This is a genomic window from Streptomyces sp. CBMA123 (assembly GCF_014596465.1).
GTDB lineage: Bacteria > Actinomycetota > Actinomycetes > Streptomycetales > Streptomycetaceae > Kitasatospora.
This window is the reverse complement of sequence record NZ_MECK01000001.1, coordinates 1-57,671: the sequence shown is the minus strand read 5'-3', so window position 1 is coordinate 57,671 and position 57,671 is coordinate 1. Positions and strand designations below refer to the sequence as shown.

Sequence of the window (57,671 nt, the reverse complement as noted above, 5' to 3'; positions counted from 1 at the left end):
GTTGACGACGACGGTGAGCAGCCACGGGGAGTCGGTGAGGGTGAGCAGTCCGCCGTGGCCGGTCGGGCGGCCGGTGAACTTCTCCATCCAGTCGAGGAAGGCGGGGTCCTTGGCCGTGACGGTGAAGGACTCCCAGGTGGATTCGTCCGGGTGGTGGTCGAAGACGGCGGGGTTGCCGAAGTCCTCGCGGCCGCGCGCTATCCGGTGCCACAGCAGGAAGGAGTCGGGGCTGAGGGAGGTGTTCGGGCTCGCCGGCGGGGCGGTGTGGGAGCCGAGGACGGAGTCGGCGGTCATCGAGCCGTTGGTGACGAACACGAGGTCGTCCTCGGCAACCGGGATGTCGGCGTGCGCGCCGGTGAAGTGGATGCGCTCGACGCTCGTTCCCGGCCCGCGCCGGAAGGCCAGGTCCGCGACTCGGCGGCCGGTGTGGAGGTGGACTCCCTGCTCCAGGAGCCAGGCGGTGAGCGGGCGGACGATCGAGTCGTACTGGTTGTAGCGGGTCCGGTAGATCCCGGACATCGTCTGGAACTCCGGGAAGAGGTGGATGAAGCGCTTGAGGTAGCGCTGGAACTCGATGGCGCTGTGCCAGGGTTCGAACGCGAAGGTGGTGCACCACATGTACCAGAAGTCGGTGGTGAAGAAGCCCTCGTCGAAGCAGTCCGTGATGCGCTTGCCGTCCAGCAGCCGCTCGGGCGTGGCCAGGCACTTGACCAGTTCGAGCCGGTGGCGTTCGGAGAAGCCCATGGCGTGTCCGTCGCAGATCTCGCCACCCGCCCGCACCAGGCGGGTGGTGTCGTCCCAGGGGGACTCCTCGTGTGAGTCGAGGATGTCCTGGGTGGCCGACTTCGACGGGTCGTCCAGCGACGGGATGCCGGACAGCAGGTCGTACGTGCAGCGGAACTGTGCCTCGAACATCCGGCCGCCGCGCATCGTGTACCCCGTCTCGGGCGTACCGCCCGCGTCCAGGCTGCCGCCGACCACCTCCTGGTCCTCGTAGAGGTGGATGTCGTCGCCGGTGAAACCCGCGTCCCGGATGAGGAACGTTGCTGCGGACAGGGCGGCGATGCCGCCTCCGACCAGGTGGGCCTTGGGCATCGGAGATCTCCTCAACTGTCGTGCACTGAACCGCCATCGGCTGGATGAGCAGCGATCCCGGCGGTCGACGCCGGGCGATCGAGTCCATCGATCGGGGGTGCGGACGACAGCTTGCTCCCGAGTCGGCCGACGGGTCGTTGGGCCATTGGTCACCGATGGCGGAACGACGGTCCCGGTGGCATCCCGGGTTCGCGGGACCGGCGGACCGGGACCTTCGGGCCCTGCCGCAGGGCAATGTGGACCCTGCCGAACAGCGGTGCGGGAAGGAAGGGTTGACCGGGCGCACACCTACCGCAGGACCCGAGGAGGAGACCCATGAACAGTCCCGGACCAACCCCCGCCGTGCCCGCGCCCGTGTCCCTGCTCGGGCCCCTGGTCGTCGGCGTCGGCCGCTCCGCGGCCAGCCGCGGAGCCGTGACCTGGGCGGCGGACGAGGCCGCCCGCACGGGCAGGGCGCTGCGGCTGGTCCACGTCCTGGAGCGGCCGCAGAGCGATCCGGATGAGGACCCCCGCGACTGCTGAACGATCACCTCCGAGTCGGGGGCGACATCGTCCTGGCACAGGCACTCAAGCTCGTTGAGGAGAGGCACCCCAGTGTGGAGACCGAGACCCGCGCGGTCGACGGGCCACGGGCGCGAGGCCTGCTGGAGCAGGCCGCGGACGCCTCGCTCCTGGTCGTCGGAGGCAAGCGCAGGCCGGTTGCCGAGCAGGTGCTCACGCTCCCGCCGATCGGCGTCGCTCAGCTCCCACGCCCCCTGCCCGGTGGCGGTCGTCCGCGAGACGGCGGATACCGCCGTGAATGCACCAGGCCGCTGGCCGTCGTCGGAGCGGACGGATCGCAGGACTCCCTGGCGGCTCTGGAACTCGCCTTCGCGCAGGCCGCGGCACGCGGTGCCGTGCTGCGCGTAGTCCGAGTCTGCCGGGCCCGCCAGGAACGGACCTCCGCAGCGCGCGCTGAGTCTGCAGGCCGCGCTGAGGTCGAACTGCTGCGCGCAACCGCCGAGTTGCGCAAGCGCGACCGTCGAAGTCGAGCACGAGGTGGTGTTCGGGCGCCCCGTGGGAGCACTGCTGGGCGAGGCGACTCGGGCCCTGTGCCTCGTTGTCGGTTCGCGGGGCCTCGGCAGTTTCCGGGGTCTGCTCCTGGGGTCGGTGAGTCATGCCCTCGTCGAGCACGCGGAGTGCCCGTTGATCGTCGTCCCCCTGCGCAAGGGGCGCTGAGGGGCATGGGGCGGATCCCAGCCTCGACCGCTCACGCGGTCCGGGCGGGACCGGCAGGCCCAAGACCGCACCGTACGGCATCGCCTTCGGCAGGGAACTCACATTCCTGTGCTGGGCAAGGGCCGGGCTGAAGGTCCCGGCCTTCGGGACCCGTTCGGTCCTTCGCAAGTCCGCCGGCAGTGCCGATGGTTGAGACCAACGAGAACACGAAGGAGAAGGCACGTGAGCGAGCAGACCGGACCGGAGCAGCGGATCGTGGTCGGTGTCGACGGATCGCCGGCATCGGTCGACGCACTCCGGTGGGCCGTCGGCCAGGCCCGCATGCAGGGCGCCGTGGTGGAGGCCCTGATCGCGTGGCAGCACCCGGTGGCCACCGGGTGGACAGTGCCGATCGAGGCCTACGAGGATCTCCCGGGCATCGCGCGGAAGATCCTCGACGACAGCGTCACGGTGGCGACCGGTTCCGACGCCCGGTCGAGATCAGGACCCGGGTGCAGGAGGGCGGCGCCGCGGCGTGCCTGCTGGACGCGGCCCGCGGCGCCGAACTCCTGGTCGTCGGCAGCAGGGGCCACGGAGGATTCACCGGAGCCCTGCTCGGCTCGGTAGGCCAGCACTGCGTCCAGCACGCGCCCTGCCCCGTCGTCGTGGTCCGCCACCGGAACGACTGACCCGCACACCCAGCACCCGACGCGCGGCCGCGCCGCCGATCGGAAAGGAGCGAACCGACCATGCGACACCGGATCGTGGGAGAACTGATGACCCCGGCGGTCGTGCACGTACGGCCCGACACCGGATTCAAGGAGATCGTCCGGCTGCTCGCCGAGCACGACATCACCGCCGTGCCCGTCCTGGACCAGGAGGACCGGCCGCTCGGTCTGGTCTCCGAAGCCGACCTGCTGCTCAACGAGGCCGCCCAGGAGGACCCCGCCGGACTGCTGCTCACCCCGGACCTGCCGCCCCGCGAGCGCGCCCGCAGCCGGGCGACCACCGCCGTGGGCCTCATGACCACCCCGGCCGTGTGCGCGCGCCCGGAGTGGACGGTGGTCGAAGCGGCCCGCCTGATGCAGAGCGAGCGCGTCAAGCGCCTGCCCGTCGTCGACGAGGCCGGCCGCCTGGTGGGCATCGTCAGCCGCAGCGACCTGCTCCGCGTGTTCCTGCGCCACGATGCGGCGATCCGCGAGGAGATCCGGGCCGAGGTCCTGCGCCGCGTCCTGGGCATCGACCCGGACACCGTGGACGTCCGGGTGCAGGACGGCCGCGTGACCCTCACCGGCGCGCTCGGCCACGGCGGCCAGGCGGCGGTGGTCGAGCGCCTGTGCCGCAGCGTGGACGGCGTCGTCGACGTCGCCAGCCACCTCGACCACCGCGCGAAGGCCACCACTGCCCTGAACCGGGCCGGCTGACTCTCCGCCGCAACCACCCGCGGGATCCGGCACCGGCCGCCGTCGAGGACTTCGACGGCGGCCGACCGGTACCGTTCGCACCCGCCGATAAGTTCCAACTCACTTGCATGCCGCATCCTCCAGGAGATCGCGCCGGACGGCACGGTGCTGCGCGAGGTCCGGAACCCGTTCCACCACCACGACGCGTCCGTGCTGCGCAACGGAAACCTGCTGGTCCTCGGCGTCGAGCCGCTCGACCCGGCCGACGCCGCCCGCATCTCGGGCGGCATCCCCGGCTCGGAGGCGCCCGGCGGAGTCACCTACGGCGACGTGGTGTACGAGCTCACGTGGGAGGGCGAAGTGGTCTGGCGCTGGGCCGCGATCGAGCACCTCGACCCCGAACTGGCCCCGCTCAACCCGCACTTCGCCCGCGAGCACTGGCCGATGGCCAAAACCGTCAACGAACTCGCCGACGGCGGCGTGGTGGTGGGCTTCCGCAGCGCCTCCACGACGGTCGCCGTCGACCGGGCCGACGGGAGTGTCCGCTGGCGGCTCGGCCCGGACGTGCTCGCCCAGCAGCACCACCCGCACGAGCTGGCGGGCGGCACCATCCTGGTCTTCGACAACGGCACCTACCGCGACACCACCTCGGTGCCCTACTCCCGGGTCGTCGAGATCGACCCGGCGAGCGGCCGGCTGGTCTGGACGTACGAGGACAACCCGCCGCAGAACTTCTACAGCCCCTACATGTCCAGCGCCCAGCGGCTTCCCAACGGCAACACCTTCATCGCCGAGGGCTCCTTCGGCCGACTCTTCGAGGTCACCCCGGACGGGGACGTGGTCTGGGAGTACGTCGTGCCCGAGTTCGGCGCCTTCGGCCAGGGGGTGGGCCTGGAGTCCTCCCGTGGAGCGCAGAACGCCGTCTTCCGCGCCTACCGCTACTCCGCCGAGCAGATCCCCTGGCTCTGACGGCACACGGATGCGACGGCCCCGGCCCGCCCGCGCGGGCCGGGGCCCTGTGTCACTCGAACGCCGCCGCGGCCGCCTGGAGCGCCCGCGCGACGGTCTCCGGGTCGTACGGGGCGGGCTCGCCGGGCACGTAGGTGACCGAGCGGAGGGCGCCGGTGTACCGGAAGCTGCGGTGGCGTTCGAAGAGCGGCCAGGAGACCGGGGACTTGCGGTCGAGGCCGACGCTGATGCCCTGGAAGGGGGCCATGCCGATGAGTTGGTGCACCGGTCCGAGGCGGCCGGTCTCCTCACCGTCGACCAGCAGCCGGAACTCCCACTTGAGGTCGGCCACGGCCAGGGCCTCGACGGTGACGGTGCGGGCGCCCGGGGCCAGTGGCCGGGCATCCGTCTCGTACAGCTCGCCGTACTCGTTGTACGCGAACCGGAGCCGGCCGTCCTCCACGTACAGGCTGTACCCGCCTCCCTGGTCGCCGTGCGAGACGAGCACGCCCTGGTCGTCGGCGCGGTGGTCGTCGAGCTCGGCCACGATGTCGAAGGAGCGGAAGGAGATCAGCCGCGAGGAGCGGTAGCGCTCCAGCTCCGGGGTACCGGCCAGCAGGGTCACCGGGCGGCGCAGGCGGGCGTCCTCGGGCTCCCGCAGGGCCAGCGCGCCGCTGCCGTCGGCGAGCGGGAAGACGCCGTCGCGCCAGGCGGCGTTCTCCCAGGCCTCGGCCAACTCCTTGACGACCGCGGGGAATTCGGCCGCGAGGTCATCGATCTCGGTGGGGTCGGCGTGCAGGTCGTACAGTGCCCACTCGCCGTCGTCGTAGGGCGTGCCCGGGCGGTGCAGAGTGACCAGCTTCCAGCCGTTGCGGTAGTAGCTGCGGTTGCCGGTCATCTCGCAGTACTGCTCGGTGTGGGTGCTGTCGGCGTGCGGCTCGCGAAGCACGGAGGCGAAGCTGGTGCCGTCCAGCTCCTGGACGGGCTGCCCGGCGCGGATCTCGGGTCTTTCGATGCCCGCGAGTTCGAGCAGGGTGGGCAGGAGGTCGGTGACGTACTGGTACTGCGTGCGCACACCGGTGTCGTTCTCGGCGCGCGGGAGACCGGCGGGCCAGGAGAGGACGAACGGCACCCGTACTCCGCCCGCGTAGGTCTGGCCCTTGTAGAAGCGGAAGGGGGTGTTGGAGGCCATGCCCCAGCCGCGCGGATAGTGGACCAGGCTCTGCGGGCCGCCGATCAGCTCGATCTCCCGCTCGACGTCCGGGTTCCAGTCCGCGGGCAGGTCGGGGTGGTGGACGAAGCGGCTGAAGTAGCTGCGGGTACCCTCCGGTCCGCCCTCGCCGGTGCCACCGTTGTCGGAGGTGAAGAGGATGACAGTGTTGTCGAGTTCGCCGAGGGCGGCCAGGGTGTCGGTGAGGCGGCCGAGGTTCTGGTCGACGTTGTCGACCATCGCCGCGTACACCTCCATGTAGCGGGCGTAGAGCTTCTGCTGCACCTCGGTGAGTCCGTCCCACGGCCCGACGTCGTAGCCCGCCTCGGAGTTGCGGTCCGGCAGCCGGGTGCCCTCGGGGAAGTGCCCGGCGGCGAGCTGGCGGGCGAAACGGGCGGCGCGCAGCTCGTCCCAGCCCCCGTCGTAGCGGCCCTTGTGCCGGGCCAGGTCCTCCGGCCTGGCCTGGAGCGGTCCGTGGACGGCGTTGTGCGCCAGGTAGAGGAAGAACGGCTTGGTGTCGTCGTGTGCGCGCAGCGACTTGACCATGGCGATCGCCTGGTCGGTGATGTCGTCGGTGTAGTAGTAGCCGTCCGGGAACTCGTCGATGTCCAGCGGACTGTTGTCGCGGACCAGTTGGTGCGGGTGGAAGAGACTCGTCAGGCCCTCCAGCACGCCGTAGTACTGGTCGAAGCCCTTCTGCAGTGGCCAGTTGGAGCGGTCGTTGGCCGCGTTGGAGGCCGAGTCGCGGGTCAGGTGCCACTTGCCGACGGCGTACGTGGCGTAGCCGGCGTCGTGCAGCAGCTCGGCGAGGGTGGGGATGTCGCCCGCGACCTCCATGCCGTAGCCGGGGAAGCCGGGATCGGCGTTGGCGACGAAGGAGTAGCCGACCCGGTGCGGGTTCAGGCCGGTCAGCAGGGCGGCGCGGGCGGGCGAGCAGAGCGGCATGGTGTGGTAGTTGGCCAGCTTCACTCCGGTGGCGGCGAGGCGGTCCAGCGTCGGGGTGGGGATCTCGGAGCCGAACGGTCCGATGTCGCTGTAGCCCATGTCGTCGATCAGGACCACGACGATGTTGGGTGCGCCTTCGCGCGGGCGGGTGCGGCTGGGCCATGCGGGCGTGGACTCGCGGAAGGTGCGGCCCACGCTGCCGGTGAATCCCTCGTACGGGTCGCGACGGGTGCTCATGCTGTGCTCCGGATGGTGAGTCGGGGGACGGCGGCGAGGAGTTCGGCCGTGTAGGGGTGCTGCGGGTCGGTGACCACCTGGTCGGCGGGGCCGGTCTCGACGATCCGGCCCCGGCGCATGACGGCGATGCGGTGGCTGACCTGGCGGACCACGGCGAGGTCGTGGGCGATGAAGAGCACGGCGAGCCCGAGGTCGCGCTGGAGTTCGGCCAGCAGCTCGACGACCTGGGCCTGGATCGAGACGTCCAGCGCCGAGACCGGTTCGTCGCAGATCAGGACGCTGGGCTCGGGGGCGAGCGCCCGGGCGATGCCGATGCGTTGGCGCTGGCCGCCGGAGAAGGCGCGCGGATGGCGGTCGGCCGTGTCGGGGTCCAGGCCGACCCGGCGCAGCAGCTCCGCCACCCGGGCAGCCCGCGAGGCGCGGTCGCCGATGCGGTGGGCGATCAGCGGCTCGGCGATGATCTGCCCCACCGTCATGCGGGGGTTGAGCGAGGAGTACGGGTCCTGGAAGACCATCTGGATCTCCCGCCTGGCGGCTCGTCCGGCGGCCCGCAGGTCCTGCCCGCGGAAGCGGATGTTGCCCCCCGTCGGCGTGTGCACCTGCACCAGCGCCTGGGCGAGGGTGGACTTCCCGGAGCCGGACTCGCCGACCAGCCCGAGCGTCTCGCCGGGGTGCAGGACCAGGTCCACGCCGTCCAGCGCCGCCGTGCGCCGCCGGCGGGTGCCGTAGGTCTTGCGCAGCCCGGAGATGGTGAGCACCGGCTCCTCGCCCGGGGAGCTGTTGGCGGCGGCTGTGGACGGGGCGTCCAGCCGGGGCACCGCTGCCACCAGCTGCCTGGTGTAGGGGTGCCGGGGCTCGGTGAGGATGTCCTCGGTGGGGCCGTGCTCGACGACCCGGCCGTGGCGCATCACCAGGATGCGGCGGCAGGTTTGCGCGATCACCCCCAGGTCGTGGCTGATCACCACCAGGGCGGTGCCGGTGGTCTCGTTGATTCGGGCGAGCAGCCGCAGGATCTGCCGCTGGACGGTCGGGTCGAGCGCGGTGGTCGGCTCGTCGGCGACCAGCACGTCGGGCTCGTTGGCCAGGGCCAGGGCGATCATGATGCGCTGGCGCTGGCCGCCGGAGAACTGGTGCGGATGGTCCCGCAGGCGCTCGGCCGCCTCGGGGATGCCGACCAGGTCGAGCAGCTCCAGTGCCCGCTCCCGCCGTGCTGCCCGGTCGTGGACGGTGTGGGCGCGCAGCGCCTCGTCCAGGTGGCGGCCGATGGTCAGCACCGGGTTGAGGGAGGACATCGGGTCCTGGAAGACCATGGCGATCCGTCGCCCGCGCAGGGCACGCAGCGCGTCCTCCGGGAGGGCGGCGAGGTCCTGCCCGTCCAGCAGGACGGAGCCCGCGGCGATCCGGCCGCCCGAGGGCAGCATCCGCAGCAGGGCGAGCGCGGTGGTGGACTTGCCCGAGCCGGACTCGCCGACCACACCCACCGTATCCCCGGCGGCCAGCTCGAAGCCGACCCTGTCGACGGCCCTGGTCCGCTCGAACTCGACCGTCAGGTCGCGTACTTCGAGAACAGTGCTCATCGGCGCACTCCCCGGTTGAGGGCCTCGGCGATCAGGGTGAATCCGAGCACCAGCGCGGTGACCGCGACCAGCGGGGCGGCCGCGAAGGTCGGGTGGGTGGACAGGTAGGCCATGGACTGGCTGAGGATGCTGCCGAGCGACGGGTCCGGCGGCCGGATGCCCACGCCGAGGAAGCTCATCGCGCCCTCGACGAAGACGGCGATCGACAGGGCGACGGCGCTCTGCACGATCAGCGGATCGGCCGCGTTCGGCAGCACGTGCCGGAGGAGCACCCGGGCCCGGCCGGCCCCGCCGACCCGCGCGGCGAGCGCGTACTCGCGCTCCCGCTGCACCAGGATCCCGGCGCGCAACTGCCTTCCGAACCCCGGGATTTCGGCCAGCGCGATGACGATCACCACCGGCCACCTCCCCGGCCCGAGCACTGCGGTGACGGCGAGCGCCAGGATCAGCCCGGGGAAGGCCAGCACCAGGTCGAAGACCCGCTGCACCGCCACGTCGGCGAACCGGGAGGCCGCCCCGAGCAGCGCCAGCGCGCAGCCCAGCGCCGCGCCGACCGGTACGGCCGTGAGACTGATCACCAGGTCGGTGCCGATCCCGTGCAGGACCCGGCTGAACAGGTCGCGCCCCAGGTCGTCGGTGCCGAACGGGTGCGCCGCGCTCGGCCCGGCCAACGCCAGCGCGCTCTGCGCGTTCGGGTCGGCACTGGTGAGCACGGGTGCCAACAGCCCCGCCAGCACCACGGCGGCGACCAGCGCCAGGCCGGTCAGCCCGCGTCCGGTGAGCAGACCCGCGAGGTACGGGTTCCTGCGCCGGGTCTCGGTGGCGGCGGCCGTCATCGGCGTCTCGGCGGCGGCGGTCATCGGCCCTCCCAGCGGATCCGGGGGTCCAGCCACGCGTACACCAGGTCGGTGAGCAGCTGGACGGCGACGTGGGCGGCGACGAGCAGCAGGAGCAGGTCCTGCACCACCGGGTAGTCCCGGCGCAGCACGCCCTGCTCGGTCAGCTGGCCGAGGCCCGGCCAGGCGAAGATGGCTTCCACCAGCACGGTGCCGCCGAGGAGTTGGCCGATCTGCAGGCCGAGGACGGTGACCGTGGGCGGCAGCGCGCTGGGCAGTGCGTGCCGCCAGACGATCCGCCGGCGGGAGACGCCGAGGGCGGTCGCGGTGCGCACGTAGTCCTCGGCGAGGGCCCGCTCCAGGCCGTCCTTGAGATAGCGCGCCAGGATGGCGGCGCTGGGCAGGGCGAGGCAGACGGCGGGCAGCAGCAGGTACTGCACCGCCAGGTCGGGTTGGTCGAGGAGGGGCTCGTGCCCGCCGGCCGGCAGCCACCCGAGGGTGACCGCGAACACCAGGACCAGCACCACCCCGGTGACGAACGGCGGTACGGCGAGCACCCCGGTGGTCACCGCGCGGACGGCGGCGGCGACCGGACGCCGCCGGGCGCAGGCGCCGAGCACACCGAGCGGCAGGGCCAGCGCGACGACCAGCACCAGGGCGCCGAGGGTGAGTTCGACGGTGGCACCGAGGCCGTTGCCGATCAGGTCGGCGACCTGGCCGCCGATCGCGTAGCTCGGGCCGAGGTTCCCGGTGAGCAGGTCGCCGATCCAGCGCAGGTACTGGCTGGGCAGCGGCTCGTCCAGGCCGAGCCGGGCGCGGACGGCGGCGACGGCCTCGGGCCCGGCGTCCGGGCCGGCCAGGCTGGTGGCGGGGTCGCCGGGAATCAGCCGCAGGACGAGGAAGACGAGGAACGACGCCAGCAGGAGCACCAGCAGCCCCGAGGGCAGTCGTCGCAGGAGGAAGGATCGCATGGTCAGGCCGCCAGGTAGGCGTCGTCGAGGTTGAGGTAGCTGAACTTGTTGAGGGTCGCGCCGCGCACCTTGGCGCCCGCCACCTCGACCTGCCCGGCGATCGCGAGGTCGATGACGAACTCCTCGTCCAGCAGGACATCGGTGATCTGCTGGTAGAGCGCCTTGGCCTCGGCGCTGTCGCTGTCCGCGCGGTTCCATGCGCGCTGCACGATGTCGGTGTAGGCAGGGGAGCTGAAGTGCGAGCTGTTCTTCGCCTCGTTGAACGGGTACGCGCTCACCGCCAGGGTGGCGGGGTGCAGTTGGGCGAAGCCGTGGCTGAGCGTCCACAGCGCGGGCATGGTCTGCGAGATCAGCTGCTTCTGCATGGTCGGTGAGTCGGTGGGCTGCAGGACCGTCTCGATGCCGACCTGCTGGAGGTCGTACTGGAGGATCTGGGCGATCGCGGTGCCGCCCGGGTCGTTGGAGTGCGCGAACGGCAGGGTGATCGGTCCGAGCCCGGCCTCCTTGAGCAACTGCCGTGCCTTGTCCGGGTCGTGGCGGTAGCGGGTGGCGCCTGCCGCGCTGTAGGCGGGGGAGGACTTGGGCCAGGGGGCGGAGGACGCGAGGCCGTACCCGCCGAGTGCCTGCTGCACGAGTCGCTCGCGGTCCACCGCCCAGGCGATGGCCTGCCGCACGCGCTTGTCGCCGACGTGCTCGGCGGTGACGTTGACGCCGATGTAGTAGGCGCCGGCGCCGGTGTCGTACTGGGTGATCCGGAACTGCGGGTCGTTCTTGAGCGTGGCCACGTCCTTGCCGCGGACGCCGTACGACAGGTGGCTCTGGCCGGTCTTCAGGGAGGACAGCAGGGAGTCGGACTGCGGGATGACGCGGATCTCCACGCCGTCCAGGTAGGGACGTTCGGGCTGCCAGCACCGGTCGTTGCGGGTGAAGGTGATCGAGGCGCCGGGCTTGCGCTCGGTGAACCGGAACGGCCCGGTGCCGATCAGCTGCTTGCCGGCGACGGCGTCCTCGACGGTGGCCTCATCGGCGATGATCATGAATTCGAAGAGGTCGAAGAGGTTGCTGACCGGGTGGGCCAGGGTCAGGGTCAGCTCGTGGTCGCCGTTCTTCCGGAAGTCGGTGACGGCGGCCGCGGTGGATCTCAACTGGGCGGATCGGGAGGGGTTCTGGAGGTTCCTGACGGCGAAGACGACGTCGTCCGCGCTGAACTTCCGGCCGTTGTGGAAGACCACGTCCTCGCGGAGCTTGAGGGTGACGCTGCGGCCGTCCTCGGCGACCTGCCAGGAGGTGGCCAGCTCTGGCTGCGGCCGCAGCTCATTGTCGTACCTGGTGAGGGTGTTGAAGACCAGCCGCTGGACCAGGGTGTTGGCGGACTGGGCGAACAGCAGGCTCGGGGTGAAGTCGATGCCGGAGGCGACGGTGAGGGTGCCGCCCCGGCGCGGCGCGGCCGAGGCGGCGTCGCCGGCGCCGTCTGCGGCCGAGCGGCAGGCCGCCAGCGTCAGCAGGCCGGCTCCGGCGACGGAGGCGCGGAGCAGGGCGCGGCGCGAGACGAGGTGGTCGGTCATGGCAGAGACCCCTTCCGGGGATGGTTAGTTGCTTTCGCAGCGGAAGTAAGGGAGTGCGCGGTGGGCGCGGGGGTGGGGGCGGCTGTCAGGCTCGGGCGAGGGCTTGCAACGGGCTGCGGTACAGGGCACCGAGCACGACCGCCCCCGCAGCCACGGCGAGCGCGTCGGCACCGCGCTGCTGGGTGATCACCAGCCCGGCGTCCTGGCACAGGTGCGAGCGGCGGAGGACCTCGGTGCGGATCGCCTCCAGATAGCGGCCGTCCATCAGGGCGAAAGTCTCGGTGAGCACCACCAGGTCCGGGTTGACCACGTCGACCAGCAGCGCCACGACCTGCCCGATCAGCCGAGCCCGCCGTAGCACCAGCCGGTCGGCGTGGGGATCCCCGGCGCGCACCGCCGCGATCATCTCGCCCCGCTCGGGCACCGGGATGATCCCGGCGGCCGCCGCCTCCCGGTACAGCGCGGTGTCCGAGGCGGCGGCCGCGAAACAGCCGCGCCGCCCGCAGCAGCACCGGGCCCGACTGCCGGCCACCCGCAGGTGCGCGACGTCGCCGGTAGCCGACTGCGGCCCCAGGTGCACCAGGCCGCCGACGCCCAGAGCCGCGTCCACCACATGGCCCACGAAGAGCTGCACCAGGCTGCGCCGCGCGGCCGGGTGCCCGAAGAGGATCTCCGACTGCGCCAGCGCCCGGGCATGGTTGTCCACCTGGACGGGCAGCCCCGTGGCCCGCTCCAGGAGCGCCCGCAGCGGCACCTCGCACCAGTCCAGCGGCGCGTGGCGCACCGTCACCCCGCGCACCGGATCGACCGAGCCGCCCGTGACCGCGCCGAGCCCGACCACGGACCGCCCGCCCGGCGCGGCGGCCAGGAACGCCGGCAGCCGGGCAAGTGCCGGATCCAGCACCGCCCGGCCCGTGCGGCCACGGTTGTCGAGCTGCTCCCGGGCCAGAACGTTGCCGCGCAGATCGAGCAGCGACAGCGTGGAGAACGGCACCCCGACGTGCAGGCCGGCCACGGCCAGCCGCTCGGTGTCGACGTCCACCGGCAACTGTGGCCGGCCGACGGCCCCGCTCTCGGTCAACTCCGGCCGCTCGCAGAGCAGTCCGAGCCGGAGGAGGTCGGTCACCTGCCGGGAAACCCCGGCCGGGCTCAGTCCGGACAGCGCGGCGACCCGACTGCGGGCGATCGGCCCGTGGTCCAGCACGGTCCGCAGCACGGCGGCGGCATTGACGTCCCGCCGGTCGTCCCCGGTGCGGGCGGGGACGGGGCGGACCGTGGCGGGCATCGACGGGACCTTTCGGAGCGTACGGAGGCGTCAGACGGACGGTTCGAGCTGCTCGGCCGGCACCAGGCCGGGCACCGCCGGCGGGTCGGCCGGCTCCAGCAGCCGGCTCGGCACGCCGTCCACGCCGACCGGCAGGTCGCCGTCCAGGGTGATCCGGCGGACCAGGCGCGGCTGGTCACCGTAGTCGTTGACGGCGTAGTGCTGGGTCGCGCGGTTGTCCCAGATCGCCACGTCGCCGACCTGCCAGTCCCAGCGCACCGTGTTCTCCAGCCGCTCGACGTAGCGCTGGAACAGCGCGATCAGCGCCTTGCTGTCGGGGCCCGGGACCCCGACGATCCGCTGGGCGAACGCACCCAGCAGCAGGCTCTTCTCGTCGGTCACCGGGTGCACCCGCACCAGCGGATGCTCGGTCTTGAATGCAGTGGAGACGAACACCTGGCGGAACAGCTCGGCGACCTCCTTGTTCTCCGCCAGCTCGGGGGTCAGCGCGAGGCTCGCCGCGTAGTCGTAGTCGTTGGTGTGCACCGCCCGCAGGCTCTCCGCCAGGGTCTGCAGAGGGGCCGGCAGGTCGTCGTACGCGGCCGCGGTGTTGGCCCAGACCGTCGAGCCGCCCGCCTCCGGCAGCTCCAGTGCCCGCAGGATGGACGCCTTGGGGTAGGACGGGACGAACGTCACGTCGGTGTGCCAGTTGTTGGCGCGTACGCCCTTGGTGGCGTCCAGCTCGAAGATGTACCGTCCGTCCGCGCTCGGGACGGTCGGATGGCCGACCGGGTGGCCGAGCAGCCGGGCGAACGCCTCGTGCCCGGCGTCGTCCAGGTGCTGCTGACCGCGGAAGAACAGCACCTTGTGGCGGTACAGGGCGGCCTCGATCGCGGCGATGGTCTCGGCGGGCAGGTCGCCGCCGAGGCGGACGTCGTGAACGATCGCCCCGATGCGGCCGGCGGCCGGAGTCAGACGCAGTTCGACGGCAGTGGTCATGGCGGTACCTCGGTTTCTTGCGGAGGGGAAGGACGGCGGACGGCGCACGTGTGCGACGGCGGCAGAGAGGAAGGAGCTGACTGAAAGTCAGTCAGCTTGATGAGGGTCCGTCAGAGACGGACGGGAACCGGGCGGCGACAGGAGAGGAGACAGGCACGGCAGACGGCGGCGGTCATCGTCCCTCCTTCGGTCGCGGTTCCGGTGTGATGGGCTCATCGTGTGGAGGGCCGGCACCCGGTGTCAAGCTCATCCCGCCTGGTGGGAGCGGGTATTGCGGCAATGTTGCGGCGGATGGCGAACGGATGCCGGAACCGGGCACCGGCCTTGCCGGCCGTACGGCGCGGTGACTAACTTGCGGACTGAAATTCAGGTCCGCCAGGGTCTCGGCGGACCTCGCCCCGCCGCCCCGATCGGAGCGCTCCCGATGCGCAACGCCGCCGCGGTCGTCCGGACCGTGCTCGCCCACGGCCCCCTCCCCAGACATCGCATCGCCGAGCTGACAGGCCTGTCCGCGGGTACGGTCACGCGGCTCACCGCCCGGCTCGCCGCCGTGGAGCAGCTGGTCGAACTGCCCGGCGCGCCCGGCCCACGGGAGACGGGCCGCCCTCCCGTGCCGCTGGACCTGCCGGTCAGCGCGACCGCCGTCGTCGGCGTGCACACCGGCCTGCTGCGCACCACCCTGGGCCTGGTCGACGTTGCGACGCACTGCGGACGCACAGCGGCGGTGCTGCCGATCGTGGCGGAGCTCGCGGCGGTGGCCGAACTGACGCCGGCCCCGGCCCTGCGCGCCGATCTGCGCCTGGCCCGGGCGCTGGTCGCGGCCGACGACGACGCCGAGCCGCTCTTCGAGGCCGCACTGGGGCACCGACCTCAGCGCCCTGCCGCTGGCCCGGGCCCGTACCCACCTGGCCTTCGGCGAGTGGCTGCGGCGCCGCCGCCGCAGCGTCGAGTCCCGGGACCACCTCCGCACCGCCCGCGACATGTTCGACGCGCTCGGTGCCATCCCCTGGGGAGAGAGGGCCCGCCGGGACCTGCGGGCGGCCGGTGAGACCAGTCGCGGCCGGGCACCGGACGTGCACGACCGGCTGACCCCGCACGAGTTGCAGATCGTCCGGCCGGCGGCCGGCGGCCTGACCAACCGTGAGATCGGCGAGAGGCTCTAGCTGTCCTACCGGACGGTCGGTTCACACCTGCACCGGATCTTCCCCAAGCTCGGCGTCGTCTCGCGCACCGAGCTGCGCACGGTGGCCGGCACCCTGCGTCGATGCGCCGTCACGTGACGCTCGATCGCCTCATGCTGGTGCGTCTAGTGTTCCCCCGGTCGGTGTTCCGAGGACGAGGGGGTTTCCATGGCGTGGCGCGGGCCGCGAACCGGGGCGGTGCGGCCGCTGGTCGGCCGCTTGGCCGAACGCGAGGTGATCGGACAGCTGCTCGACGCGGTGCGCGACGGGTTCGGGGGCGCCTTGGTGCTCGTGGGCGAGGCCGGGATCGGCAAGACGCGGCTGCTGGACCACGCGGCGGCCCTGGCCGCCGGCATGGAGCTGACCAGGCTGGTCGGCGTCGAGGCCGAACAGCCGCTGGGCTACGGCGCGCTGCACCGCCTGCTGCGCCCGCACCTGCACCGCGTCGACCGGCTGCCCACCAGGCAGCGGGACGCGCTGAACGCGGCGTTCGGCCTGGCCGACGCCGCCCCACCGGACCGGCTCCTGGTGGCCCTCGCGGCCCTGACTCTGCTCTCCGACGTCGCCTCCGAGCAGCCGATGCTCTGCCTGGTGGACGACGTCCACTGGCTCGACCGGGAATCGGCCGAGACGCTGGCCTTCGTCGCCCGGCGACTGCACGCCGACTCATTGGGCCTGATCTTCGCGGCCAGGGACGACCCCGGCGGCCGCACACTCTTCGAGGCCATGCCGCATCTGCGGGTCGACGGACTGCCCGCCGCCGACGCCCGGCACCTGCTCGCCCTCGCCGTGCCCGGCCACCTGGACACCGCGGTCGCGGACCGGATCGTGGCCGGCACCGGGGGCAATCCGCTGGCGCTCATCGAACTGGGCGCGAACCTGGGCGCCGAACAGCTCGCCGGGGTCGCGCCGGTGCCCGAGCCGCTGCCGGTGGGCAGGTTACTGGAGGAGCACTTCCGGCAGTCGGTGGCCGCGCTGCCCCCCGACACCCGGACGCTGCTCCAGCTGATGGCAGCGGCGCCGACCGACGACATGGCGGTGGTGTGGCAGGCCGCAGGCGTGCTCGGCCTGCCGGCCCGGGCCACCACCGCGGCCGTCGACGCGGGAATCCTCAACCACGGGGCCGGCGGCGGGTTCCGGCACCCGCTGATCCGGTCGGCGGTCTACGCGGCGGCCTCGGGGGACGACCGGCGGCGGGTCCACGCCGCGCTCGCGGCGGCCAGCGACCCGGCCCGCGTGCCCGACCGGCGTGCCTGGCACCGGGCCGAGGCGGCCCTCGGACCCGACGACTCGGCCGCGGCGGACCTGGACGCCGCCTCGGACTGGGCCCGGTCCAGGGGCGGCTACTCCGCCCAGGCGCTGTTCCTTTCCAGGGCCGCCGAACTCACCACCGACCCAGCCCGGCGCGCCGAGCGCTACCTCGCCGCGGCCGAGGCCCACCAGGCCTCCGGCGACCACGCCGCGGTGCAACCGCTGCTCGACCTCGCCGTACCCGCCCTCGACCGTCCTGCCACCCGGGCCCGCGCGCTGCGGATGCGCGCCTCAATCGAGCTGTTCAACATCCGGATCGACCGGGTCCCGGCCATGATGCTCGACGCCGTGGCCGAACTCGGCGACGCTGACCCCCGGACGACCCGGGAGCTGCTCTACGAGGCCGTGCACGCCGCGGTAATCGCCGGAGGGCCCGTCTACCGCACGACCTCGGCGGCGGTGTCCCGGGCCGTGACGGCCGCCCCGCCCGAGCCCGACGACCAGGCCTGGAGCCCCACGGGGCTGATCGAAGGACTGAGCCTGCGGTCGGCCAGCGGCTACCGGAGCAGCGTGACGGTGCTCCGCGCAGCCCTGGCCCGGCTCCGCTCCGCGCCCGAACTGCGCAACATGGCCAGTCCGTTCAGCGCCATGGTGAGCATCGCGGCGACCGAGGTGTGGGACATCGGGGCGTACGTGGAGATCGTCGGCCGACTGGCGGCCGTGGACCGCGGCAACGGAGCGCTCTACGGCCTCAGCCTGTCCTTGTCGGACCTCGCGTACACCGAGATCTGGAACGGGCGGCCGGCCGCGGCGGAGGCGCTCTACGCGGAGGCCGACGACTACGCCACCGCGATCGGGCTGACGACCCACGGGGACCTGCGCAGGGCCCTGCTGTACGCGTGGACGGGCCGGGAGGGCGAGACACGCGCCGCCGTGGCGATGATGGAGGCCGTCGCCGGGACCTACGGCCTGGGCTTGCTGCGCCAGCTGGCGCTCCACGCGCTCTGCGTTCTCGAGCTCGGCGGGGGGCGCTACGACGAGGCGCTGCGTCATGCGCTGACCGTCTGTCGCGAGGACGCACCGTCACAGGGAAACCAGGTGCTGCCGCTGCTCATCGAGGCCGCCGTCCGCACCGGCGACCGGCGCACGGCGACCCGCGCGCTGGAGCGGCTCGAGGAACGTGCGCTGCTCGCCGGGACGCCGTGGGCGTTGGGGCTGTTGGCCCGGTGCCGGGCGCTGGTGGCCGAGGACGCCGAGGCGGAGAAGTGGTACGCGGAGTCGGTCGATCTGCTGGGGCGCGTGCCGTTGGCAGCGGAACAGGCCCGGTCACGCCTGCTGTTCGGCGAGTGGCTCCGGCGGCGCAGGCGCCGCGCCGAGGCCAGGACCCACCTGCGGGCCGCGCACGAGCTGTTCGAGACCGGGGGAGCGGCACTGTTCGCCGAACGGGCCCGGACCGAGCTGCTCGCGACCGGGGAGACGGCGCGCCGGCGCGTGCCGGGGACCAGCCTCGACCTCACCCCCCAGGAACGCCAGGTGGCGCTGCTGGCGGTGTCGGGACTGACCAACGCCGAGATCGCCTCCCGGCTGTTCATCACGACCTCGACGGTCGAGTTCCACCTGAACAAGGTGTTCCGCAAACTCGGCATCACCTCGCGGCGGAAGATCGCCGCCGCACTCGGCCAGGGCGCGCTCGCCGACGGTTCGGCGACCTCCGGTGCGAACCCGGCGCACGTCCCGTAGCGCCGCACCACGCCACGCCACACCACGTCGCACCGCGCCGGGACCGGGTCAGTGCCAGACTCCGGCGTGCCGTGCGCGGCTGAGCCGGTCGGCGGTGGCCGAACAGACGGCGAGCAGCCCCGCGGCCGTCCACAACGGGGCCGCCACGTCGGCGTGCCGCAGCAGAAGCCCGCCCCCGAAGGCGCCCGCGGCCATCGCCAGGATCGAGGCGACGCGCAGTCCGCGGACGCGGGCGCTGGTCCGGTCGGCGAACAGGCCTGCGGTGGTCAGTGTGAGCACCGTCGTGGTCAGGTCGGGCACGGCCAGGCGCCGCACGACGGCGTTCTGCATCCCCATCGCGACCGCGAGCAGGGTGACGAGGGCCAGTTGGACCGCTCGCCGCCCCGGGTCGGCGAGCGCCGCCAGCACGGCCGCCCCGATGACGACGGCGCACTGCGCGGCGGTCGAGAGCGCCAGCAGTCGCCCGCGATGCGTGCTGCTGCCACCGACGTGGCGTCCGCCGAGGTACGCCCCGGCGCCGAAGGCTGCCAGGGCCAGCAACGTCGCGCTCCACGAGACTCCGTCGACGCCGCTGAGGGCGAAGCCGGCGAAGACGACGTTCCCGGTCATGTTGGCGACGAAGACGTGGCCGAGCACCAGATAGCTGACGGCGTCGACCAGCCCGGTCGCCACCGTAAGGGCCAGCAGCAGCGCGGGCAGCGGGCCGTGGTTGCGGGGGGCGGGCACTGGGCGTTCTCCTTCGGCGTCGGGGGTGGCGCGGCGTCGGGGTCAGGAGCGGCCGAGGAAGTCGAGCAGCAAGGCGGTCAGTTCCTCGGGGCGCTCCTCGTAGATCCAGTGGCCGGAGTTCGGGATGGTCACGCCGGTGACGTGGGAGGCGTAGGCCTTCATCTGCTCGCCCTCGGCGCTGCCGAGGCTGCCCGATGCGCCGATGGCGAGCACCGGCATCGGGAGCGGGGTCCGCTGGAACTGCGCGTTGTCCCGGATGTCCTGCGGGAACACCCGGAACCAGGCCAGACTCGCCGCCAGGTGGGCGGGGTCGCGCAGGTAGTGGGCGAACACCCGGATGTCGTCCTGGCTCACCGCGCCCGGCACGCCCTCGAACCCGCCGATGAAGCCGGCGGTCCAGCTGACCTCACGGCCCCGGATCATGTTCTCCGGCAGGCCGTCGGTCAGGTTGAAGAACCCGAAGTTCCAGACCCCAGGGCCCCGCTCGGTCAGTGACGGGATCTGGTAGATGCTCAGGTCCGGGATCGGAGCCTCGCTGAGGACCAGCTTCTCGACGGTGGCGGGGTACTGCGCCGCGTAGGAGTAGGCGACCATCGTGCCGATGTCGTGACCGACGATCCGCACGTCGTCGTCCTTGCCGAGCGACACCAGCAGCGCGTGGAGCTCGGCGGCCATCGTCTTCTTGTCGTAGCCCGAGGGCGGCGCGTCGCTCTGCCCGGCGCCGGGCAGGTCCGGGGCGATGACGGTGTAGTGCTCGGCCAGGGCCGGCATGATGCCGTGCCACTCGTACCAGGTCTGCGGGTAGCCGTGGAGCAGCACCAGCGTCGGCCCGTGGCCGCCGGTCACGTAGTGCAGGCCGATGCCGGCGACCCGGGCGCGGTGTTCGGTGAACCCCGCGGGGATCCGTTCACCGGCGGATGCGGTGGCAGGGGAAGCGGTCGTGGGGCCCGCGGCGGCGCTGATCGTCGCCGTGCTCAGCGCGACGGCCGCGGCCAGGGCCGCGCCTAGCAGTCGACGGCGGCTGCGGGTTCCGGGCAGGGGGAGTCTCACTCAGTGCTCCAGGTGGCGGGTGACGGAGGGTCGGCGGCCCCTGGCGGGGCCGGGTCGGGCGGGCGGCGGTCGTGCCGCCGTCGACGGGTGGTCAGGCCGTCGGGCCCTGGCGCCGGAGCCAGGCCAGCACCGCCTCCGCGACCTCGCGCCAGCCGCTGTCGACGGTCAGCGAGTGCCCGCGGCCGGGGAAGGACAGGAACTCGGTGACCGCCTCGGAGTGCCGGTACTGCTTGAGCGTGGCGCGGGTCACCGACTCCGGGACGGTGTGGTCCTTGCCGCCGGACACCAGCAGCAGCGGGCCGCGTCCGGAGTTCGCGGTGTCGACCTTGGCCGGCGAGTGGGGGTCGAAGTTCGCCGCGGCCGCCTCGAACAGGGGCTTGCCCGGCGCCGGGATGGTCCACCGCTCGAAGAGTCCGTCGGACTCCTCCTCGCTCAGCGCGTTGCCGAACGCGAAGCGGAACTGCTCGGTGGTCAGGGACACCGCGCGGTGCCGGTTCGCAGGGTTCTTGAACACCGGCAGCGTCGAGCGCAGCGCGGACAGCGGAAGCGGCAGGACGCCCTTGATCTGGGCTGCGTCGATCGCCACGGCCGCCGCCGCCAGTTCCTGGCCGAGGAGCTTCTGGGCGATCATGCCGCCGAAGGAGTGGCCGATCAGGACCGGCGGCGCTCCCAGCCCGCGGATGATCGTCGCGTAGTGCTCGACGACGTCGTCGATGCCGTGGTCGGCGATGCTCTCCGGGTTCTGCCGGGCCTCCTCCACGGTGTCCGGGTCGCCGGGCCAGCCGGGCGCCGACGGGGCGTAGCCCTCGGCACGGAAGAGGTCGATCCACGGCTGCCAGGAGGTGCTGTGCAGCCACAGGCCGTGGATGAAGAGGACGGGGGTCGGGCTGGTCATGGCCGAGTGCCCTTTCTCGGGAAGGGGATCGGGCGGGACTGGGTCGGGTCGTGCTGGGCCTGGTCGTGCTGGGCCTGGTCGTGCTGGGCCTGTTCGTGCTGGGCCTGTTCGTGCTGGGCCTGTTCGTGCCGGGCAGGGCGCTAGCAGGCCGGAGGCGACGGTGAGTCGGGCCGGTTCTCGGGGCGCTGAGCGCCGACCGGTCCTCAGGGGCGGGTGCTGAACGGGCCGAGGATCCCGGCGTCGATCCGGAGCGACTCGACCATCGCTGCGGCGTTGTCGAGCGTGAACACGTCGGCTGCGGCGAGGACGCCGTTGTACTTGGCGATCACCGGTGCGGCGGCCTGCGCCGCCACCGCGTCGAGGTAGGTCTTGAAGATCGCCCAGGAGTTGCCCTGCGGGCCGTACTTCGCGAAGTACGGCCCGGGGTCCAGGTCCATCGAGGCGCGGGCGGCGGCTTCGAGGTCGGCCGTGTAGGCACGCTGGAGGTCGCCGTCCGCGCGCACGCCGAGCCGGCCGAGGTGACCGCCGACCAGGGTCCGCCAGGGGTAGCCCATGGCGATGTCCTGCGCCCGCAGCCAGGCCGGGATGTCCTGGGAGACCGCGAGGTTCTTGAACGGCACCCAGCCCGGGTACAGGACGTCGACGACCATCAGGGTCCGGTGCTCCGGCGCGTGGACGAAGATGTTGTCCGGGCTGTGGTTGGGGCCGTGGTAGGTCAGTTCCAGACGCTCGCCGCCGACCTCCAGCGTGTAACGATCCTTGAAGGTGACGGTCGGCGCGGGACGGTTCGGGTCGCCGTCGCGCAGCAGCAGGCGCCGGCACTCGGCGTGACCGATCCGCACGACGTCCTTGCCCAGGATCGACGAGGCGCCCGCGTGGTCGGCGTGGGAGTGCGAGTAGACGAGGTGCGTGACCTGCGACGGCCGGCCGTTCGCCCGCGTCACGTCGGCTATCGCCCGCAGCAGGTTGTGCCCGATGGTCGGCGGGGCGTCGACCAGGACGACGCCTTCCCGGGTGCTGAGGAACATCGCCTGGTAGTACCCGTCGGTGACCCAGTGGAGGTTCCCGTCGATCCGGCCGACGTAGTAGCCCGCGTCGTTGATCGCCGGCCCCTTCGCGGCGAGCGGGACGGGCGCGAAGTCGGGCAGGTCGGTGCCGGTGCCCTGGGCGGCGGCCGCCGTGCCACCGCCCAGGGCCGTGCCGGCGACGGCGACCGCGGGCAGGACGGCCGCCGTGCGCAGCAGGGCGCGGCGGTTCGCCGGGGTGTTCATCGGGTGGCTCATGGCGTGGCCTTTCGGGATCGGTCCGCGATCGGGTCGGATTCGGTCGTGCCGAGCGGAGGGGGGCGTCAGGCGCTCGGGGCGGATCACTCGAAGCAGGGGTCGGACACCCGAAGGACGGCGTCCGCCTCGGTACCGGCCCCGCGCCGACCGGACCGGCGCAGCTGCTCCGTGGAGTCGGCGGCGGCCTGGCCCAGCAACTCGGCCTGGCGCGCGCCGTCGCCGACCCGGCGCAGGCCGGCCTGGTAACCGCCGAAGTGGGCCAGCGGGCTCCAGCCGGGTTCGACCGGCGGCGCGGGCACTGCGAGGCCCTCGAACTCGCCGACCGCGTGCACGATCCGGCCGCCGACGACGGTGAGGGCGGCTTCGATGAGTGGGATGTCCTGCTCGGGGACGGTGAAGTAGTCGTCGGTGAGGATCGCCAGATCGGCGAGGAAGCCCGGGCTGAGCCGGCCCTTCACCTCCTGCTCGCCGGTGAGCCGGGCGCCGGCGGCGGTGTACATCTCCAGCGCGGTCTCCCGGCTGACGCAGTGTGCTGCCGAACGGGTGCGCAGGCCGCCGACGGTGCGCCCGGAGACGAGCCAGTGCAGGGCTACCCAGGGGTTGTAGGTGGACACCCGGGTCGCATCGGTACCGGCCGCCACGTGCAGCCCGCGTTCGAGCATCGCGCCGAGCGGCGGGGCGGCCGCCGCTGCGGCGGCGCCGTATCGGCGCGCGAAGGTCTCGCCCTGGTACGCCAGCCGGTGCTGGACCCCCAGCGACCCGCCGAGCGCCGCGATGCGGTCCAGACTCTGCGGCGATACGGTCTCTGCGTGGTCGAACAGCCATCGTCCCGGTCCCGGGAAGAGCCCTTCGGCGGCGAGCTTCTCGAAGACGGCGAGGTCGCGGCGGATGGTCTCGTCATACGTGGCGTGGAGTCTGAATCCCCAGCCGTTCTCCAGTAGGACCCGCACTGCCTGCTCCAACTGGTCCTCGTACGGGCCCAGTTCGGGACGCGGCTGGGCGAAGTTCTCGAAATCGGTGGCGGCCCAGACGAGGTTCTCGCCGGCGCCGTTGAACCTGAGCCACTCGTCCCCGTCGCCGGGCTTGACCAGGGTGGCCCAGCGCCGTAGGTCCTCGACCTCTTGCCCGAGGGTCTGCGGGAACAGGTGGTAGGCGATGCGCACCGTGAGCTCCTGCGCGGCGGCCAGCTCCGTGACGGCCGTGTAGCCCGACGGGAAGTCCTGGAACCCGCCGGCGCCGTCCACCAACGAGGTCAGGCCGAACCGGTTCAGCTCGCGCAGGAAGTGGGCGGTGGAGGCCTTCTGTAGCGCGGGGTTGAGCACCGGGGCCTTGGCGATCGTCGCGTAGAGCAGTCCGGCGGCCGGGGCCGCGATCAGCATCCCGGTCGGCTCGCCGTCGTGGCCGCGGACGATCTGCCCGCCCGCCGGGTTCGGGCTGTCGCGGGTGATGCCCGCTGCGCGCAGCGCCGCCCGGTTCAGCACGGCGGACTGGTACAGGTGCGTGATGATCACCGGCGTGTCGGGCGCTGCCGCGTTCAACTCGGCGGGCGAGGGCAGGCGGTGCTCGGCGACCGTCTCGACGCTCCAGCCCCCGGCGACCCGGACCCACTGGCCGGCCGGAGTCCGGGCGGCCTGTTCCCGCAGCATCCTGAGGCCCACCGCGAGCGACGGCACGCCGTCCCACCGCAACTCCAGGACGAAGTGCAGGCCGCCGCGGACGACGTGGCAGTGCGAGTCGTTCAGCCCGGGGACGACCCTGCGGTACTGCGCGTCCACCACCACGGTGTCCGGCCCGAGGTAGGGCGCGACGTCCCGGTCGTCGCCGACCACGCCGATCCGCCCGCCGTGCACCGTCAACGCCGAGGCCGTCGGGCGTCGCCGGTCCCCGGTGTGGATCCGCGCGTTGCGGACGACCAGATCAGCGCGGTCGTCTCCCAGGCCGGGCCGCAGGCCGGCCACGGGCATCGATGTCATCGGAGCTCCTTGCCGCCATGGGTGCTACCCACAGCAGAGCACCGAGCCCGGTCCATTCGAACCGTGGAAAGACCCCAGTCCTGACAGGTCGTCGGCGCGTGGCAAGCCTGGGGACCAGCCCCGTTGCGAAGCCTTGGCGAGCCGTGGTGCGGCGCAGCTCGCGGCACCGGCCGATCACCGCACCGACTGCGCTGCGCCGCCCGGGAGAGGTCGGCGGAGCACGGTTCAGGCGCCGGCCCCGAGGCGCCCCAGGAGGTCGAACTCCACGCGGACGCGGTCGATGTCGGCCCTGAGGAACGCGGCTGCCCGGTGGGCCAGGTCGGCGTCGGCACCGGTCTCGGTGGCCCACTGCAGGACGCGGGAGGCGGCGAAGGTGTAGGCGATCACCCGGCCGGCCAGGACCATGTGCTCCTGGGCGAGTTCCCCGTCGAGGAACCGCAGGTCGAGGCCGTGCACCGAGACGGCCGGCGCGGTCGGCGCCCAGGCGGCCAGGAAGGTGCTGAGGGAGCGGCCGTCCGCGCTGTCCAGGCAGTGCCGGGCGAGCTGCTGGCTGAGGAGGTCGTTGGTGCCGTCGAATATGGTGAAGACCCGGGAGTCCAGGAACGCCTGGGCGGCGATGTTGGTCGGCGAGCCGTTCCGGTAGCCCTCACCGCCGGCGAGCTGCTGGTAGTGGTTGGCGGAGCTGACCATCAGCTCGGTGGCGACGACTTTGACGGCCAGGATGAAGGGGAACGCCGGGGTAAGGTCGGACGTGAGGTCCAGCCGGGTCCGGACGTAGTGGTTGAGCGCCGTGCAGACCGTGTGGGCGCTGTCGATGGCTGCGAGCCGGTAGCGGACGAACCCGATCGCTGACAGCGGCGAGCGCCCGATGCGACGCGCATCGGCGTAGGCGCGCGCCTCGCGGGCGACGCGGCGCAGGAAGCCGCATGCCAGCGCGCCGATCAGCGCGCGCCCCGACAGGTAGATGTCCACCATCGAGCTCAGGTTCCCCGCCCCGACGTCGATGCGCCGGTGCGCGGGGACGAACGCGTCGATCTCGTTGACCCCGTAGTCGATCACCTTCAGGCCCAGCGCCTCGTACCGCTGCGAGGTGCGGAACCCGTCGGTGCGCTCGACGACGAACCACCCGTACTCGCGGCCGCTGTCGCCGTCCCGCTTGGCGACGACCACCCACCAGGACGCGGTGGCGCTCAGCGCCTGCCAGTGCTTCCGGCCGCGGATGTGGTAGCCGCCCTCGACCTCCTCGAAGGTGGTGGTCAGGCCAGACATGGCCGAGCCGCAGCCGGGCTCGGTGGAGGCGAACCCCGCCGTCGGCGCCACCGGACCGGCGAACAGGGGCAGTACCTCGCGCTTGGCCTCCTCCCCGGCCCACAACACGACGGGCCGCAGCGCCAGTCCGGTGACGATCGCCGTGTAGACGGCGACGGCCAGGTTCCGCTCCGCCAGGACCTCGACCACCCGGCACATCTCGACGTGGCTGTTCCGGCCCCCGTACTCGACCGGCAGCACCGGCAGCAGCACACCCACCCCCGTCAGCCCGAGCCAGTCCTCCGCAGGCAACTCCCGCTGCGGGTAGGTCGCCGCGTCGAACCGCACGGCGGCCGCCTCGACCCCAGCGATGAACTCCTCCGTCGAAAGCGACGCGAGGACCGCAACGGACGCGACGGCGTCCGCAGGTTCAGTCATGTCTCCATCCGTTCCCGGAAGTCCGACTCGAGCGCTCGGAACCATTCCGTACGGTCCGCGGCGGCCGGCGAACGGGCGGCGCGGATGTCGGTCCGGCGATCCTACGGGCGGCGACAGAGCTTCACCGATCGGGGGCGGACTGCAACGGCATTGAGGTGCCCAGGTCGGCGGTCATCCGGCGCGGCTCTTGTAAGACCCGCATCCGAACCCGCCGCCCGGCGCATCCACGTCAGCGCCCGAACCGTGCGACGCTTCGTCCAGCGGATGTGCGAACAGGGACAACCCGTCCCGCGCTTGCCCGCGCCGAAACCACGGCCTCGGTTTGGTCGTCACCTCTCACGCGCTTCTCACGGACTGGGTGTCACGGAGTGTCATCAGGCATCATGCGGCCTGGATGCGGCAGGCCCTGACCTGCGGTTTCTGGACTGGACGGACTGGCCGTCACCCCCTTTCGACCGCTGGGGGTCAAGGGGTCGCAGGTTCAAATCCTGTCGTCCCGACTGCTGAACGATCCCTGTGTTGCGCAGAGCGGTGGGGCCGGGTGCGAAACGCCCCGGCCCCACCGCTCGCGCTTCCCGGTGCCACCCCAGCGTGACCATGCGGAGTACACGACAGGATTCGCACACGCTGGCTTTGCCCGCTGGTTGACTCGAACTCGCCGCACGAACCTCAGCCACACCGAGATATCCAGCAGACCCGGCTCAATGTACCGATCCGGGCCGACCTGGCTGCGGGAGTGGAGACGTCCGCCGGAACCCCGTGCTGGGGGGTGCCGAGCGGGGCCGGCGCAACCGGTGGCTGAGGACCCTGGACCGGCTCGGCCTCGGCCCCGACCCCGGGACAGATCGGCTGTCCTCCCGGCTGGAGCCGGGGCAGCAGCCGACAAACGCGAATTTCGGGGCCACGCCGTCCGGCAGCCTATTATCGCTTCCTGGGCCTGTGGACCTGATCCCCGGCTCACCAGGTACGGAGAGGCATGACCCGGCCTGCTGCCGATGCGTACCGGAGGAAACACGTGAGCACCGAACAGTCCGTCCCCGTCCCGCAGATCCTTCGTGAGGCCGGCCGCCGACGGACCTTCGCCGTGATCAGCCATCCGGACGCGGGCAAGTCCACGCTCACCGAGGCGCTGGCGCTGCACGCGCGGGCGATCACTTCTGCCGGTGCGGTGCACGCCAAGGGTGACCGACGCGGCGTGACCAGCGACTGGATGGAGTTGGAGCGCGAGCGCGGTATCTCGGTGACCTCGGCCGCCCTGCAGTTCGGCCATCGCGGCCACGTGATGAACCTGGTCGACACCCCCGGCCACGCCGATTTCTCCGAGGACACCTACCGGGTGCTGGCCGCCGTCGACTGCGCGATCATGCTGGTCGACGCGGCCAAGGGCCTGGAGGAGCAGACCCGCAAGCTCTTCGCGGTCTGCCGCCATCGCGGCGTCCCCGTGATCACCTTCATCAACAAGTGGGACCGGCGCGGCCGGGATGCACTCACCCTGCTCGAGGACATCGAGACGCACCTCGGGATCACCCCCGTCCCGGTCGTCTGGCCGGTCGGCAACGCGGGCAACCTGCGCGGCCTGGTCGAAGCGGGGAACACCGAGCAGATGCTGCGCTACACCAAGGTGCCGGCCGGCACGCACGCCGCCCTCGAGGAGCAGCTCACCTCCGAGGAGGCTGCCGAGCAGGAGGGCGAAGCCTGGACGACCGCGCTGGAGGAGCTGGAGCTGGTGCTCTCCTCCGGCCCCGGCTACGACCAGGAGGCCTTCGAGGCCGGCAAGATCAGCCCGGTCTTCTTCGGTGCCGCACTGACCAACATCGGTGTGAAGCCCCTGCTGGACGCCGTGGTCGACCTCGCTCCGGCTCCCGGGCCCCGCCCGCTGGCCAAGGGCGGCAGCCGCGAGGTCGGCGAGGAGTTCTCCGGCCTGGTGTTCAAGATCCAGGCGAACATGGACCCGGCCCATCGCGACCGGATCGCCTTCGTCCGAGTCTGCTCCGGCGTCTTCGAGCGCGGCATGCACGTCACCCGGGCGGCCAGCGGCCGCTCGTTCGCCACCAAGTACGCGCACACCGTGTTCGGCGCCGAGCGCACCGTGGTCGACACCGCGTACCCCGGCGACGTGGTCGGCCTGATCAACGCGAGCGCGCTGCGGGTCGGCGACACCCTCTTCACCGGCAAGAAGACCGAGTTTCCCCCGCTGCCCGCCTTCGCCCCCGAGTACTTCGCGGTGGCACGGCCCAAGGACATCAGCCGTTCCAAGCAGTTCCGCAAGGGGGTCGCCCAACTCGATGAGGAAGGCGTGATCCAGGTGCTGGTCTCCGACCGGCGTGGCGACCAGGCGCCGGTCATGGCTGCGGTCGGCCCGATGCAGTTCGACGTGATCCTGCACCGGATGGAGCACGAGTTCTCCTCCCCGATCGCCCTCGACCAGCTGTCCTACCGCGTGGCCCGGATCACCGACGCCGACGGCGCCGCAGCCCTGGCCAAAGCCCGCCTGACCAACGGCGAGGTGCTCACCCGCCGTTCGGACAACGCGCTGCTGGCCTTGTTCGCGGACAAGTGGCACCTGAACGCCTTCCAGCGCGCCCAACCCGACATCCTGCTCCAGCCGCTGATCGCCACGGCGGACTGATCGCCGACCTCCCGGTACGGCGGCGCCGCTTGGCACGGCGGCGCCGCTTGGGCACAGCGGACGGCGCGTGGTGCGGCCCCTGCCGGAGGTCTTCCGCCGTGCGCCGCCCATGCGGGTGCCGACAAGTCTGTCCGTACAGGTCATGCGGCATGTCGGTACTCGTGGAGGGCGCCGCCGAGACGGTCGCGTTCTCGGACGTCCAGCCGGGCGATCCGCCCGGTATCGGCGATCGGGACGGGCCGTGGTGTCAGCGACGTGTCCTGGTGGAGTGCGTGATGTGGGCGGTGGGTTTGGCAGTGGCCCTCGAACTCCCACAGCACGTGCGGGAGAGGGAGCAACCAACACGAAGGCCGGGCCCGTCGCACACAGTGCGACGGGCCCGGCCTTGTTGCGTAGTAGCGGGGACAGGATTTGAACCTGCGACCTCTGGGTTATGAGCCCAGCGAGCTACCGAGCTGCTCCACCCCGCGTCGGTGACACCGACTCTACGGCACAGCCCGCACAGGACGAAATCTCATGTCCGCGGCCGTCGGGAAGCTGCCTGCGGCAGGTGGCTGCGGCGGCCCAGGAATCCATCATGAGCAGCACCTGCCGGATGGCCGGCCACCAGCGGACAGCCCGTACGCCATCGCCGCCTCGGAGACGAATCGGTTCCGGGTGACCGTCGCCCCGGCTCGCGACGTACGGCCGGCTGCCCCCGTCACCGACGAGGAGTACGCCGCCGCACCCGCCGCCGACCGACCCGCCCCGCCGGGTCCGCGGGACCGGGCGGGGCGGGAGCGGCAGGGGAGCGGCCGGGGGTCAGCGGCCCGGCGTGGGCTGTTCCGGCGCGAGGGAGTTGCCGGGCGGGATGTGGCCGCAGTCGGAGGTTCGCCGAATCCCGCGGAGGTGGCGCCCCGGTGGTCACCCGGTGGCGCCCGGACGTCGGCCGGCCAGAGCCTCCAGTGCGGTGTCCCAGTCGATCGAGGCCGCTTCCGACCCCTGGGGTACCAGGGTGAAGCTCTCGCGGCGCAGCCAGCGCCTGACCTGTCGGGGCGGGAGGTCGAGGAGGACGGTGCCGTCCCGTCCCAGGAGCATGATGCGCAGGGACGTGCGGCCGTGGCAGGTGCAGGGCGGCCAGATGCGGACGTCGCCGAGGCCGGCGGGCTTCTGGAGCCCCTCCCAGAGGAGGTCGCGGGAGAACCGCCAGGTGCCCGCTTCGGCCGCGGGGCCGAGGAATTCGAGGGCGACGGCGAGCGGGTCGTCGCTGCGGTACCCGAAGCGCACGGGAATGTCGACGGTCTCGTGCTCACCGAGGACGAGACGGGCGCGGAGGACGAGGTCGGCGCCGGTGGCCTGGGGCTGGGAGCTGGGCAGCGGGTGGGGGGCGGGCATGGGGGGCTCTCCTGGTCGGTGGCGGGACGGGCGCCGGTACCGGGCGCCGGTGGCGACGGCGGCCGTCCGGGTTCGTTGCCGGCGGGGCGCGGTGTCCGATGGGGGCGTGGATGCGCCGATGTGCCGACGCGCGCGTGCCGGTGGCGGTGCGCTTCTCTCGCCTCGGGTCCTGAGAGCTGCCGGAACAGGGGGAGGCGAATCGCGTTCCAGGGTAGGGGCACGGCGACGGCGTGGATGTTCCGACGGTGCATCGCGCCGTGACGATCCGCGCATCGTTTGTCCGACGAACCGGCGGGGATGGGCGCCCGTTCCGGTCGTGCGCGCGAGGTCCGGCGGCCTGCGGGTGGCCGGCCGGGGGCGGCCCGGTCGTCGTCAGGCTTCTTCTCGCGGGGTCGAACTCGGCTGGGGTGAAGCCGACTTCACGACTCCCACGCCGTGTCCGTCTCCCGACCGACCGCGGTCGCCGATCTCGTCCACGACGCCGCGGCCGCGGGTGCCGTACCGCGCAACGGACTCCCGGCCGGTGACGTGGCCTCCGCCGTGCCAGGACGGGGAGGCGCGGCGACGAGTGAGGAACCGGCCGTCCGTGCGGGCGAGTTGTCCGGCCACGGCGGTGCCCCGCCCGTGGTTCCCGTGGCCGTCAGGCGGACACGGGTTCGTCAACCCGGCGTACATCACGGGGATCTTCCGGCCGGCCTTCCGGGCCGGAACCTGTGCACGATCAGACAACCCGGGCCGACACCCGGCAGTACGGTTGCGTGGCGTCCTCGTGACGCGGGTGGACCGGCCGTCCGCTCGGCGCTCGAACCGAGGACACGCCAGGGTACGTCTCGCGCCGCTGCGCCCATCCGATCATGCCAGGAGCGAAGAGTTGTCCGACCCCACCCCCTCGCACGTCCGACGACCGGTGCTCGACCGGGAACTCCAGGACTTCCTGGACGCCCGGGCGGGCCGGTCTGCGACGGAACCGCCGGACCTCGCCTTCCTCACCACCCCGGACGCCACCCGAAACGCCGATGCGCCCGGCCCGGCGGCACCGGACGATCCGTACGGCACCACGACGGAGTGGCTCGCCCTGCCCTGCGGACCGGCCGGGCGGGTGCACGTGCAGGTGACCAGGCCCGCCGGCGCCGCGGACCCGATCCCCGTGGTGCTGTTCCTCGGCGGACTCGGCTGGGTGCTCGGCGACGCCGCCTCCTACGGCCGGCTGATCCAGGACATCGCGCTGGGAACGGACGCCGCCGTGGTGTACGTGGACTACTCCCCGGCGCCCGAGGCGCGTTACCCGGTGGCCCTCGAACAGTGCTACGCCGTGGCCCGTTGGATCCACGCGCACGGCCACGAGATCGGCCTGGAAGGGGACCGGATCGCCGCCGTCGGCGACTCCGCCGGGGCCAATGTGGTGGCGGCGCTGACGCTGCTCGCGCAGCAGCGCGGGGACGTGCGATTCGCGCACCAGGTGCTGCTGTGCCCGGTGACCGACGCGGACTTCGACACCGCGTCCTACCGCCGGTTCGCGACGGGCTACTTCCTGCACCGTGACCACATGCGCGGCTTCTGGGACGCGTACCTGCCCGGGGCGCACCTGCGGAGGGAGGCCACCGCCGCCCCCCTGCGGGCCACGCTGGACGAACTCGTCGGGCTCCCTCCGGCGCTGGTGGTCACCGCCGAGGCCGACGTGCTGCGGGACGAGGGCGAGGCCTACGCCGCCAGGCTCCGCGCCGCGGGCGTGCCGGTCGTGGCAACGCGCTACCAGGGCACGGTGCACGGCTTCCTGCTGCTCGCCGGGCACTGCCCCACCGGCACCGCTCGGGCCGCGCTGATCCAGATCGTCGACACCGTGCACATGGCCCTGCACCGCCGGTCCTGCTGAACGGCCGGGCGACGCGGGGCCGGAGGGGTGGGGCCGGAGGGGTGGGGCCATGTGCCGTGGCGCGACGACCGGCTCATGAGTCCTCCCGGGGCGGTCCCGCGCCACCGGTCCCCGCCGCCGAGGTGGCAGCCGGCAGGGACCCGTGGCGCCGGGCGGTCCCGCCCGGTCGCAGGGCACCGGAGCCCGGCCACCGGAGCCCGGCCACCGGGGCCCGGCCACCGGGGCGCGGTCACCGGTCGGTGTGGAGCTCCGCGATGTAGCCGCCCGGGAACTGCACCATCGCGCTGTCCCGGCCGCCCGCGCGGACCGGTCCCCACAGCACCGAGGCGCCGGCGGCCTTGGCCCGCTCCAGGGTGGCGCCGAGGTCGGGCACGCCGTAGCCGGTGAGCTCCCGGCCGAAGGGGCTCGGCAGGTGGCCGTCCGTCACCGTGACCGTGGTGGCGCCGAAACCGGAGGTGAGGCGGATGAGCCGGTACGTCGTCCCGGGCAGGCCGATGGCGGCGCCGTCGGCCCGCCGGTCGTCGGAGACGACGCGGCCCCGTGTGAAGGCGAGGTAGCTGTCGAGGAAAGCGCCGACCGAGTCCGGTGACAGGTAGAGCCGGTTCTCCGGCACGCTCGCCGGGGCCGGGTAGGACGGCGCGGTGGTGTGCACGTAGAGCTGGGCGTTGATCCCGCCGGGGAACTGGACGACGGCGTCCCGGCCGATCGGGTCGGCGAAGGGCGCCACGGTCACGGCCGCGCCGTCGGCGCGGGCGGCCCGGACGGCCTGGTCGAGGTCGGTCACCAGCCAGCCGGTGCGCTCGGTGCCGAACGGGTACGGGACGGGCGTGGTGTAGTCGAACACCGACAGCGTGCCGACCGGCGACACGATCAGCTCGGACAGCGTCCGGCTGGGCGTCGGGGTCACCTGGGTGGAGACCGGCCCGAGCGTGCTGCCGCCGAAGGTGGACGTCCAACTGGCCACGAAGGCCTGCTCGCTGCCCGGCGACACGTACACGTGGGTGGTGTCGTACTGCGGGCCGACGGCGAACTGCTGGTGCGAGCCCGGCCGCTTCGCCGGGGCGCTCGGGGCCGCCGAGGCGGCGGGGACGGCCGTCAGCGCGGCGGCCGCCGCCACCAACGGGACGACGAGCCGGGTGAGTCGAAGCTTCACGGATGACCTCCTGGTCGTGGGTCGGTGCCCACCACCCGGGTGAGCGGGCGCCGGGCACCGACGGGGGACGGGCGGCCGCGGACGAGGGCGCGCGGCCGACCGGGTCACTTGGCGAGGAAGGCCAGCAGCGCGGTGTTCACCTCCTCGGCGTGGGTCCACAGCAGGCCGTGCGGCGCGCCCTCGATCTCCACGTACTCGGCGGAGGGCAGGGCCCGGTGGAAGACGCGGCCGGTGTTGTCGACCGGCAGGGTGCGGTCGCCGGTGCCGTGCAGGATCAGGGCGGGAACGTCGATGCGCGGGATGTCGGCGCGGAAGTCCGTGTACCAGGTGGTCGGGGCGGCCGAGGCGGCGTAGGAGCCGCCGGAGGCCGCGGTGTTCCAGCTGTTGCGGACGGCCTCCTCGCTGATCCGGGTGCCGAGGTTCTCGTCCAGGTTGTAGAAGTCGTTGAAGAAGCCGGTGTAGAAGGCGTAGCGGTCGGCCTTCACGGCGGCGACGATGCCGTCGAAGAACTCCTTCGGGGCGGCGCCGTCGGGGTTGTCGTCGGTCTTGAGCAGGAACGGCTCCAGGGAGGCCAGGAAGGCGACCTTGGCGACGCGGGCCGAGCCGTAGGTGGACACGTAGCGGGCGACCTCGCCGGTGCCCATGGAGAAGCCGACCAGGACGGCGTCCCGCAGGTCCAGGGTCTCCAGCACGGTGTTCAGGTCGGCGGCGAAGGTGTCGTAGTCGTAGCCGGTGGTGGGCTGCGAGGACTGGCCGAAGCCGCGGCGGTCGTAGGTGATGACCCGGTAGCCGGCGTCGAGCAGGGCGGCGCTCTGCCGCTCCCAGGAGCGCCCGTCCAGCGGGAAGCCGTGGATCAGGACGACCGGCTGACCGGTGCCGTGGTCCTCGTAGTAGAGGTCGATGGCGGTGGAGTTCTCCTGGCCAACGGTGATGAACGGCATGGGACTTGTTCCTCTCGGGCAGCGGGTGTGCTGTTGACGCGTCCCACGCTAGGGCGGCCATCCGCGGCTGCTTGCCTCTGAGCGCACATCGCGTCGCCCGGGAGTGCCGTGGGCTGTCGAAGCCGCGCGCCGGGCCGCCTGGCCGGTCACGCTGAGGCGCACGGACCCTTGCGTCGCGCATACCGGAACCCGGCTGTGTGCCTACCCCGGGACGGGGTGCGCACACAGCCGGGTTCCTCCGCGTGAGGCCGTCGCCGGAGCCGGCGGGCGGTCGGCCACCGGGCCCCGCGCACGAAAGGCTCGGGCCCCTGGACACGGGGGGTGTCCAGGGGCCCGAGCCGATCGGGGGCTTCGCCGTCGCCGTCAGGTCCGGTGCAGGGCGAGCCGGGTGGCCAGACCGCCGCCCACGCCGGCGAGGACGGCCGCGGGCAGCCACCACAGCGGCCAGTGCGCCAGGCCGAGGGCGCCGTCGACCGACCACTGGCCGGGGCCGGTGGCGGTCAGTGCCGCGCCGATGACGATCAGGACGAACGGGAACTCGTACCCGTCGTGCTGCACCCACAGCCCGTGCGGCCACTTGACCGTGAGGGCGACGGTCATCACCCCCATGACACCCGCGCCGGCCAGCGGAGTGAGCAGTCCGGCGGCCAGCATCAGCCCGGCGCCGATCTGGGTGCCGCCGGCGGCGAGGGCGGTGAGCTTCCCGCCGCGGAAGCCGTCGCCCCGGAACTCGGCGGTGCCGCCGTCCAGTCCGCCGCCACCGAGGTGGAAGCTGACCTTCTGGACGCCGTGGCCGGCGATCAGCAGACCGGCGACCAGGCGTAGCAGGAGAAGGCCCGTGTTCATGTCTGACTCCGTCGGTTCGGTGCGGTCCGTCAGCCGGCGGCGTGCGGGTTGATCATGGACTGGGCGTAGACGATGCCCAGGCCGTAGGCGCCGGCGTGCTCCTTGACCAGGTCCGTCACGGCGACGTAGGTCTCGGTGCGGGCCCAGTCGCGCTGGAGCTCCAGCAGCACCTGCACCCAGGTGACGGGCACGGCGCCGGCCGCGGTCATCCGCTGCAGGGCGTGCTCGTGAGCCCGCGGGCTGACGCCGCCCGAGGCGTCGGAGACGACGTACACCTCGTAGCCCTGGCCCAGCGCCGAGAGCGCCGGCAGGACCAGGCAGACCTCGGTCCACAGGCCGGACAGGATGATCTTCTTGCGGCCGGTGGCCTTGACCGCCGCGACCAGGGCCTCGTCCTCCCAGGCGTTCATGCTGGTCCGGTCGATGACCTCGTGGTCGGGGAAGACGGCCCGCAACTGGGGGAGGATCGGTCCGGAGAAGGACTCGGCGGCGACGGTCGAGAGCACCACCGGCACGTCGAAGATCTTCGCGGCCTTCGCCAGGCCGACGGTGGAGTTGATGATGGAGGTGCGGTCACCGCTGCCGGTGCCGAAGAACATCTGCGGCTGGTGATCGACGAACAGCATCATCGCGTTGTCCGGGGTGAGCAGGTCGGGGCTCGGGGCGGCGTGGACCTTGGTGATGTCGAACATGGTTCTTCTCGTTTCTGAGGGGTGCAGGGCCCCTTCGGCGGATCGACAGCCGAACGGGGGAAGGCCTGCGGGGGAATCCGTCCGGGAGGACGAGTGAGTGACACGGCGTCAGTCGCTGTCCCCGGGGACCGGCCGGGGCGGCACACCGACGACGTTAGCGGGCGGCCGGCCCGGGGTTCTGATCGTTCTGTGCCCTGGGCTGTTCTGACAACGCACAGTCGTCCGGCGCGTCGGAGCAGCGCCGATCACCGTGCACTGCAAGGCAACCGGCGATGCGCGGCGGGGTGCATCGGAGGTGGACCGGTTGCCTAGGTTTCGCCGGGTGGCCCTGTCGGGCCGAGACCACCGTACGAAGGGACCCCTCGTTGTCCACCATGCCCGTCGCCGGGATCCGTCCCGGCGCCCCCGCCCTGCCCGCCGACCTCGTGGTGCGCAACGCCAAGGTGTACACCAACGACCCGCGCCGCCCCCAGGCCACGGCGGTGGCCGTGCGGGACGGTCGGATCCAGGCGGTCGGGGGCGACGCCGACGTCGTCCCGCTGGTCGGCCCCGACACCCGGGTGGTCGACGCGCTCGGCCGCCGGGCCGTGCCCGGGCTCAACGACGCGCACCTGCACGTCATCCGCGGCGGCCTCAACTACGTGATGGAGCTGCGCTGGGACGGCGTCCCGACGCTGCGTGAGGCCCTGACCATGCTCAAGCTCCAGGCCGAGCGCACTCCGCCCGGCCAGTGGGTGCGGGTCGTCGGCGGCTGGTCCGCCGACCAGTTCGCCGAGCGGCGCCTGCCCACCCTGGCCGAGCTCAACGCGGCGGCCCCCGACACCCCCGTCTTCGTGCTGCACCTCTACCAGTCGGCCCTGCTCAACCAGGCCGCACTGCGGGCCGCCGGCTTCACCCGGGACACCCCCGACCCGGCCGGCGGCCAGATCGTGCGCGGCCACGACGGCGAACCCACCGGCCTGCTGATCGCCGCCCCGGGCGCCCTGCTGCTCTACTCCACCCTCGCCAAGGCGCCGACCCTGGACGAGGCCGACCGCATCGGCTCCACCCGGCACTTCCTGCGCGAGCTCAACCGCTTCGGCCTCACCTCCGCCATCGACGCCGCCGGCGGCTTCCAGAGCTTCCCCGAGAACTACGGCACCGTCCTGGAACTCGCCCGTCGCGGCGAGCTGACCCTGCGCATCGCCTACCACCTCTTCCCGCAGACCGCCGGGCAGGAACTGGACGACCTCACCCGCTGGGTCAACACCGTGCGCCCCGGCGAGGGCGACGCGTGGCTGCGCCTCAACGGCGCGGGGGAGAACCTCACCTGGGCTGCCGCCGACTTCGAGAACTTCGCCGAGCCCCGGCCCCAACTGGGCTCCTACGAGAGCGAGTTCGAGAAGGCCGTCCGGCTGCTGACGGAGCACGGCTGGGGATTCAGGCTGCACGCCACCTACGACGAGACCATCCGCCGCGACCTCGCCGTCTTCGAGAAGCTCGCCGCCGAAGGCCTCTTCCCCCAGGGCAACCGCTGGCTCTTCGACCACGCCGAGACCGTCAGCCCCGACAGCCTCGACCGGATCGCGGCCCTCGGCGGCGCCGTCTCCGTCCAGAACCGCCTGTCCTTCCAGGGCGAGGCCTTCGTCTCCCGCTACGGCGCCCCGGCCGCCGCCGAGGCACCGCCGCTGCGCGCCATGCTGGACCGCGGCCTCACCGTCGCCGGTGGCACCGACGCCACCCGGGTCTCCTCCTACAACCCCTGGGTCGCCCTGCACTGGCTGGTCTCCGGCCGGGCCGTCAGCGGGCGGCGCCTGGCCGCCGAGCACAACCGGCTCGGCCGCGAACAGGCCCTGGAGCTCTACACCCTCGGCGGCGCCCGCCTCACCGGCGAGGAGGACGTCAAGGGCCGCCTGGCAGTGGGAAGTTACGCGGACCTCGCGCTGCTCAGCGCCGACTACTTCAGCGTGCCCGAGGCCGACATCCCGCACATCGAGTCCGTCCTCACCGTCGTCGGCGGACGCATCGTCCACGCCACCGCGGAGCACCAGGGGCTGGCCCCCGAACTGTCCGAGGTGACGCCCTCCTGGAGCCCGGTCACCCGCTTCGGCGGCTACCACGCGACGCCCGCCCCCAGCCTGGCCGGCGTCCACCAGGCCGAGGGAGTCCTGGAGGCCGTGGCCGCCTCCGGCGAGCAGCACGCCTGGCGTACGGCCCGCGGCCTCGGCCTCCCCGGGCAGCCCCAGGTGCCGATGGACCCCTGCTTCCTCTGACGCTCAGCCACCTCATCGGCGGGTGGGCACCCCCGAGCTTCGGCGGTGCCCACCCGCCCCGTATCCCCCTATCCGCACGAGGAGCCGTCGTGACCACATCCCCGCCGCCGCAGTCGTCCGGACCGCAGATCCGCGACCGCCATCCGCTGGCCCTGGCCCTCTTCGGCCTCACCCTGGTCAGCGGCCTGATCGACGCCGTCAGCTACCTCGGCCTCGGTCACGTCTTCACCGCGAACATGACCGGCAACGTCGTCGTCATCGCCTTCGCCCTCGCCGGAGCACCCGGCTTCTCCGTCGTCGGCTCGCTCACCTCCCTCGCCGCGTTCCTCCTCGGCGCGGGACTGGCCGGCCGGCTCGCGACCCGACAGACCGCGGTCCGGAGCCCGGCGCGCCTGCGGGCGGCCTTCCTCCTGGAAGCGGTGCTGCACGCCGCGGCCGCCGTCGTCCTCTTCGTCCGGAGCCCCGAGGGGGCGGTGCAGTACCCGGTGATCGCCCTGCTCGCCCTGGCGATGGGCATCCGCAACGCCACCGTGCGGAGCCTGGGCATACCGGACCTCACCACCACGGTGCTCACCCTCACCCTCACCGGCCTGGCCGCCGACTCCCGCCTCGCCGGCGGCACCGCCCCCCGCCAGCGCCGGAAGGTCCTCTCCGTCGCCACCATGCTCGCCGGTGCCGCGCCGGGGGCGGTCCTGGTCCTGCACGGGCAGATCGCCTGGGCCCTGGTCGCCAGCGCCGTCCTGGCGGGTGCCACTGCCCTGCTCTACCGCGAGTGACCACGGCGACCTGGTCCGCAGCAGCCCGGACCAGACCATGACCGCCGACCCCTGCCACGTCCAGCTCCGCTGCCAGGGCACGTCCTCCAGCGCGACCCGTCCCTACGACCAACTGCCGTGGCGGCCGGGCCTCCTCACCCTCCAGCGCTGACCGGTACCCACCGCATCGAGGAACCCCGGCCGGGCGTCGGCCGGGGTTCCGCTACGAGCGATCACCAACCCCGGCACCGCGGTCGCGGCCATGCGGTTCCCAAGTTTTGGCAATGATTTCCATCTCGGGCTTGATCCGCTTCGTCGGCTGACTCCGCAGCGCGCCGAGGCAGCCCCGCCCCAGGCCCCCGCCCCACCGAATGAGGACGACCTCGACGAACGAAGAAGTCGCGCACACCCGCGTCCCCGTCACCGTGCGGACCGGCTTCCTCGGCTCGGAAACAAGGGTCGGTGGCGGGTCATCCCGTCGGCTTGCCGCCGGCCTGCCAGTCACTCGGCGTCATGCCGTAGGCCGCGCGGAAGGCGCGGCTGAAGTGACTGGAGTTGGCGAAGCCCCAGCGCCGGGCGATCCCCGCCACGCCGAGTTCTGCGGACACCGGGCGCAGGAGGTCCCGGCTGCAACGCTCCAGTCGCTGCTTTCGGATCCACCCGCCGACCGTGGTGCCTTCGAGGTGGAAGAGCTTGTGGAGGAAGCGGACCGACATGAGGTTCGCCTCGGCGATCGTGGACGGCGACAGGTCCGGATCGCGGAGGTTGCGCAGGATGTGCTCCTTGACCCGTTCCAGCGAGCCCGCCGTCCGCGAAGCCTGCGGCTGGGAGCGCCCGGACCGGTCGTCGACGAGCAGCGCCAGCAGGTCGAGCGCCGTGGCCGCGGCCCGGCGGCCGACGGCCTCGTCCAGGCTCTCCGCCTCGCGCGCCATCCGCGCGAGGTAGGTCGTCACCAGCGCGGCGCTGCCCTCCGTCCCGCTGAACGACGTCGCGGTCAGTGCCCGTACGTCCCGCTCCGACACGTCCAACTCCGCGCGGGGGAACTGGAAGGACGTGAAGACGAACCCCTCCTCGATCCTCTTCCGGTAGACCCGGGTCGTATCGGTGATGGAGAACTCACCCGGCCGGATGACGGACTCCCTGCCGTCCTGCTCCTTGATCGCGGTACCACGCTGCTGCAGGCTGAGGACGATCGACGGCGCGCCCCCCGCGGCGATCATGCGCCTGCTGCGCGTCACCACCTGTGGCCCCGCCTGGACCCTCGTTATCCGCACCGATCCGAGCTGATGGCTGACGATCGTCCCGGGTGACGGCACCTCCTCCAGGAGGTCCACCGCCAACGGCACGAAGGCACGGGACACCGTCTCGTGCCAGCTCTCGGCCCGGTCGGCGGCGGACAGTCGCGCAGTGGAGAGAAGAGTTGCGGGCACCGGGTTCCTCTCGGGTCGATCGGCCATCGGTATCCCCGTCCACCGGGGGGCCTTCCCGAACACCCTGCCAGCGGGCCCGCGGCGGGACATCGCGTGAACCTACTAGATCGGGGGTGGTCCTCACTTCGGGGCCGCGCCGCTGACGGCGCTGGTGACGTGGCGCTGGGCGACGACGAGCAGGACGGCGGCGGGAACGGACGCCAGGACGCTGGTGGCCATGACGGCGTTCCACTGGTTCGTGTGGGCGCCGAGGTACTGGTAGACGCCCAGGGTGATCGGGCGGACGGTCTCCGTGGTGGTCAGCGTGAGGGCGAAGAGGAAGTCGCTCCAGGCGAAGAGGAAGGTGAAGACGGCGGCCGTGATCAACGCGTTGCGGCTCATCGGGAGGACCACGGAGCGGAAGACGCGCAGCCGGCCGGCGCCGTCCACGTGCGCGGCCTCGATGATCTCCTCGGGGATGCTCCGCATGAACGCGTGCAGGATGACGATCGCGAAGGGGACTCCGGTGGTGGAGTCGGCGAGGATCAGCCCGAGGTAGGAGTTCAGCAGCCCCAGGTCGTTGTAGGCGCCGTAGAGCGCGTCGGCCACGACGATGCTCGGCACCGTCTGGGCGGTCAGGACGCCGAGGAGTACGAGGTTGGTGCCGCGCAGGCGGAACCGGGCCAGGGCGTGTGCCGCCGGTGCGGCGAGTGCGAGGCTGAGTACCACGCTGCCGAGGGCCACGACGAGGCTGGTGACGAGGTTGCGCCCCTGGTCGCGCAACGCGGTGGCGTATCCGCTGAGGTCCGGATGGAGGGGGAGCCACCCTCCCCGCAGGGTGTTGCCGGCCGGCTGGAGGGAGGCGTTCACCATCCAGTAGACGGGGAACAGCATCAGCGCGAGCAGGGCTGTCCCGACGAGGGTGGACAGCGGGCCGCCGCGGCCGGGTGGGCGCTTCATGGGACGGCCTCCCAGACGGCCCGGGCGCGTCGCCCGGCGCGCAGGTAGCGGAGGGCGAACACCAGGGAGAGGAGGACGAGGAGGTTGCTCATCGCGGCACCGCGCCCGAAGTCGTACTGCCGGAAGGAGAGTTCGTAGGACCGGGTGGCGATGGTCTCCGTGGCGTTCGCCGGCCCTCCGCCCGTCACCACCAGGATGATGTCCAGCACTTTGACCGTGTAGACCACGCCCAGCACCAGCACGACGCTCACCACGGGCCGCAGCAGTGGCCAGGTGATGTGGCGGAACGAGGCCAGCGGGCCGGCGCCGTCCAGCTTCGCCGCCTCGTACAGGTGCGGGGGGATGTCCCGCAGACCGCCGTACAGGATCGCGGTGTTGAAGGGGACTCCGACCCAGATGTTGACGAGGACCACCGACATCAGCGCCTGGGAGGTGCCGGTGAGCCAGGGGACACCGGACGACGAGAGGTGGAGGCCGCGCAGCACCGCGTTGACGACTCCGGTGTCGGGGTCGAGCATCCACTTCCACGTGGTTCCGGAGGCCACCAGCGGCAGCAGCCACGGCAGCAGCAGGAGCGATCGCAGCACGCCGCCGAGCGGGAAGCGGCGCTGGAAGAACAGGGCGAGGGCCAGGCCGACGGCGAACTGCCCCAGGACCGAGCCGGCCGTGAACAAGACTGTGGTCAGCAGGGTGTGGGGGAAGCGGCTCGACGAGAGGATCGTCTCGTAGTTCCGCAGTCCCACGAACGGTGCGTCACCGGTGTAGAACGTCGTGACGGTGTACTGCTGGAAGCTCATCACGACGTTCTCGACGATCGGGTAGCCGAAGAACAGCAGCAGGTACGTGGCGGCGGGCGCGATGAACATCCACCGGGCCCATCGCTCCCCGCGCCGAACCGGGGACGGGTCAGCGGCCGGTCGCGGTCTGCTGCGCATGGCTGAGGGCTACCTCCGGTGTCTGCTCACCCGTCAGCGCGGACTGGACCGCGGTGTAGATTCCCGTCGCCGCCCTGGGCCACTCGACGCCGAGCTCGTCGGTGCGGGCGCGCGCCGCCGCCACGCTGTCCGTGAAGGCGGACATCGACGGGATCGCCTCGGCGTGCTGCGCGGCCACCGCGGTGCGGGAGGGCACGGTGAAGTGCTCCTGGGCCAGGGTGAGCATGTTCGAGGGGGAGTTCAGACAGGCGAGAACCCGGGCGGCCTTCTCCTGCCGGGTCCTGGACGGATTCTGCGGGACCGTCCACACCTCGCCGCCGAGCGGTGTGACCGGGGTCCGTCCCGACTGGGGGACGGGTACGGGGGCCACTCCCCAGTGCAGGTTCTCGTCCTGGTTCAGGGCCGGGATCCGCCACGGGCCGTTGATCATCATGGCTGTCCTTCCGGCGACGAACTGATCGTGGACATCGGCCTGCGTCCAGTTCAGCACCGACTTCGACATGGATCCGCTCTGCACCAGGTCGACCCAGAGCTGGAGTGCCTGTGCGGCCTGCGGGGTGTCCAGGTGCCGCTCGTCACCGCCGTTGGACCACAGGAAGGGCAGGAACTGCCAGGTGCCCTCGAATGTCGCGTTCGCGTCGACGGCCATTCCGTAGCGCCCGGGGCGGGTCAGCGCGGCGGCGGCCGCCTTCAGTTCGTCCCAGGTCCTCGGGACGGCGACACCGGCCTCGGTGAGCATGTCCTTGTTGTAGATGAGGGCGACGGTGCTGACGTTGGGGGCCAGCCCGTACACCCGTCCCTGGTAGGTGCCCGCCGACAGGATTCCCCGGGCGAAGCCGCTGGAGTCGATGCCGTAGCCGTCCAGCGGGGTCAGCGCGCCGGTCCGGGCGATCTGCTGCAGATCGGGGTTGTCGAGCATCAGCAGGTCGGGGAGGGTCCGCGACGACGCCTGTTGCAGGACCTTGGGGATGAGCGAGGCCCCCGGGACGCTCGTCTGCTCGACCCGCACCCCGACCGTCCTGCCGCAGTCGGTGAGCATGTCGCCCCACTGGGTGTGTTCGGTTCCGTCGGTGTAGTAGTCGAGCGCGGTGATGGAGGTGACCTCGCCCCCGGTCGGCCCGCCACCGCACCCGGTGACGACCGGCGCCAGGACGAGGATCCCGGTCAGGAGGGCGGCGATCCGCCGTGCCGACGATCTGGCCGGTGAGGTCATGCTGCTGCCTTTGCCGGGTGACTGGGTGACTGGGTGCTGGGGTGCTCGGGAACGGTCGCGTGACGGCGTGGACTCCGGTGGTGCCGTTCATCGGACCGACCGGGCTTTCCCGTTCGAACGCACATTAAACACCCCCGGGAGTGCTTACGGCGTGCCCGGTGGCCGGGCCCCGCTCAGTCGTCGGGCAAGGATGCGACCAGGTTGGCGAGCTGGACCCGGGAGCCGATCGACAACTTGCGGAAGACGGACGCCAGGTGGGTGTTGACGGTGTGCGGGGACACGACGAGCACGTCGGCCGCCGACCGGTTGGTCCGGCCCTGGGCGATGAGGCGCGCGACCTTCTTCTCCGAGGGCGTGAGGGCGCCCCAGCCCTGGACGGGGCGCTGGGTGGTCGCCGCCCTGCGGCTGCCGGCCCCGGCACCCTCCAGAGCACGTTGGACGAGTGCCGCCGCGGCGTGGGCGCCCGACTCGGCGAACGTGCCACGCGCGTGGGTCAGCGCGGTCACCGCCTCACTCCGTCGCCCTGCCGAGAGGAGTGCCTGTCCGAGGTCGGCGCAGGCGGCGGCCCGGGCCAGTGGGCGGGGGCTCGACCTGAGCAGTTCCACGGAGTGTTCGAGGACGGCCGGATCGTTCCGCACGAGTCCGCGGGCCTGCGCCGCGATGCCCGCGGCGGTCGGTACGGACGGGTTGCGTTCGGCATGGGCCTCGGCCTGCGCGGCCAGGTCCTCGGCGAGCTCGCGCTCCCCGCCGCTGAGGGACACGCGGATCGCGGAGTCGACCCAGTCGCGCAGGAGCCGCCACCGCATGAAGGGTCCTGCCTGCTGCACGTGGCGGATCCTGTCGACGGCGAGCCCGACGTCCCCGTCGGCCTCGGCATGGACCGCCTCCAGGAAGCGCACCGCGGCCGTGTTGCCCGGGTTCGGTTTGACCGCCAGTCCTTCCCGGGCGGCGAGCAGGTGCTCCCGCGCCGCCTCCCGGTCGCCGCGCAGCAGGGCGATCCGGGAGCGGATCACACGACCGTTCACCTGCTGGACGGGCACCTGTACCTCGTCCTCCAGGCGCTCCATGGTCACGAAGTCGGCGTCGGCGTCGTCGAGCCGGCCGAGCCCCAGATCGTGTTGGCCCTGGGCCCACATCAGCATGGCCTGACGCACCGCCCCGGCCTTGTCCGCCGCCCGCAGGAGCAGTCGTCCGCTGGACTCGAAGTCGTCCACGTGCAGGTGCGCGACGATCTCCTCGGGAAGAAAAGCGGGATCGATGGCGCTCAGCGCGGCGAAGCGCCCCAGCGCGACCGCGCTCTCACCCGCGTTCAGCGCGATCTCGCCGAGCCCGGACAGGGCCAGGACATGGGCCTCCCGGTCACCGATCGCGGTAGCGGCATCCAGCGCGCTCTCGCCGGCCTCCCGCGCCGCGATCAGATCACAGCCTCGGGACAGGGCCAGTGCGCGCAGGGCCGCCAGCCGTGCACGGATCTCCGGGGCGGCGCCCCCGGTGGCGAGAGCGGTTTCGGCCCGGCGGCGCAGTTCGCCGGCGAGATCCATGGTCCACAGCGTCCCGCCGAGGGCGGCCTGCAGCCGACCGAACGTCTCCAGCGAAGGCCGGTCCGCCAACAGCCGGTCGCCCGTCGCCAGCGCCTCGCGGGTCCGGCCGGCCCGGGTCAGACAGAGGATCGTCTGCTCGCCCACCGCGAACTTCAACGGCCCTGCCGATGGCGCCAGTTCGAGCGCGCGCGTCATCAGGTCGGCCGCCAGGCCCGGTGTGACCGTCAGCACGTCGTCGACCGCACGCCGCAGCAGCGCCACGGCTTCCTCGTCCCCGGGCAGCGCCCCCCTGAGGATGTGCGGCACCGCGTCGATCGGCTGCCGGCCCGCGGCGACGAGGCGGTGAGCGGCCTCGCGGTGCAGCGCCTTGCGGGCCGACGGCGGGATGTCGGCGTAGACCGCCTGGCGCAGCAGATCGTGCCGGAAGACCAGGTGGTCGCCGTCGTCGTCCAGGAGTCCGGCGCGCACCGCTTCCTCGAGCGCCGGGATCAGTGCGGCCGTCGGCCGGCCGCAGAGCGCGGCGGCGTCGTGGAAGTCGAACCTGCCGCCGAGTACCGCTCCCATCCGCAGGAAGCGCAGCGTGCCGGGCTGCAGGGACCTGAGCCTGCCGCGCACACCCACCACGAGTCCGGAGGGCACGACCTCCTGCGAGGCGTCGGCGGTCCGCAGCCCGGCCAGCATCTCGACCGCCAGGAACGGGTTCCCGCCGGCCCCGTCGAGCAAGCCCCGTACCCGCTGGTCAACCGCTGCTCCGAGGGTGTCGCCGGCCAGTTGACCGATGGCCGCGCCGGACAGGGGCCCCAAGGACACGGTGGCCGTCGGAAGGTTGCCGGTCGCGGCTGCGACGACCTCCTCCGCCGGGCCCGCGGGCTCCCGTCGCCCGGTCAGTATCCACAGGACCGGCGAGGTCCGCAGGCGGCTCGGGAGGTGCTGCAGGGCGAAGCGGCTCAGCTGATCAGCCCACTGCACGTCATCCAGACCGATCAGCACCGGCACGCTGCCGGCCCTGGCCTCGATCGCCTCCGCCAGGCGCTCCACCAGCCAGATCCGCCGATCGTGACTGCCGGCGACACCGGCGAGGGCATCGCCGGACAACAGCGGCTGATCGCCGTGCAGGAGGCAGGCCGCCAACGACGAGAGCGGCACAAGGTGGTGCAGCTCGTCGGCTTTGCCGAGGCTGACCGAGAATCCCGCCGCGGTGGCCCTGGAGACGGCCTCGGCGAGCAGTGAGGTCTTGCCGATACCCGGCTCCCCCCGGATCAGGGCCAACCTGCCGCTTCCGGTGCGGGCCACCGAGGAGATCAGCGCCTGCAGTTCCTCGAGCTCGGCCTCTCGGCCGCGCAGGCCGCTACGGGACAGCGGACCGCCCGACCCTGCCGTCTGCCCGGACGAAGCGACCGGCCCCGGCACGGTGGCCGTGGAGACGGCTCGGCTCCGGCGGCGAACCGGGCTCCCGCCGTCCGGGAAGCCGGCCGTGTCGATCACCGATGTCATGGACGCCCTCCCGCCGGTCGTGTGCCGGGACCGGCCGACGCGCTGCCGGGCACATGACTCTCGGCGCACCGTGACTGTTCTCTGCGTGCACACAGCCTACGTCAGTCCAGGTCAGGGCACTGGTGCAGGTGTAGAACGCGAGAGCGGCGCCCGCCCGGTCGGGCGGGCGCCGCTCAGCGCGGTTCCGCGGACGGGCCGAGACGGTCCGCAGGCGGCGCCGGTGCGGGCGACGTTCCAGGTCAGCGGCCCGACCCGACGCATCCGGGGTACGCTCTGCCGGGCGTGGCCCTGGGTGTCCGGGACAGCGAGCGGACCGGTCGACCCGGAGGAACAAGAATGGTGGACGAAGCCCCGGCCCCGACCCCGACCGGTCGGCGGCGGGAGACGGAGTTGCTGACCGCGGCCCTGGTGCGGGCCGCGGGCGGCGCGGGTGGCTCCGCGGTGTTGCTGCGGGGTGAGGCCGGTGTCGGCAAGAGCACACTGCTGGCCTGGGCGGAGCGCGAGGCGCGCGAGCGGGGGTTCACCGTGCTGCGGGCCGTGGGCGCCGAGGGGGAGGCCGACTTCGCGTTCGGGGCCCTGCACCAGGCCGTCTGGTCGCTGCTCCAGCGCTCCAGTGCCCTGTCCGCGCATCAGCGGGAGTCCCTGGACAGTGCGTTCGGCGTCCGGGCCGGCCTGCCGAGCGGGTTCGCCGTCGGCGCCGCCACCCTGGCCTTGGTGGCCGAGGCGGCGCGGCGAGCCCCGGTCGCGCTGATCCTGGACGACCTGCAGTGGATCGACTCGTCGAGCGCGACCGTCTTCGCCTTCCTGCGCCGGCGCGGTGCGGAGCTGCCGCTGGTGATCGTCGGTGCCGGCCGCCCCGAGGGCACGGCCGTGCGGACCTGGCCGGTCGAACCCGTCGAGGTACGGGCGCTCTCCCGGGCCGATGCGGCCCTGCTGCTGGGCACCCGCTACCCGGAGCTGGCGGCGAGCACCGCGGAGCGGATCCTGACGGAGGCGGCCGGCAACCCGCTGGCCCTGGTGGAGCTGCCCCGGCAACTGGCGGATGCCCAGCGACGCGGGGCCGCCCCGTTGCCGGACCGGCTGCCGCTGGGGCGGAACCTGGAGCGGATGTTCGCCGAGCGGCTCGAGGCACTGACCCCGGAGGCGGGGCGCCTCCTCCTGCTGGGCGCGCTGTCGACCGGCGACGGTTTCAGCGGTGGGGCGTGGCTGAGGGTCGCCGGCGGTGACGTGCGCGGGCACCTGGAGCGGATCGAGGCCGGCGGTCTCGCCAGGCTCGATGCCGCCGGCCGGCTGGTGTTCCGTCACCCCCTGGTCCGCACCGCCGTGATCTCGGCAGCCTCGGACTGCGCACGCGGCGAGGCCCACCGCGCCCTCGCCGCCGCCTTCGCGCCGGACGATCCCCGACGGTTGGCCCACGAGGCGTCCGCCGCGCTGCTGCCGGACGAGGACCTCGCGCACCGCCTGCAGGACGTCGGCACCGAACTCGCCTGCCGTGGCGGCGACGCCGAGGGGGCCCTGCTGCTCGAACGGGCCGCCGTGCTCAGCGCCGATCCGGCCCAGCGCGCCCGCCGGCTCACCTGGGCCGCGGTGATGGCGGCCCGAGGCGGGCAGCTGCGCCACACCGCGGCCCTGGTCGAGGAGTTGAGGAGCGGGCCGGTCCCCGATGACGTGGCCCCGCTGTTCGGGTACGCCACGGTGTACGCCGACCAGAGCCACCACGTCGACTTCACGTCCTCCGCCGTACTGCTGCCCGCGGCGCTCGACGCCCTGACCGCGCCGGGCGCCGACACCTTCGACGGGCTGGTCGACCAGGTCTACTTCAAGCTGTTGCTGGCCGCCAGCTACACGGACGACCCCTGCGCGTGGCGGGCCCTCGAGCGGCACCGGGACAACGTCTCGGAGGCGGGGAGGCTCTGCCTGCAGGCCTGGACCGACCCGGGCCCGGACACGGTCGGTGCGCTCCGGACCCTGGCCGACCGCCTGACGCAGGAGCAGCAGGCCGGCACGGCCTGGCTCCTGCTGTGGACCGCCTCCGCCCTCGACTGCCCCGAGAGCGACCTGTGGCAGCGTCTCTCCGGGCTGCACGGCTACGCCAGCCAGGGCTCGGTGGCGAAGGCCAGGTGCCATCAGGACTTCCTGCTCGGCCGCTGGGACCAGGCATCCGTCTGCCTGCGTGAGGCCGAGGAGGCGGACGAACTCGGCTACCACTGCAACGCCCTGATGTTCCGTCACCACTACGCCCACTTCCTCGCCGGCCGGGGGGACGAGAGCGGGCTGCGGGAGATCGAACGGGCCATCGGGCCGACCGCGACGCGCGCCCGGATGAGGTTCGTCCTCGACCGCCTGACCCACCTGCGCGGCCTGGCCGCGCTCGCCCACGGGCGCTACGAGGAGGCGTACGCGCACTTCTGCGAGATCACTCCGCCCGGCCGGCCGCCCGGCGGCCCGCCCTGGCCTCACATGCTGGTCTTCGACCTGGTGACGGCCGCCGTGCACACCGGCCGGGACGACGAGGCGCGGGCGCACCTCGCGTTGCACTCGGTGACGATCTCCGACCGCCACGCCTTCCTGCTGGCGGCGGCCGCCGCACTGGCCGCCCCCGATGAGGAGGCGGACGCCGCCTACCGCGCCGCCTACGCCGTGCCCGGGGCCGAGAGATGGGTGTTCGACCTCGCCAGGCTGCGGCTCGCCCACGGTTCCTGGCTCCGCCGCCGGCACCGGCCCGGGGCTCGGCAGGTCCTGCGGGTGGCGCACCACGTGTTCCGCCGACTCCGGGCGGATCCCTGGGCGCGGCGGTGCGAGGAGGAGCTGCGGGCCGCGGGCGACCCGGTGGCACCGTCACCGGCCGACCCGGCCGCGGAGCCGACCGGATTGACCGGCCAGGAGCTGCGGATCGCCCGGCTGGCCGCGACCGGCCTGAGCAACAAGGAGATCGGCACCATGCTCCAGCTGTCACCCCGGACCGTCGCGGCCCACCTCTACAAGGTGTTCCCCAAGCTCGGCATCACCTCGCGGGCCGCGCTCGCCCACGTCCTCGGTGACGGCTGAGCCCGGTGGTGTGCCCAGCGTGCACCGCCTTCGTTCTCGCAGCGCACCACGGCCCCGGAGCAGTCAGATGACCTAAGCGTCCCCCCGGTCCGCGCAGCACGCTCGTCGCAGGACTTCGGCGGAGGGCAGGCAGATGGCTTTGCAGGTGACGACGGCGTCCGTCCCGGACGACGAGAAGGCGTCGTACTGGGGCGGGGCGATGTCGCGGACGCTGGTGCCGGTGGAGGTGGTCCCGCTCGCGGGTGCGCCGTTCGACGGGCGCCTGGTGTCGAACCGGCTCGGCTACCTGCGGATCTCGACGCTGGAGGCGGACGCGGCGCGGGTCTCCCGCACCGCGGGGCTGATCGCCCGCACCCCGCAGGTCGAGCCGCAGGTGGGGGTCGGGGTACAGCTGTCCGGCCGGGCCGTGCTGGAGCAGGACGGGCGCCGGGCGCAGGTGGCCGAGGGCGGGCTCGTCCTGTACGACACCGGGCGGCCGTACTCCGTCGACTTCCCGGAGCGCTTCCGCACCCATCTCTTCCACCTGCCGCGCCGGCTGCTGGGCGTGCCGGAGCGCGAGTTGCGGCAGGTGGCGGGGACGGCCGTCACCCCGGCGGAGGGGTGCGGGTCCGTTCTGCTGCCCTTCCTCGAAACCCTCGCCGCGTCCGCGCACTCCTACTCCGCCCCGGTCGGCGACCGACTGGCCGGCAGCGTCGCCGACCTGGTCGGCACGCTCGTCGCCCAGCTGGCCGCCGACCGGGAGGCCGACGGCGCCGAAGGGCCCCGTACGCCGAACGGCCACCTGGTCCGGCGGGTGCGGGAGCACATCGACCTCCACCTGGGTGATCCGGAGATGTCACCCGAGACGATCGCGCGGGCCCTCCACATCTCCGTGCGGTACCTGCACCGGCTGTTCGAGGGCGAGGAGGTGACGGTGGGCCGACTCATCCAGCGGCGCCGGCTGGACGAATGCGCCCGCGAACTGGGCCGCCGCAGCCGTACCGCGCCGACGGTGTCGGCGGTCGCCCAGCGCTGGGGCTTCGTCAACCCGGCGCACTTCAGCCGGGCCTTCCGGGCCGCGTACGGGGTTTCGCCGCGCGAGTGGCGGGTGCTCCGGGCCGCTGCCGACTGACGCACCGCCGCGCCGCCCGCCGCGCCGCGGCTCTTCCTGCCGTTCTTCCTGGTCCGCCAGGACGGCTCGCGGTGTGACGGAGCCGGCGGTGATTCCGTGCCCGCCCGATTCCCAGCGTCGCCGGACCGGCCGGTCCGGCCCGCCCAGGCAGCTATACAGGAGTGCTGATGTCCGTCGTTCTCGACACCGCAGCGGTATCGTCCGCCGACCGTGCCGAGTACTGGCACGAGGTGCTCTCCCGCACCTTCATCCCGCTGGACGTGTCCCTGCTCGAATCCGCGCCCGCCCCCGCGACCATCACCAGCCACCACCTGGGTGCCCTGCGGGTCTCCCTGGTGGAGGCCGGCCCGCAGCGGGTCGTCCGCAGCGGGGGGCTCATCGCCGGCGGCGGGGAGGACCACGTCACACTGGCGCTCCAGCACCACGGCACCGCCCGGCTGGACCAGGACGGCCGCCAGGTGCTGCTGCGCCCGGGCACCTTCGTCATCTCCGACGCCGGGCGGCCGTTCGCCGTGGAACTGCACGAGGCCTTCGCGTTCACGGCCTTCCACTGGCCGCGGTCGGCGATGGGCGGGTCCGGCGAGGACCTGCGGGAGCTCACCGCGACGGTCTTCGACGCCGCTGACGGCACCGCGGCGCTGGTGGCCGCCTACCTGGAACGCCTCTCCCGGTCGGCCGGCTCGCTGGAGCCCGGTGTGGCCGCCCGGCTCGCCGCGACGGCCCTGGACCTGCTCGTCGTGCTCGCCCATGAGCGCCGTGGTCGGTTCGCCCCCGACGCGCCCGAGGCGGCCCTCGCCACCCTGGCCCGGGTGAAGGACTACATCCTGCGCCACCTGGGGGACCCGGGTCTCGCGCCGGAGCGGATCGCGGCCGCACACCATGTGTCGGTGCGGTACCTGCACAAGCTCTTCCGGTTCGAGGACGTGACGGTGGCGCGCTGGATCCAGCAGCAGCGCCTGGCCATGTGCCGGCGGGACCTGGCCCGCCCGGCGGCGGGCAGGTCGACCGTGGCAGCGGTCGCGGGCCGTTGGGGGTTCGTGAGCGCCAGTCACTTCAGCCGGTCGTTCCGGGCGGCCTACGGGGTCTCCCCCCGTGAGTGGCAGGCGGGACTGGGGACGGGCCCCGCCCCCGTCGCGGTGCCTCCGGGGGCGGCGGGCGACGGGTACGAGCAGGCCGCCGTCACGTCCGGACACGCCGTCGCGGCCGGACATGCCATCGCGGCATGACGGGCGTCACCGAGGGCGCGGGCGGCCGCCCGGGACAGCCCGAACACCTCGGGCACCCTGTGTCGTCCGAGGGTGCCCCGGGTGGGCACACCCGGGGAGCCGCGCAGGTGACAGGCGGTCGATTCCGGACCGGGTGCGCGGACCGGCTCTGGGCGGTGCGTTGTCGGAACAGACGGCAGGCCCGCGCATTCCTAGCCTGATGAGCGGTGCCGGACCACCGGTGCCGGACCACCGGCGCCGAGGCTGATCGCCGCCCTGTCCGAGCGCGTACGTCGCCGGCCGTCCGGTCCGTGAACCACTGACAACCCGACTCCAAGGAGCCCGAGGAACACCATGACCAGCCAACCGCGCCTGCACCAGCACAGCCCCGAGATCCAGGAGTTCGGCACCGTCACCCAGCTGCCGATCGCGCTGTCCCACGACGCCCGGCAGTACTCGTGCCAGCGGCTCAACCGCATCCTCGCCGACACCCAGTTCCTGTACGCGATGTACAAGAAGCACCACTGGGGCATGCGCGGGCCGACGTTCTACCAGCTGCACCTGCTCTTCGACAAGCACGCGCAGGAGCAGTTGGCCCTGGTGGACGTGCTCGCCGAGCGGGTGCAGAGCCTGGGCGGCGTCGCGGTGGGCGACCCCCGTCACGCCGCCGAGTTCACGTCCGTTCCGCGTCCGCCGGACGGTGTCGAGGACGTCCACGCGATGGTCTCGCGGCTCCTCGAAGCCCACGAGAGCATCCTCGCCGAGGCCCGCGACGCGGCCACCCGCACGGCGGAGCTCGGCGACGACGGCACCCAGGACCTGCTGGTCTCCCAGGTCATCCGTACAGCCGAGACCCAGGTCTGGTTCCTCGCCGAGCACCTGGTCGTCACCCCGCAGACCGGGGCGTGACCTCCTCGGGGCCGGGCCCGTCGTCGTGACGGGCCCGGCCCCGGCGTTCCCCGGCCCACCGGGGCCGGGTCTCAGCCGCGGTAGGTCTCCAGCAGGCGCAGCCACACCTCGCTGATGGTCGGATAGGCGGGCACCGCATGCCAGAGCCGGTGGAGCGGTACCTCCGCGGTGACGGCGACGGTCGCCGAGTGAAGCAGTTCCGCGACCCCGGATCCCGCGAAGGTCGCCCCCACCACGGTTTCCCGGTCCAGGTCGATGACGGCCCTCGCCTGGCCGCGGTACCCGTCGGCGTACAGCGAGGCCCCCGCCACGTCGCCGAGCCGGTAGTCGACGGCCCGCACGCGCCGGCCGCTCGCCTCGGCCTCGGCGAGGGTGAGCCCGACCGAGGCGACCTCCGGGTCCGTGAACACCACCTGAGGCGCGCCGGCCCGGTCGGCGGTGGCGACACTGCGCCCCCACGGAGCGAGGTCGAGCTCACGGCCGGCCGCCCGGTCGGCGATCGCGGTGCCGAACAGCCGTCCCTGGTACTTGCCTTGGTGAGTCAGCAGTGCGCGGTGGTTCACGTCGCCGGCGGCGTAGAGCCACCCGCCGGCCACGCCCACGGCGCGCCCGGTGTCGTCCACCTCGATCCAGTCGCCGGGTGCCAACCCGACCGTCTCCAGCCCCAGATCGCCGGTCGCGGGCCGCCGCCCGGTGGCGAACAGCACCTCGTCCACCCGCAGTTCGCCCCGTTCGCCGAGGTCCAGGACCACCTCGCCGTCACGTGCCAGGCCGCTCACCGACACCCCGAACCGCACGTCGACACCGGACTCCTGAAGAGCGGCGGCGACCAGTCCGCCGACGAAGGGCTCCATCCGCGACAGCAGCCCCGACTCGCGGACGAGCAGGGTCACCTGGCTGCCCAGTGCGTGCCAGGCCGTGGCCATCTCCACCGCGACGGCTCCGCCGCCGACGACGGCCAGCCGGGCGGGCACCTGCTCCGCGCTGGTCGCCTCACGACTCGTCCACACGCCCGTGTGCGCGATCCCCGGCAGGTCGGGCACAGCGGCGCGCGTTCCGGTGCAGACCGCCACTGCATGACGCGCCGTCAGAACACGGCGGGTGCCGTCGGGTTCGTCGACCAGCACGCGCCGTTCACCGTCCAGCCGGCCGTGCCCGCGGACCAGTGCTATCCCGGCGGATTCCAGCCAGGACACCTGACCGTCGTCCCGCCACCGGGACGCGAAGCCGTCGCGTCGCCGCAGGACCGCCTCGGCATCGAGCACACCCGTGATCGCCGCACGGGCGCCGGGCAACCGCCGTGCGTCCTGCAGCGCGGCCGCCGGCCGGAGCATCGCCTTGCTCGGCATGCAGGCCCAGTACGAGCACTCGCCACCGACGAGTTCCCGCTCCACGATCGCCACACTCAGCCCGCCGGCCCTCGCACGGTCGGCGAGGTTCTCCCCGGTCGGGCCGGCGCCCAGCACCACAACGTCGAACTCGTCGGTTCCACTCATCTGTCGGTCGTCTCCTCGTCATCGCGCGGACGCGCGCCGGTGGTTCCGGGCAGCGCGGGGCCGCACGGGGCCGCTCGGGGCCGACGCTAGGCGGTCCGGCCAGCCGGGCGCTGCCCGTGTGTGCCCTGTGCTGTCCTCGGAGTGCACAGGAGTGTTGTCGCGGGTCGGCGGCGTGGTCGGCGGTCCCTATGCTTCGGACACCCGCGGAACGGTGCCGCGCATCCCTACGGCCATCAGCCACGCCCTGCAGGAGGAAACGATGGAGCAGCAGCTCGTCAGCGACAACGCCGAGAAGTCGCGTTTCGAGATCAGCGACGGCGGAGAGCTCGCCGGCTTCGCCGAGTACCACCGCTCCGGCGACGAGATCGCCTTCATCCACACCGAGATCGACCCGCGGTTCGAGGGCCGCGGACTGGGCGGTCGGCTGGCGCGCGCCGCGCTGGACGCGGCGCGCGGGCAGGAGCTCGCCGTCCTGCCCTACTGCCCGTTCATCCGCGGTTGGATCGTCAAGCATCCCGAGTACGCCGACCTGGTTCCGGCCTCCCACCGCGCGCGGTTCGGTCTCTGAGGCTCTCGAAAATCCGAGGCCCTCGAACTCCGAGGCCCTCGAACTCCGAGGCCCTCGAACGATTCGCTGTCGGCGCTCCCGCGGGTGTCGACGGGCTCGGGCCCCTGGACGGGGATCTGTCCGGGGGCCCGAGCCGATCCGGGGCTCGCCCCGCCGTCACGCCGGTACGGGTGCGCCGTCCGACAGCAAGCAGTGCGCTGACGGGCAAACCGCTCGGCTGGTGCCACCTAGCCTGACGGTGACTCATGGCCGCGCCGCCACACCAAGGAGGCGGCGGCTCCATGACCCACCTGGCGCGCGGTCGATCCGCGGAACATCCCGCGCTCCGACCTCCGCACCCGCCCGTCCCGCGCACCTTCCTCCCGGAGACCTCATGGCCTCACCGGCTGCCCTGGAACTGTCCCGGTGGCAGTTCGCCGTCACGGCGATCTTCCACATGTCCTTCCCGGCCCTCACGGTCGGCCTCTCCGTCCTGCTCGCCGTCGTGCAGACCGTCTACGTGCGCACGGGCAATCCGCTCTACCAGCAGATCTTCCGGTTCTGGAAGAAGATCTTCGCGGTCGGCTTCGGCCTCGGCGTCGTCGCGGGCACCGTGATGACCTTCGAGTTCGGTCTCAACTGGGGCGTCTTCGCCCACGCGGTCGGACCCGTCATCGGCGTCACCATCGGCATGGAGGTCATCACGGCCTTCTTCCTGGAGGCCGGCTTCATCGGCGTCATGCTCTACGGCGAAGGCCGGGTCAGCCCGCGCACCATGGCCTTCGCCTCCTGGATGGTGGCCTTCGGCACCCTGCTGTCCACCACCTGGATCCTCTCCGCCAACAGCTGGATGCAGGACCCGGTCGGGTACACCGAGACGGCCGGTCAGTTCCAGGTGAGCGACTGGACCGAGGTCCTGCTCAACCCGGCCTTCACCTACCGCTTCCCGCACATGCTGCTGGCGGTGCTGATCAGCGCGAGCTGGTTCGTCGGCGGCATCTCCGCCTGGTTCCTGGTCCAGCGGCGCCGGGCCGCGCTGCCGTTCGCCCGCCGCTGCCTGTCGATCGCCCTCGGCGTGCTCGCCGTCCTGATGCCGATCCAGCTGTACGCGGGCGACGCCACCGCCATCTTCATGGGCGGGCACCAGCCCGCGAAGCTGCAGGCCTTCGAGGGGAACTGGCGCACCGACAACAACGGGTACAACCTCGTCGTCGTCCCCGACACCGACCAGGGCCGGAACGACCTGCGGATCACGGTGCCCCATCTGGGCGCGGTGATCGGCCGCGACCTCACCGGCGAGGCGAACGTGCCCGGCCTGCTGCAGACCCCGCCCGACCAGCGGCCCAACATGTGGAGCGCCTTCTACGGCTTCCGCGCCATGTACTTCGCCGCGCTCGCCATGTTCGCCACCGCGCTGGCCGGCCTGGTGCTGCGCCTGCGCGGGCGGCTGTTCGACTCCCGCCGCTTCCTGCGCTGGATGGTCTGGATGACACCGGCCGGCGTCATCGCCATCACCGGCGGCTGGATCACCGCCGAGACCGGGCGGCAGCCCTGGGTGGTGTACGGCAAGCTGCGCACCTCCGACGCGCTGTCCCACCTGACCACCGCGCAGGCCGCGACCACCCTGACCGCCTTCGTGCTCCTCTACGCGACCCTGCTGGCCGTCTGGATCCGCTACATCGTCCGTACGGTCAAGGCCGGCCCCGAGACGCCCGCGGACGCGGCAGAGTCAACCCTCGGAACGGAGGCCCCCGTTGCTTGAGTACGCCACCTACGCCCTGCTCCTGCTGTCGCTCGGCATGTACGTCGTCCTGGACGGCTACGACCTGGGCGTCGGGATGCTCAGCCTGTTCGCCAGAGGAGAGCGCCGGCGCGAGTACGGCGAGTTGATCGCCACCGCCTGGGACGCCAACGAGAGCTGGCTGGTGCTGGCCGGCGTCGTCCTGTGGGCCGGGCTGCCCGGCGTCTCCGCGACCGTGCTGCCGGGGGTCTACCTGCCGCTGACCGGCATGCTGCTCTCGATCATCCTGCGCGGCATGGGGCTGGAGTTCCAGAGCGCCGCCACCGGCTACCGGCGCGGCTGGGCCCTGCTGTTCGGCGCGGCGTCGGTCGCCGCGACCGCCTGCCAGGGCCTGGTGCTCGGCGGGGTGCTCTCCGGCCTGCGGCAGCACGGCGGTTCGTTCAGCGGCGGTGCCTTCGACTGGCTCACCCCCTACAGCGTGCTGTGCGCCCTCGGCCTGGTGGTGCTCTACCTGCTGGCCGGCGCCGCCTGGCTGCAGGACAAGACCGAGGGCGCCGCCCGCGAGCGGGCGGGCCGGGCCGGGCGTCCGCTGCTGGCGGGTACGGCGGTGGCCGCGCTGATCCTCGGGTTCGGCCTGGAGGTCGCGGATCCGGAGCGGTTCCGGTTCGACGAGCCCGTGCGCGCGACGCTGTACTGGATCGCGGTCGCCGGTGCGGTGGCCGCGGGTGCGGTTGCCTGGCACGGCTTCGGGCGGCGGCCGGACTGGCGGCCCTTCGCGGGGGTGGTCGCGGCTCAGGTCTGCGGGCTGCTGGCACTGGTGATCGCGACCGTCCCAGTGATCGTGCCGCCGGACCTGACGCTCCATCAGGCCTCCAGTCCGTCCGGCTCGCAGACCTTCCTGGTGGTCGGCGTGGGACTGTGCATGCCCGTGGTGTTCGCCTACAACGGGTACGCGTGGTGGGCCTTCCGCGGCAAGTTCACGCAGGCGCCCGAGGCGCCGCTCGCCCCGCTCCGGGTGCGCACGCGCCCGTCCCGCCAGGCCCGGGTCGAGCCGAGCGGCTTCGTGACCGCCGTTCGGCGCACCGTGCTCACCGTGCTGGGCGTCGGGCTGGTGGCGATGTCCCAGGACGTCTTCGGGGGCGTCGCCACCTGGATCGACCCGGTGGGGATCGCCCTGCTGTCGGGGACGGCCCTGATCGCCTGGATCGTCGGCGACCGGCGCGACCAGCGGGACGGGGTCTTCGACCTCGATCCCGCGGACCCGGACTCCGAGCAGGTCACGGCGTGAGCACATCGACCGCCCTGCTGGCCGAACTCGGCGAGCGGGACCGGGGGCAGGGCGATGACGTGTCGGCCCGGCTGCACGCGTGGGCCGAGCCCGGCCGCGGCGAGCTGCGGCGGGCGGGCCTGCTGCGGGGACTGGCCCAGCTGGGCACCGTGCTCTGGGCGGCCGGCCTGGCCTGGGCCGCCCAGAGCGGGCTTGCCACCCAGCACGGCGAGCGGATCACGGTGCGG

At 72.8% G+C, this 57,671-nt stretch carries 43 protein-coding genes, 2 tRNA genes and 3 pseudogenes (1 of these 48 running past the window's edge); 22 read left to right on the top strand and 26 right to left on the bottom strand.

The window, feature by feature from the left end; all coding sequences use genetic code 11:
* Positions 1-1,095 carry the 5' portion of an oleate hydratase gene (locus BG452_RS00235; protein WP_188302030.1) on the bottom strand. 474 nt of this gene lie to the left of the window's left edge, so 1,095 of the gene's 1,569 nt are visible here — the first part of the coding sequence; its start codon is at positions 1,093-1,095; its stop codon lies off the left edge, out of view.
* A gap of 315 nt (positions 1,096-1,410) precedes the next feature.
* On the opposite strand from BG452_RS00235, the gene BG452_RS00230 reads away from it, so the two are divergent.
* The 7 genes and pseudogenes from BG452_RS00230 to BG452_RS00210 all read left to right on the top strand — a co-directional run bounded on the left by BG452_RS00230 (position 1,411) and on the right by BG452_RS00210 (position 4,664).
* A complete protein-coding gene (locus BG452_RS00230) occupies positions 1,411-1,617 on the top strand; it encodes a universal stress protein (protein WP_188302029.1) in 207 nt (68 codons plus the stop codon).
* Positions 1,618-1,691: 74 nt separating this feature from the next.
* Positions 1,692-2,120: pseudogene (locus tag BG452_RS47990) on the top strand (universal stress protein); the annotation flags it as partial.
* A gap of 13 nt (positions 2,121-2,133) precedes the next feature.
* Entirely contained in the window at positions 2,134-2,313 is a 180-nt protein-coding gene (locus BG452_RS46860) for a universal stress protein (protein WP_411292864.1), read from the top strand.
* 108 nt (positions 2,314-2,421) lie between these two features.
* Positions 2,422-2,667, top strand: a pseudogene (locus tag BG452_RS47525) (universal stress protein); the annotation flags it as partial.
* Positions 2,613-2,981, top strand: a complete 369-nt coding sequence (locus BG452_RS00220) for a universal stress protein (protein WP_317620853.1) — start codon at positions 2,613-2,615, stop codon at positions 2,979-2,981. The pseudogene BG452_RS47525 and the gene BG452_RS00220, both read left to right, overlap by 55 nt.
* 60 nt (positions 2,982-3,041) lie before the next feature.
* Positions 3,042-3,716 carry a CBS domain-containing protein gene (locus tag BG452_RS00215; RefSeq protein ID WP_188302028.1) on the top strand — a complete coding sequence of 225 codons (675 nt, stop codon included), beginning with the start codon at positions 3,042-3,044 and terminating at the stop codon, positions 3,714-3,716.
* A 144-nt stretch (positions 3,717-3,860) separates the two neighbouring features.
* Positions 3,861-4,664 carry an aryl-sulfate sulfotransferase gene (locus BG452_RS00210; protein WP_317620835.1) on the top strand — a complete coding sequence of 268 codons (804 nt, stop codon included), beginning with the start codon at positions 3,861-3,863 and terminating at the stop codon, positions 4,662-4,664.
* A gap of 52 nt (positions 4,665-4,716) precedes the next feature.
* Here the strand turns inward: BG452_RS00210 and BG452_RS00205 are convergent, their stop codons facing one another.
* From BG452_RS00205 to BG452_RS00175, 7 genes are all read right to left on the bottom strand, one after another.
* Positions 4,717-7,035, bottom strand: coding sequence for an arylsulfatase (locus BG452_RS00205; RefSeq protein WP_188302027.1), 2,319 nt, complete (start codon positions 7,033-7,035; stop codon positions 4,717-4,719).
* A complete protein-coding gene (locus BG452_RS00200) occupies positions 7,032-8,612 on the bottom strand; it encodes an ABC transporter ATP-binding protein (RefSeq protein ID WP_188302026.1) in 1,581 nt (526 codons plus the stop codon). The genes BG452_RS00205 and BG452_RS00200 overlap by 4 nt, the downstream gene beginning before the upstream one ends.
* Positions 8,609-9,472, bottom strand: a complete 864-nt coding sequence (locus BG452_RS00195; RefSeq protein ID WP_188302025.1) for an ABC transporter permease — start codon at positions 9,470-9,472, stop codon at positions 8,609-8,611. The genes BG452_RS00200 and BG452_RS00195 overlap by 4 nt, the downstream gene beginning before the upstream one ends.
* A complete protein-coding gene (locus tag BG452_RS00190; protein ID WP_188302024.1) occupies positions 9,469-10,419 on the bottom strand; it encodes an ABC transporter permease in 951 nt (316 codons plus the stop codon). Before BG452_RS00190 ends, BG452_RS00195 begins: the two co-directional genes overlap by 4 nt.
* A 2-nt stretch (positions 10,420-10,421) precedes the next feature.
* The gene (locus BG452_RS00185) at positions 10,422-11,984 is read right to left on the bottom strand and encodes an ABC transporter substrate-binding protein (protein WP_188302023.1); all 1,563 of its coding nucleotides are present in this window, start codon (positions 11,982-11,984) and stop codon (positions 10,422-10,424) included.
* Positions 11,985-12,069: 85 nt separating this feature from the next.
* Positions 12,070-13,269, bottom strand: a complete 1,200-nt coding sequence (locus tag BG452_RS00180) for an ROK family transcriptional regulator (RefSeq protein WP_188302022.1) — start codon at positions 13,267-13,269, stop codon at positions 12,070-12,072.
* Positions 13,270-13,299: 30 nt separating this feature from the next.
* Positions 13,300-14,247, bottom strand: a complete 948-nt coding sequence (locus BG452_RS00175) for a TauD/TfdA dioxygenase family protein (protein ID WP_188302021.1) — start codon at positions 14,245-14,247, stop codon at positions 13,300-13,302.
* Between the two features lie 424 nt (positions 14,248-14,671).
* Here BG452_RS00175 and BG452_RS00170 point away from each other — a divergent pair, with 424 nt between their 5' ends.
* Both BG452_RS00170 and BG452_RS00165 read left to right on the top strand, forming a co-directional pair.
* Positions 14,672-15,295, top strand: coding sequence for a hypothetical protein (locus tag BG452_RS00170; protein WP_188302020.1), 624 nt, complete (start codon positions 14,672-14,674; stop codon positions 15,293-15,295).
* 301 nt (positions 15,296-15,596) lie between these two features.
* The gene (locus BG452_RS00165; RefSeq protein ID WP_188302019.1) at positions 15,597-18,419 is read left to right on the top strand and encodes a helix-turn-helix transcriptional regulator; all 2,823 of its coding nucleotides are present in this window, start codon (positions 15,597-15,599) and stop codon (positions 18,417-18,419) included.
* A gap of 48 nt (positions 18,420-18,467) precedes the next feature.
* Here the strand turns inward: BG452_RS00165 and BG452_RS00160 are convergent, their stop codons facing one another.
* From BG452_RS00160 to BG452_RS00135, 6 genes are all read right to left on the bottom strand, one after another.
* Positions 18,468-19,145: a YoaK family protein gene (locus BG452_RS00160; RefSeq protein WP_188302018.1), complete on the bottom strand. Its 678-nt coding sequence runs from the start codon at positions 19,143-19,145 to the stop codon at positions 18,468-18,470.
* Positions 19,146-19,187: 42 nt separating this feature from the next.
* Positions 19,188-20,195 (bottom strand): alpha/beta fold hydrolase, encoded by a 1,008-nt coding sequence (locus tag BG452_RS00155; protein WP_188302017.1) that lies wholly within the window; start codon positions 20,193-20,195, stop codon positions 19,188-19,190.
* 91 nt (positions 20,196-20,286) lie between these two features.
* Positions 20,287-21,090, bottom strand: a complete 804-nt coding sequence (locus BG452_RS00150) for an alpha/beta hydrolase (RefSeq protein WP_188302016.1) — start codon at positions 21,088-21,090, stop codon at positions 20,287-20,289.
* Positions 21,091-21,293: 203 nt separating this feature from the next.
* Positions 21,294-22,373, bottom strand: a complete 1,080-nt coding sequence (locus BG452_RS00145; RefSeq protein WP_188302015.1) for an MBL fold metallo-hydrolase — start codon at positions 22,371-22,373, stop codon at positions 21,294-21,296.
* Positions 22,374-22,456: 83 nt separating this feature from the next.
* Positions 22,457-24,346: an amidohydrolase gene (locus tag BG452_RS00140; protein WP_188302014.1), complete on the bottom strand. Its 1,890-nt coding sequence runs from the start codon at positions 24,344-24,346 to the stop codon at positions 22,457-22,459.
* 225 nt (positions 24,347-24,571) lie between these two features.
* Positions 24,572-26,032, bottom strand: a complete 1,461-nt coding sequence (locus BG452_RS00135) for an acyl-CoA dehydrogenase family protein (RefSeq protein WP_188302013.1) — start codon at positions 26,030-26,032, stop codon at positions 24,572-24,574.
* 425 nt (positions 26,033-26,457) lie between these two features.
* Here BG452_RS00135 and BG452_RS00130 point away from each other — a divergent pair.
* Both BG452_RS00130 and BG452_RS00125 read left to right on the top strand, forming a co-directional pair.
* A tRNA-Leu gene (locus BG452_RS00130) sits at positions 26,458-26,532 on the top strand.
* A 515-nt stretch (positions 26,533-27,047) separates the two neighbouring features.
* Positions 27,048-28,661, top strand: a complete 1,614-nt coding sequence (locus BG452_RS00125; protein WP_317620834.1) for a peptide chain release factor 3 — start codon at positions 27,048-27,050, stop codon at positions 28,659-28,661.
* 396 nt (positions 28,662-29,057) lie between these two features.
* On the opposite strand, the gene BG452_RS00120 is transcribed toward BG452_RS00125, so the two are convergent.
* A tRNA-Met gene (locus BG452_RS00120) sits at positions 29,058-29,131 on the bottom strand.
* A gap of 433 nt (positions 29,132-29,564) precedes the next feature.
* Positions 29,565-30,035 (bottom strand): SsgA family sporulation/cell division regulator, encoded by a 471-nt coding sequence (locus tag BG452_RS00115; protein ID WP_188302011.1) that lies wholly within the window; start codon positions 30,033-30,035, stop codon positions 29,565-29,567.
* 871 nt (positions 30,036-30,906) lie between these two features.
* Between BG452_RS00115 and BG452_RS45115 the strand changes: the two genes are divergently transcribed.
* Entirely contained in the window at positions 30,907-31,908 is a 1,002-nt protein-coding gene (locus BG452_RS45115; protein WP_223241543.1) for an alpha/beta hydrolase, read from the top strand.
* Between the two features lie 229 nt (positions 31,909-32,137).
* On the opposite strand, the gene BG452_RS00105 is transcribed toward BG452_RS45115, so the two are convergent.
* The 4 genes from BG452_RS00105 to BG452_RS00090 form a co-directional block, all read right to left on the bottom strand.
* Positions 32,138-33,061 (bottom strand): VOC family protein, encoded by a 924-nt coding sequence (locus BG452_RS00105; protein WP_188302009.1) that lies wholly within the window; start codon positions 33,059-33,061, stop codon positions 32,138-32,140.
* A gap of 104 nt (positions 33,062-33,165) precedes the next feature.
* Positions 33,166-34,002: an alpha/beta fold hydrolase gene (locus tag BG452_RS00100; RefSeq protein WP_188302008.1), complete on the bottom strand. Its 837-nt coding sequence runs from the start codon at positions 34,000-34,002 to the stop codon at positions 33,166-33,168.
* 363 nt (positions 34,003-34,365) lie between these two features.
* Positions 34,366-34,848 (bottom strand): DoxX family protein, encoded by a 483-nt coding sequence (locus BG452_RS00095; protein WP_188302007.1) that lies wholly within the window; start codon positions 34,846-34,848, stop codon positions 34,366-34,368.
* 29 nt (positions 34,849-34,877) lie between these two features.
* Positions 34,878-35,540, bottom strand: coding sequence for a hydrolase (locus tag BG452_RS00090; protein ID WP_188302006.1), 663 nt, complete (start codon positions 35,538-35,540; stop codon positions 34,878-34,880).
* A gap of 374 nt (positions 35,541-35,914) precedes the next feature.
* Here BG452_RS00090 and BG452_RS00085 point away from each other — a divergent pair, with 374 nt between their 5' ends.
* Together BG452_RS00085 and BG452_RS00080 are read left to right on the top strand one after the other, a co-directional pair.
* Positions 35,915-37,792 carry an amidohydrolase gene (locus BG452_RS00085; RefSeq protein WP_188302237.1) on the top strand — a complete coding sequence of 626 codons (1,878 nt, stop codon included), beginning with the start codon at positions 35,915-35,917 and terminating at the stop codon, positions 37,790-37,792.
* 89 nt (positions 37,793-37,881) lie between these two features.
* Positions 37,882-38,568 carry a YoaK family protein gene (locus tag BG452_RS00080; protein WP_188302005.1) on the top strand — a complete coding sequence of 229 codons (687 nt, stop codon included), beginning with the start codon at positions 37,882-37,884 and terminating at the stop codon, positions 38,566-38,568.
* A 449-nt stretch (positions 38,569-39,017) separates the two neighbouring features.
* Here the strand turns inward: BG452_RS00080 and BG452_RS00070 are convergent, their stop codons facing one another.
* The 5 genes from BG452_RS00070 to BG452_RS00050 all read right to left on the bottom strand — a co-directional run bounded on the left by BG452_RS00070 (position 39,018) and on the right by BG452_RS00050 (position 46,099).
* Positions 39,018-39,977, bottom strand: a complete 960-nt coding sequence (locus BG452_RS00070) for a helix-turn-helix domain-containing protein (RefSeq protein WP_317620833.1) — start codon at positions 39,975-39,977, stop codon at positions 39,018-39,020.
* 120 nt (positions 39,978-40,097) lie between these two features.
* Positions 40,098-40,916 (bottom strand): carbohydrate ABC transporter permease, encoded by an 819-nt coding sequence (locus BG452_RS00065; RefSeq protein ID WP_188302003.1) that lies wholly within the window; start codon positions 40,914-40,916, stop codon positions 40,098-40,100.
* Positions 40,913-41,851, bottom strand: a complete 939-nt coding sequence (locus BG452_RS00060; RefSeq protein ID WP_188302002.1) for a carbohydrate ABC transporter permease — start codon at positions 41,849-41,851, stop codon at positions 40,913-40,915. The genes BG452_RS00065 and BG452_RS00060 overlap by 4 nt, the downstream gene beginning before the upstream one ends.
* A complete protein-coding gene (locus BG452_RS00055; protein ID WP_188302001.1) occupies positions 41,823-43,064 on the bottom strand; it encodes an ABC transporter substrate-binding protein in 1,242 nt (413 codons plus the stop codon). Before BG452_RS00055 ends, BG452_RS00060 begins: the two co-directional genes overlap by 29 nt.
* Positions 43,065-43,237: 173 nt before the next feature.
* A complete protein-coding gene (locus tag BG452_RS00050) occupies positions 43,238-46,099 on the bottom strand; it encodes an ATP-binding protein (protein ID WP_188302000.1) in 2,862 nt (953 codons plus the stop codon).
* A 336-nt stretch (positions 46,100-46,435) separates the two neighbouring features.
* On the opposite strand from BG452_RS00050, the gene BG452_RS00045 reads away from it, so the two are divergent.
* From BG452_RS00045 to BG452_RS00030, 4 genes are all read left to right on the top strand, one after another.
* Positions 46,436-49,147, top strand: coding sequence for an AAA family ATPase (locus BG452_RS00045; protein ID WP_188301999.1), 2,712 nt, complete (start codon positions 46,436-46,438; stop codon positions 49,145-49,147).
* 133 nt (positions 49,148-49,280) lie between these two features.
* Positions 49,281-50,258, top strand: coding sequence for a helix-turn-helix domain-containing protein (locus BG452_RS00040; protein WP_188301998.1), 978 nt, complete (start codon positions 49,281-49,283; stop codon positions 50,256-50,258).
* A gap of 167 nt (positions 50,259-50,425) precedes the next feature.
* Positions 50,426-51,484 carry a helix-turn-helix domain-containing protein gene (locus BG452_RS00035; protein WP_188301997.1) on the top strand — a complete coding sequence of 353 codons (1,059 nt, stop codon included), beginning with the start codon at positions 50,426-50,428 and terminating at the stop codon, positions 51,482-51,484.
* Positions 51,485-51,817: 333 nt separating this feature from the next.
* Complete coding sequence (locus BG452_RS00030; RefSeq protein ID WP_188301996.1) at positions 51,818-52,372, top strand: Dps family protein; 555 nt, start codon at positions 51,818-51,820, stop codon at positions 52,370-52,372.
* A 71-nt stretch (positions 52,373-52,443) separates the two neighbouring features.
* On the opposite strand, the gene BG452_RS00025 is transcribed toward BG452_RS00030, so the two are convergent.
* Positions 52,444-53,868: a dihydrolipoyl dehydrogenase family protein gene (locus BG452_RS00025; RefSeq protein ID WP_188301995.1), complete on the bottom strand. Its 1,425-nt coding sequence runs from the start codon at positions 53,866-53,868 to the stop codon at positions 52,444-52,446.
* Positions 53,869-54,127: 259 nt separating this feature from the next.
* Between BG452_RS00025 and BG452_RS00020 the strand changes: the two genes are divergently transcribed.
* From BG452_RS00020 to BG452_RS00005, 4 genes and pseudogenes are all read left to right on the top strand, one after another.
* Positions 54,128-54,436: a GNAT family N-acetyltransferase gene (locus BG452_RS00020; RefSeq protein WP_188301994.1), complete on the top strand. Its 309-nt coding sequence runs from the start codon at positions 54,128-54,130 to the stop codon at positions 54,434-54,436.
* A gap of 373 nt (positions 54,437-54,809) precedes the next feature.
* Positions 54,810-56,177: a cytochrome ubiquinol oxidase subunit I gene (locus tag BG452_RS00015; RefSeq protein ID WP_188301993.1), complete on the top strand. Its 1,368-nt coding sequence runs from the start codon at positions 54,810-54,812 to the stop codon at positions 56,175-56,177.
* The gene (locus tag BG452_RS00010) at positions 56,170-57,444 is read left to right on the top strand and encodes a cytochrome d ubiquinol oxidase subunit II (protein ID WP_188301992.1); all 1,275 of its coding nucleotides are present in this window, start codon (positions 56,170-56,172) and stop codon (positions 57,442-57,444) included. Before BG452_RS00015 ends, BG452_RS00010 begins: the two co-directional genes overlap by 8 nt.
* Positions 57,441-57,671 (top strand): annotated as a pseudogene (locus BG452_RS00005) (ABC transporter ATP-binding protein); the annotation flags it as partial. The gene BG452_RS00010 and the pseudogene BG452_RS00005, both read left to right, overlap by 4 nt.

What these genes read in the sequence shown, in the direction of transcription:
- BG452_RS00145 (WP_188302015.1), bottom strand. Translation starts at nt 22,373, where the DNA reads ATGAGCCACCCGATGAACACCCCGGCGAACCGCCGCGCCCTGCTGCGC.
- BG452_RS00200 (WP_188302026.1), bottom strand. Translation starts at nt 8,612, where the DNA reads ATGAGCACTGTTCTCGAAGTACGCGACCTGACGGTCGAGTTCGAGCGG.
- BG452_RS00180 (WP_188302022.1), bottom strand. Translation starts at nt 13,269, where the DNA reads ATGCCCGCCACGGTCCGCCCCGTCCCCGCCCGCACCGGGGACGACCGG.
- BG452_RS00040 (WP_188301998.1), top strand. Translation starts at nt 49,281, where the DNA reads ATGGCTTTGCAGGTGACGACGGCGTCCGTCCCGGACGACGAGAAGGCG.
- BG452_RS00205 (WP_188302027.1), bottom strand. Translation starts at nt 7,035, where the DNA reads ATGAGCACCCGTCGCGACCCGTACGAGGGATTCACCGGCAGCGTGGGC.
- BG452_RS00020 (WP_188301994.1), top strand. Translation starts at nt 54,128, where the DNA reads ATGGAGCAGCAGCTCGTCAGCGACAACGCCGAGAAGTCGCGTTTCGAG.
- BG452_RS00065 (WP_188302003.1), bottom strand. Translation starts at nt 40,916, where the DNA reads ATGAAGCGCCCACCCGGCCGCGGCGGCCCGCTGTCCACCCTCGTCGGG.
- BG452_RS00150 (WP_188302016.1), bottom strand. Translation starts at nt 21,090, where the DNA reads ATGACCAGCCCGACCCCCGTCCTCTTCATCCACGGCCTGTGGCTGCAC.
- BG452_RS00140 (WP_188302014.1), bottom strand. Translation starts at nt 24,346, where the DNA reads ATGACATCGATGCCCGTGGCCGGCCTGCGGCCCGGCCTGGGAGACGAC.
- BG452_RS00185 (WP_188302023.1), bottom strand. Translation starts at nt 11,984, where the DNA reads ATGACCGACCACCTCGTCTCGCGCCGCGCCCTGCTCCGCGCCTCCGTC.
- BG452_RS00025 (WP_188301995.1), bottom strand. Translation starts at nt 53,868, where the DNA reads ATGAGTGGAACCGACGAGTTCGACGTTGTGGTGCTGGGCGCCGGCCCG.
- BG452_RS00230 (WP_188302029.1), top strand. Translation starts at nt 1,411, where the DNA reads ATGAACAGTCCCGGACCAACCCCCGCCGTGCCCGCGCCCGTGTCCCTG.
- BG452_RS00015 (WP_188301993.1), top strand. Translation starts at nt 54,810, where the DNA reads ATGGCCTCACCGGCTGCCCTGGAACTGTCCCGGTGGCAGTTCGCCGTC.
- BG452_RS00190 (WP_188302024.1), bottom strand. Translation starts at nt 10,419, where the DNA reads ATGCGATCCTTCCTCCTGCGACGACTGCCCTCGGGGCTGCTGGTGCTC.
- BG452_RS00095 (WP_188302007.1), bottom strand. Translation starts at nt 34,848, where the DNA reads ATGAACACGGGCCTTCTCCTGCTACGCCTGGTCGCCGGTCTGCTGATC.
- BG452_RS00165 (WP_188302019.1), top strand. Translation starts at nt 15,597, where the DNA reads ATGGCGTGGCGCGGGCCGCGAACCGGGGCGGTGCGGCCGCTGGTCGGC.
- BG452_RS00215 (WP_188302028.1), top strand. Translation starts at nt 3,042, where the DNA reads ATGCGACACCGGATCGTGGGAGAACTGATGACCCCGGCGGTCGTGCAC.
- BG452_RS00085 (WP_188302237.1), top strand. Translation starts at nt 35,915, where the DNA reads ATGCCCGTCGCCGGGATCCGTCCCGGCGCCCCCGCCCTGCCCGCCGAC.
- BG452_RS00060 (WP_188302002.1), bottom strand. Translation starts at nt 41,851, where the DNA reads ATGCGCAGCAGACCGCGACCGGCCGCTGACCCGTCCCCGGTTCGGCGC.
- BG452_RS00175 (WP_188302021.1), bottom strand. Translation starts at nt 14,247, where the DNA reads ATGACCACTGCCGTCGAACTGCGTCTGACTCCGGCCGCCGGCCGCATC.
- BG452_RS00115 (WP_188302011.1), bottom strand. Translation starts at nt 30,035, where the DNA reads ATGCCCGCCCCCCACCCGCTGCCCAGCTCCCAGCCCCAGGCCACCGGC.
- BG452_RS00050 (WP_188302000.1), bottom strand. Translation starts at nt 46,099, where the DNA reads ATGACATCGGTGATCGACACGGCCGGCTTCCCGGACGGCGGGAGCCCG.
- BG452_RS00055 (WP_188302001.1), bottom strand. Translation starts at nt 43,064, where the DNA reads ATGACCTCACCGGCCAGATCGTCGGCACGGCGGATCGCCGCCCTCCTG.
- BG452_RS00035 (WP_188301997.1), top strand. Translation starts at nt 50,426, where the DNA reads ATGTCCGTCGTTCTCGACACCGCAGCGGTATCGTCCGCCGACCGTGCC.
- BG452_RS00100 (WP_188302008.1), bottom strand. Translation starts at nt 34,002, where the DNA reads ATGCCGTTCATCACCGTTGGCCAGGAGAACTCCACCGCCATCGACCTC.
- BG452_RS00030 (WP_188301996.1), top strand. Translation starts at nt 51,818, where the DNA reads ATGACCAGCCAACCGCGCCTGCACCAGCACAGCCCCGAGATCCAGGAG.
- BG452_RS00170 (WP_188302020.1), top strand. Translation starts at nt 14,672, where the DNA reads ATGCGCAACGCCGCCGCGGTCGTCCGGACCGTGCTCGCCCACGGCCCC.
- BG452_RS00195 (WP_188302025.1), bottom strand. Translation starts at nt 9,472, where the DNA reads ATGACCGCCGCCGCCGAGACGCCGATGACGGCCGCCGCCACCGAGACC.
- BG452_RS00090 (WP_188302006.1), bottom strand. Translation starts at nt 35,540, where the DNA reads ATGTTCGACATCACCAAGGTCCACGCCGCCCCGAGCCCCGACCTGCTC.
- BG452_RS00045 (WP_188301999.1), top strand. Translation starts at nt 46,436, where the DNA reads ATGGTGGACGAAGCCCCGGCCCCGACCCCGACCGGTCGGCGGCGGGAG.
- BG452_RS00135 (WP_188302013.1), bottom strand. Translation starts at nt 26,032, where the DNA reads ATGACTGAACCTGCGGACGCCGTCGCGTCCGTTGCGGTCCTCGCGTCG.